60 protein-coding genes and 1 riboswitch (1 of these 61 running past the window's edge) are annotated in these 55,970 nt (G+C 68.1%); of the genes, 25 read left to right on the forward strand and 35 right to left on the reverse strand.

The features are described from left to right. Positions 1-53: 53 nt before the first annotated feature. Positions 54-1,043, reverse strand: a complete 990-nt coding sequence (locus QM841_RS36910; RefSeq protein ID WP_280783699.1) for an alpha/beta hydrolase — start codon at positions 1,041-1,043, stop codon at positions 54-56. Between the two features lie 178 nt (positions 1,044-1,221). Here QM841_RS36910 and QM841_RS36915 point away from each other — a divergent pair, with 178 nt between their 5' ends. Beyond that, positions 1,222-2,583 carry a WS/DGAT/MGAT family O-acyltransferase gene (locus QM841_RS36915; protein ID WP_283335816.1) on the forward strand — a complete coding sequence of 454 codons (1,362 nt, stop codon included), beginning with the start codon at positions 1,222-1,224 and terminating at the stop codon, positions 2,581-2,583. Between the two features lie 13 nt (positions 2,584-2,596). Here QM841_RS36915 and QM841_RS36920 read toward each other — a convergent pair whose 3' ends face one another. The 5 genes from QM841_RS36920 to QM841_RS36940 form a co-directional block, all read right to left on the reverse strand. After that, positions 2,597-3,409, reverse strand: a complete 813-nt coding sequence (locus tag QM841_RS36920; RefSeq protein ID WP_283335817.1) for an ABC transporter ATP-binding protein — start codon at positions 3,407-3,409, stop codon at positions 2,597-2,599. After that, positions 3,402-4,223, reverse strand: a complete 822-nt coding sequence (locus QM841_RS36925) for an ABC transporter permease (protein WP_283335818.1) — start codon at positions 4,221-4,223, stop codon at positions 3,402-3,404. The genes QM841_RS36920 and QM841_RS36925 overlap by 8 nt, the downstream gene beginning before the upstream one ends. After that, the gene (locus QM841_RS36930) at positions 4,201-5,241 is read right to left on the reverse strand and encodes an ABC transporter substrate-binding protein (RefSeq protein ID WP_283335819.1); all 1,041 of its coding nucleotides are present in this window, start codon (positions 5,239-5,241) and stop codon (positions 4,201-4,203) included. The genes QM841_RS36925 and QM841_RS36930 overlap by 23 nt, the downstream gene beginning before the upstream one ends. Next, positions 5,226-5,948 carry a TenA family protein gene (locus QM841_RS36935; RefSeq protein WP_283335821.1) on the reverse strand — a complete coding sequence of 241 codons (723 nt, stop codon included), beginning with the start codon at positions 5,946-5,948 and terminating at the stop codon, positions 5,226-5,228. The genes QM841_RS36930 and QM841_RS36935 overlap by 16 nt, the downstream gene beginning before the upstream one ends. After that, a riboswitch (TPP riboswitch) is annotated at positions 5,942-6,037 on the reverse strand. It overlaps the preceding gene by 7 nt. Before the next feature lie 57 nt (positions 6,038-6,094). After that, positions 6,095-6,772, reverse strand: a complete 678-nt coding sequence (locus tag QM841_RS36940) for an NUDIX hydrolase (RefSeq protein WP_283335822.1) — start codon at positions 6,770-6,772, stop codon at positions 6,095-6,097. 109 nt (positions 6,773-6,881) lie between these two features. Here QM841_RS36940 and QM841_RS36945 point away from each other — a divergent pair, with 109 nt between their 5' ends. Beyond that, positions 6,882-8,435, forward strand: a complete 1,554-nt coding sequence (locus QM841_RS36945; RefSeq protein ID WP_283335823.1) for a carboxylesterase/lipase family protein — start codon at positions 6,882-6,884, stop codon at positions 8,433-8,435. On the opposite strand, the gene QM841_RS36950 is transcribed toward QM841_RS36945, so the two are convergent. From QM841_RS36950 to QM841_RS36975, 6 genes are all read right to left on the reverse strand, one after another. After that, positions 8,428-9,669, reverse strand: coding sequence for an MFS transporter (locus QM841_RS36950; protein ID WP_011594550.1), 1,242 nt, complete (start codon positions 9,667-9,669; stop codon positions 8,428-8,430). The two genes, QM841_RS36945 and QM841_RS36950, sit on opposite strands and share 8 nt — an antisense overlap. A gap of 83 nt (positions 9,670-9,752) precedes the next feature. Further along, positions 9,753-10,280 carry a DUF3558 domain-containing protein gene (locus QM841_RS36955; RefSeq protein ID WP_283335825.1) on the reverse strand — a complete coding sequence of 176 codons (528 nt, stop codon included), beginning with the start codon at positions 10,278-10,280 and terminating at the stop codon, positions 9,753-9,755. Continuing rightward, a complete protein-coding gene (locus QM841_RS36960) occupies positions 10,277-10,819 on the reverse strand; it encodes a DUF3558 domain-containing protein (RefSeq protein ID WP_280783691.1) in 543 nt (180 codons plus the stop codon). The genes QM841_RS36955 and QM841_RS36960 overlap by 4 nt, the downstream gene beginning before the upstream one ends. Beyond that, positions 10,803-11,078 (reverse strand): GNAT family N-acetyltransferase, encoded by a 276-nt coding sequence (locus tag QM841_RS36965; RefSeq protein WP_005252788.1) that lies wholly within the window; start codon positions 11,076-11,078, stop codon positions 10,803-10,805. Before QM841_RS36965 ends, QM841_RS36960 begins: the two co-directional genes overlap by 17 nt. A gap of 65 nt (positions 11,079-11,143) precedes the next feature. Then, positions 11,144-12,262: a glycoside hydrolase family 183 protein gene (locus QM841_RS36970; RefSeq protein ID WP_280783690.1), complete on the reverse strand. Its 1,119-nt coding sequence runs from the start codon at positions 12,260-12,262 to the stop codon at positions 11,144-11,146. A 183-nt stretch (positions 12,263-12,445) separates the two neighbouring features. After that, positions 12,446-13,819, reverse strand: a complete 1,374-nt coding sequence (locus QM841_RS36975) for an FAD-binding oxidoreductase (RefSeq protein ID WP_283335827.1) — start codon at positions 13,817-13,819, stop codon at positions 12,446-12,448. Between the two features lie 513 nt (positions 13,820-14,332). Here QM841_RS36975 and QM841_RS36980 point away from each other — a divergent pair. Continuing rightward, entirely contained in the window at positions 14,333-14,662 is a 330-nt protein-coding gene (locus tag QM841_RS36980) for a hypothetical protein (protein WP_011594545.1), read from the forward strand. A gap of 29 nt (positions 14,663-14,691) precedes the next feature. Here QM841_RS36980 and QM841_RS36985 read toward each other — a convergent pair whose 3' ends face one another. Continuing rightward, positions 14,692-15,375 (reverse strand): Type 1 glutamine amidotransferase-like domain-containing protein, encoded by a 684-nt coding sequence (locus QM841_RS36985; RefSeq protein ID WP_283335830.1) that lies wholly within the window; start codon positions 15,373-15,375, stop codon positions 14,692-14,694. 5 nt (positions 15,376-15,380) lie between these two features. After that, complete coding sequence (locus QM841_RS36990) at positions 15,381-16,199, reverse strand: maleylpyruvate isomerase family mycothiol-dependent enzyme (protein WP_283335831.1); 819 nt, start codon at positions 16,197-16,199, stop codon at positions 15,381-15,383. Between the two features lie 167 nt (positions 16,200-16,366). Between QM841_RS36990 and QM841_RS36995 the strand changes: the two genes are divergently transcribed. Further along, entirely contained in the window at positions 16,367-17,908 is a 1,542-nt protein-coding gene (locus QM841_RS36995; protein ID WP_105423739.1) for an AMP-binding protein, read from the forward strand. A 171-nt stretch (positions 17,909-18,079) separates the two neighbouring features. Here QM841_RS36995 and QM841_RS37000 read toward each other — a convergent pair whose 3' ends face one another. Next, a complete protein-coding gene (locus tag QM841_RS37000; protein ID WP_280783684.1) occupies positions 18,080-18,481 on the reverse strand; it encodes a DUF488 domain-containing protein in 402 nt (133 codons plus the stop codon). A 269-nt stretch (positions 18,482-18,750) separates the two neighbouring features. Here QM841_RS37000 and QM841_RS37005 point away from each other — a divergent pair, with 269 nt between their 5' ends. From QM841_RS37005 to QM841_RS37015, 3 genes are read left to right on the forward strand one after another with little or no spacing between them, the layout of a single operon-like run. Further along, positions 18,751-19,863, forward strand: coding sequence for a Re/Si-specific NAD(P)(+) transhydrogenase subunit alpha (locus QM841_RS37005; protein WP_283335835.1), 1,113 nt, complete (start codon positions 18,751-18,753; stop codon positions 19,861-19,863). After that, positions 19,864-20,193 (forward strand): NAD(P) transhydrogenase subunit alpha part 2, encoded by a 330-nt coding sequence (locus tag QM841_RS37010; RefSeq protein ID WP_271213171.1) that lies wholly within the window; start codon positions 19,864-19,866, stop codon positions 20,191-20,193. Further along, positions 20,193-21,617: an NAD(P)(+) transhydrogenase (Re/Si-specific) subunit beta gene (locus QM841_RS37015; RefSeq protein ID WP_280783682.1), complete on the forward strand. Its 1,425-nt coding sequence runs from the start codon at positions 20,193-20,195 to the stop codon at positions 21,615-21,617. Before QM841_RS37010 ends, QM841_RS37015 begins: the two co-directional genes overlap by 1 nt. A gap of 67 nt (positions 21,618-21,684) precedes the next feature. On the opposite strand, the gene QM841_RS37020 is transcribed toward QM841_RS37015, so the two are convergent. From QM841_RS37020 to QM841_RS37045, 6 genes are all read right to left on the reverse strand, one after another. Beyond that, positions 21,685-22,317, reverse strand: a complete 633-nt coding sequence (locus tag QM841_RS37020) for a hypothetical protein (RefSeq protein WP_283335836.1) — start codon at positions 22,315-22,317, stop codon at positions 21,685-21,687. A gap of 86 nt (positions 22,318-22,403) precedes the next feature. Then, positions 22,404-23,552, reverse strand: coding sequence for an MFS transporter (locus QM841_RS37025; protein WP_283335912.1), 1,149 nt, complete (start codon positions 23,550-23,552; stop codon positions 22,404-22,406). Positions 23,553-23,613: 61 nt separating this feature from the next. Next, complete coding sequence (locus QM841_RS37030) at positions 23,614-24,858, reverse strand: dihydrolipoamide acetyltransferase family protein (protein WP_283335838.1); 1,245 nt, start codon at positions 24,856-24,858, stop codon at positions 23,614-23,616. Between the two features lie 29 nt (positions 24,859-24,887). Next, entirely contained in the window at positions 24,888-25,871 is a 984-nt protein-coding gene (locus QM841_RS37035; protein WP_283335839.1) for an alpha-ketoacid dehydrogenase subunit beta, read from the reverse strand. Further along, positions 25,868-26,965 (reverse strand): pyruvate dehydrogenase (acetyl-transferring) E1 component subunit alpha, encoded by a 1,098-nt coding sequence (pdhA, locus tag QM841_RS37040; RefSeq protein WP_283335841.1) that lies wholly within the window; start codon positions 26,963-26,965, stop codon positions 25,868-25,870. Before pdhA ends, QM841_RS37035 begins: the two co-directional genes overlap by 4 nt. Before the next feature lie 242 nt (positions 26,966-27,207). Further along, entirely contained in the window at positions 27,208-27,576 is a 369-nt protein-coding gene (locus QM841_RS37045) for a DoxX family protein (protein ID WP_283335842.1), read from the reverse strand. A gap of 115 nt (positions 27,577-27,691) precedes the next feature. Between QM841_RS37045 and QM841_RS37050 the strand changes: the two genes are divergently transcribed. After that, a complete protein-coding gene (locus QM841_RS37050; RefSeq protein ID WP_283335843.1) occupies positions 27,692-28,720 on the forward strand; it encodes a phosphotransferase family protein in 1,029 nt (342 codons plus the stop codon). A gap of 22 nt (positions 28,721-28,742) precedes the next feature. Here QM841_RS37050 and QM841_RS37055 read toward each other — a convergent pair whose 3' ends face one another. After that, complete coding sequence (locus tag QM841_RS37055) at positions 28,743-29,240, reverse strand: acyl-CoA thioesterase (RefSeq protein ID WP_283335844.1); 498 nt, start codon at positions 29,238-29,240, stop codon at positions 28,743-28,745. A 22-nt stretch (positions 29,241-29,262) separates the two neighbouring features. On the opposite strand from QM841_RS37055, the gene QM841_RS37060 reads away from it, so the two are divergent. The 3 genes from QM841_RS37060 (at position 29,263) to QM841_RS37070 (ending at position 32,320) form a co-directional block, all read left to right on the forward strand. Next, complete coding sequence (locus QM841_RS37060) at positions 29,263-30,453, forward strand: benzoate/H(+) symporter BenE family transporter (protein ID WP_283335845.1); 1,191 nt, start codon at positions 29,263-29,265, stop codon at positions 30,451-30,453. A 7-nt stretch (positions 30,454-30,460) separates the two neighbouring features. Then, positions 30,461-30,970 (forward strand): O-acetyl-ADP-ribose deacetylase, encoded by a 510-nt coding sequence (locus QM841_RS37065; RefSeq protein ID WP_283335846.1) that lies wholly within the window; start codon positions 30,461-30,463, stop codon positions 30,968-30,970. 96 nt (positions 30,971-31,066) lie between these two features. Further along, a complete protein-coding gene (locus QM841_RS37070) occupies positions 31,067-32,320 on the forward strand; it encodes a cation:proton antiporter (RefSeq protein WP_283335848.1) in 1,254 nt (417 codons plus the stop codon). 46 nt (positions 32,321-32,366) lie between these two features. On the opposite strand, the gene QM841_RS37075 is transcribed toward QM841_RS37070, so the two are convergent. The 6 genes from QM841_RS37075 to QM841_RS37095 form a co-directional block, all read right to left on the reverse strand. Next, positions 32,367-33,800: a nucleobase:cation symporter-2 family protein gene (locus tag QM841_RS37075; protein ID WP_283335850.1), complete on the reverse strand. Its 1,434-nt coding sequence runs from the start codon at positions 33,798-33,800 to the stop codon at positions 32,367-32,369. Between the two features lie 10 nt (positions 33,801-33,810). Further along, a complete protein-coding gene (gene pucL, locus QM841_RS37080; protein ID WP_283335851.1) occupies positions 33,811-34,704 on the reverse strand; it encodes a factor-independent urate hydroxylase in 894 nt (297 codons plus the stop codon). A 2-nt stretch (positions 34,705-34,706) separates the two neighbouring features. Then, positions 34,707-35,051 (reverse strand): hydroxyisourate hydrolase, encoded by a 345-nt coding sequence (gene uraH / locus QM841_RS37085; RefSeq protein WP_105422880.1) that lies wholly within the window; start codon positions 35,049-35,051, stop codon positions 34,707-34,709. Then, positions 35,048-35,557 carry a 2-oxo-4-hydroxy-4-carboxy-5-ureidoimidazoline decarboxylase gene (gene uraD, locus QM841_RS37090; protein WP_283335854.1) on the reverse strand — a complete coding sequence of 170 codons (510 nt, stop codon included), beginning with the start codon at positions 35,555-35,557 and terminating at the stop codon, positions 35,048-35,050. The genes uraH and uraD overlap by 4 nt, the downstream gene beginning before the upstream one ends. A 131-nt stretch (positions 35,558-35,688) precedes the next feature. Further along, complete coding sequence (locus QM841_RS43270) at positions 35,689-35,982, reverse strand: DUF6328 family protein (RefSeq protein WP_349307451.1); 294 nt, start codon at positions 35,980-35,982, stop codon at positions 35,689-35,691. Further along, positions 35,927-36,742: a shikimate 5-dehydrogenase gene (locus QM841_RS37095; RefSeq protein ID WP_280783668.1), complete on the reverse strand. Its 816-nt coding sequence runs from the start codon at positions 36,740-36,742 to the stop codon at positions 35,927-35,929. Before QM841_RS37095 ends, QM841_RS43270 begins: the two co-directional genes overlap by 56 nt. A gap of 85 nt (positions 36,743-36,827) precedes the next feature. Here QM841_RS37095 and QM841_RS37100 point away from each other — a divergent pair, with 85 nt between their 5' ends. Beyond that, positions 36,828-38,402, forward strand: coding sequence for a molybdopterin-dependent oxidoreductase (locus QM841_RS37100; RefSeq protein WP_283335855.1), 1,575 nt, complete (start codon positions 36,828-36,830; stop codon positions 38,400-38,402). Positions 38,403-38,422: 20 nt separating this feature from the next. Here the strand turns inward: QM841_RS37100 and QM841_RS37105 are convergent, their stop codons facing one another. From QM841_RS37105 to QM841_RS37115, 3 genes are all read right to left on the reverse strand, one after another. Further along, positions 38,423-39,127, reverse strand: a complete 705-nt coding sequence (locus QM841_RS37105; RefSeq protein ID WP_283335857.1) for an HNH endonuclease family protein — start codon at positions 39,125-39,127, stop codon at positions 38,423-38,425. A gap of 65 nt (positions 39,128-39,192) precedes the next feature. Then, positions 39,193-39,510: a hypothetical protein gene (locus tag QM841_RS37110; RefSeq protein WP_005252838.1), complete on the reverse strand. Its 318-nt coding sequence runs from the start codon at positions 39,508-39,510 to the stop codon at positions 39,193-39,195. Positions 39,511-39,581: 71 nt separating this feature from the next. Beyond that, positions 39,582-40,484 carry an NADP-dependent oxidoreductase gene (locus tag QM841_RS37115; protein ID WP_283335914.1) on the reverse strand — a complete coding sequence of 301 codons (903 nt, stop codon included), beginning with the start codon at positions 40,482-40,484 and terminating at the stop codon, positions 39,582-39,584. A gap of 371 nt (positions 40,485-40,855) precedes the next feature. Between QM841_RS37115 and QM841_RS37120 the strand changes: the two genes are divergently transcribed. The 6 genes from QM841_RS37120 to QM841_RS37145 all read left to right on the forward strand — a co-directional run bounded on the left by QM841_RS37120 (position 40,856) and on the right by QM841_RS37145 (position 46,649). Beyond that, positions 40,856-43,687: a DEAD/DEAH box helicase gene (locus QM841_RS37120; protein WP_283335859.1), complete on the forward strand. Its 2,832-nt coding sequence runs from the start codon at positions 40,856-40,858 to the stop codon at positions 43,685-43,687. Further along, complete coding sequence (locus tag QM841_RS37125; protein WP_105422892.1) at positions 43,684-44,457, forward strand: SWIM zinc finger family protein; 774 nt, start codon at positions 43,684-43,686, stop codon at positions 44,455-44,457. The genes QM841_RS37120 and QM841_RS37125 overlap by 4 nt, the downstream gene beginning before the upstream one ends. Positions 44,458-44,516: 59 nt before the next feature. Beyond that, positions 44,517-44,801 (forward strand): AfsR/SARP family transcriptional regulator, encoded by a 285-nt coding sequence (locus QM841_RS37130; protein WP_283335861.1) that lies wholly within the window; start codon positions 44,517-44,519, stop codon positions 44,799-44,801. A 10-nt stretch (positions 44,802-44,811) separates the two neighbouring features. Further along, a complete protein-coding gene (locus QM841_RS37135) occupies positions 44,812-45,243 on the forward strand; it encodes a YkvA family protein (RefSeq protein WP_283335862.1) in 432 nt (143 codons plus the stop codon). 69 nt (positions 45,244-45,312) lie between these two features. After that, entirely contained in the window at positions 45,313-45,792 is a 480-nt protein-coding gene (locus QM841_RS37140) for a DUF1990 domain-containing protein (RefSeq protein ID WP_283335864.1), read from the forward strand. A gap of 113 nt (positions 45,793-45,905) precedes the next feature. Continuing rightward, on the forward strand, positions 45,906-46,649 hold the full coding sequence (locus QM841_RS37145) for a GntR family transcriptional regulator (RefSeq protein WP_005265200.1): 744 nt from the start codon (positions 45,906-45,908) through the stop codon (positions 46,647-46,649). Between the two features lie 37 nt (positions 46,650-46,686). Here the strand turns inward: QM841_RS37145 and QM841_RS37150 are convergent, their stop codons facing one another. From QM841_RS37150 to QM841_RS37165, 4 genes are all read right to left on the reverse strand, one after another. Further along, positions 46,687-47,211: a YceI family protein gene (locus QM841_RS37150; protein WP_283335865.1), complete on the reverse strand. Its 525-nt coding sequence runs from the start codon at positions 47,209-47,211 to the stop codon at positions 46,687-46,689. 31 nt (positions 47,212-47,242) lie between these two features. After that, complete coding sequence (locus QM841_RS37155; RefSeq protein WP_167344014.1) at positions 47,243-47,392, reverse strand: hypothetical protein; 150 nt, start codon at positions 47,390-47,392, stop codon at positions 47,243-47,245. A gap of 166 nt (positions 47,393-47,558) precedes the next feature. Next, positions 47,559-48,023, reverse strand: a complete 465-nt coding sequence (locus tag QM841_RS37160) for a PTS sugar transporter subunit IIA (protein ID WP_283335866.1) — start codon at positions 48,021-48,023, stop codon at positions 47,559-47,561. After that, entirely contained in the window at positions 48,020-48,250 is a 231-nt protein-coding gene (locus QM841_RS37165) for a PTS sugar transporter subunit IIB (protein WP_005563039.1), read from the reverse strand. Before QM841_RS37165 ends, QM841_RS37160 begins: the two co-directional genes overlap by 4 nt. 250 nt (positions 48,251-48,500) lie before the next feature. Here QM841_RS37165 and QM841_RS37170 point away from each other — a divergent pair, with 250 nt between their 5' ends. The 7 genes from QM841_RS37170 to QM841_RS37200 form a co-directional block, all read left to right on the forward strand. Next, positions 48,501-49,754, forward strand: coding sequence for a PTS transporter subunit EIIC (locus QM841_RS37170; RefSeq protein ID WP_283335867.1), 1,254 nt, complete (start codon positions 48,501-48,503; stop codon positions 49,752-49,754). Beyond that, positions 49,751-50,026, forward strand: a complete 276-nt coding sequence (locus QM841_RS37175) for an HPr family phosphocarrier protein (protein ID WP_283335868.1) — start codon at positions 49,751-49,753, stop codon at positions 50,024-50,026. Before QM841_RS37170 ends, QM841_RS37175 begins: the two co-directional genes overlap by 4 nt. After that, positions 50,026-51,705, forward strand: coding sequence for a phosphoenolpyruvate--protein phosphotransferase (gene ptsP / locus QM841_RS37180; RefSeq protein WP_283335869.1), 1,680 nt, complete (start codon positions 50,026-50,028; stop codon positions 51,703-51,705). Before QM841_RS37175 ends, ptsP begins: the two co-directional genes overlap by 1 nt. Beyond that, entirely contained in the window at positions 51,702-52,886 is a 1,185-nt protein-coding gene (locus QM841_RS37185; RefSeq protein WP_283335870.1) for an N-acetylglucosamine-6-phosphate deacetylase, read from the forward strand. Before ptsP ends, QM841_RS37185 begins: the two co-directional genes overlap by 4 nt. Continuing rightward, positions 52,874-53,653, forward strand: coding sequence for a glucosamine-6-phosphate deaminase (nagB, locus tag QM841_RS37190; RefSeq protein ID WP_283335871.1), 780 nt, complete (start codon positions 52,874-52,876; stop codon positions 53,651-53,653). The genes QM841_RS37185 and nagB overlap by 13 nt, the downstream gene beginning before the upstream one ends. Next, positions 53,654-54,367 carry a copper homeostasis protein CutC gene (locus tag QM841_RS37195; protein ID WP_283335872.1) on the forward strand — a complete coding sequence of 238 codons (714 nt, stop codon included), beginning with the start codon at positions 53,654-53,656 and terminating at the stop codon, positions 54,365-54,367. Between the two features lie 364 nt (positions 54,368-54,731). Next, on the forward strand, positions 54,732-55,970 hold the 5' portion of the coding sequence (locus tag QM841_RS37200) for an HNH endonuclease (protein ID WP_283335873.1). 84 nt of this gene lie beyond the right edge of the window; only the first 1,239 of its 1,323 coding nucleotides appear in the window; its start codon is at positions 54,732-54,734; its stop codon lies off the right edge, out of view.

Genomic DNA, 55,970 nt, shown 5'->3' on the forward strand with positions numbered 1-55,970 from the left:
CGCCGCGGCACGCGGAGACCCCGACCCGGAAATTTGAAACAGCCCCCCGGCGGTTAAGAAGTACTCACGGGTGTGGCCTTGCGGATGAACCGACCGATCTCGCGGATGGCGCGGGTGCCCTCGGGGAGCAGTCCGGCGGCGGCCTGGAAGACGTGCACCTGCCGCTCCCATACCTGCAGTTCGCACGGCACACCCGCCTGGGACAGCCGCTCGGACATCAGTTCCGCGTCGACGTAGACCATTTCCTGCGAGCCGGTCTGGATCAGCGCCGGCGGCATGGCGGCGAGGGAGCCGTCCACGGGTGACGTGGACGGCTCGTGCCCGCCCCTGGTGTCCAGCCTTTCGATCAGCCTGGACAGGGCACCGACCGCGCGTTTGGGGAAGACGGCGCAGAGGTCGGCGTTGGGATGGGCCAGCTTGTTCACCGGGTCGAGGTCGGTCAGCGGCGACAGCGCGACGTCGGCGGCGGGACGCGGCAACCCCTGGCGCAGGGCTTCGAGCGTCACCATGAACGTCAGGAATCCGCCTGCCGAGTCGCCGGCGATGACGATGCGGTCGGCGGTGTACCCGTGCGAGAGCAGCCACCGGTACCCGTCGACGCCGTCCTCGACGGCCGCCCGGATGGGGTTCCTCGGGATCATCCGGTACGCGACGTTCAGCGTCGACGCCTGCGACTCCGCCGCGATCCGGGACACCATCTGGCGGTGAGAATTGATCCCGCAGCATAGGAACGCCCCGCCGTGGAGGTAGAGGATCGCCCGGTCGCCGAGCTCACCCGGAGGCCGGATCCATTCGGCGCGGCAGTGCGGCAGCCGGATGGGCCTGCGCACGGTTCCGCGGATGGGGCCGAGCGAGTACCCGAACAGGTCGACGACTCCCGTGGGCCACGGCAGTTCAGGGTAGCGCGCCCACCCGTCCAGGAACGGCCGGACCGTGCGGCGGAGTGTGTGGGCGAGGGCCGTCGACTGCAGGCTGGTTCCGGCGAACTCCCGCCGCGTCACCGGGAGGGGTGACGGGCAGAATTCGTAAGTCGCAGTGCTCATTGCCTGCCTCCGATCCGGCCTCGGTGCCCATCGACTTGCTGCCTTTAGGTTTTCCACCTCTTTGCGCCGTACGGTCTACATCGAAGTTGGTCGCACGGACGCTACGCCCGACGTAGCATCCAGGCGGAAGTCGTAATGGGATAGTGACCGAGTGGGGGTGAACGTCCAGGTGGGGATCATGCCGGTTACCGATTCGATATTCCTTCTCGGCGAATCGCGAGAGCATCCGATGCACGTGGGATCGCTCGAATTGTTCACACCGCCGGAGGATGCCGGCCCCGACTACGTGAAGTCGATGCACGAAACTCTGCTGAAGCACACGGACGTCGACCCCACCTTTCGGAAGAAGCCTGCGGGCCCCGTCGGCAGTCTCGGGAACCTGTGGTGGGCCGACGAGTCGGACGTCGATCTCGAATACCACGTGCGTCATTCGGCGCTGCCGGCCCCGTACCGGGTCCGGGAACTGCTGACGCTGACGTCCCGGTTGCACGGCACGCTGCTGGACCGTCATCGCCCGCTGTGGGAGATGTATCTGATCGAGGGTCTCAGCGACGGCCGGTTCGCGATCTACACCAAGATGCACCACTCGCTGATGGACGGGGTCTCCGGTTTGCGGCTGCTGATGCGGACGCTGTCGACCGACCCGGACGTGCGCGACGCACCGCCGCCGTGGAACCTGCCGCGCAGGGCGTCGGCCAACGGTTCCGCCCCCGCCCCCGACCTCTGGTCGGTGGTGAACGGGGTCCGTCGCACGGTCGGTGAGGTGGCCGGTCTCGCGCCTGCGTCGCTGCGCATCGCCCGCACCGCGATGGGGCAGCACGACATGAGGTTTCCGTACGAGGCGCCCCGCACCATGCTGAACGTCCCGATCGGTGGCGCGCGCCGGTTCGCCGCGCAGTCCTGGCCGCTCGAACGCGTCCACGCCGTCCGGAAGGCGGCGGGGGTCAGTGTCAACGACGTCGTGATGGCCATGTGCGCCGGGGCGCTGCGGGGGTACCTCGAGGAACAGAACGCGCTGCCCGACGAGCCGCTTATCGCGATGGTTCCGGTGTCGTTGCGCGACGAGCAGCAGGCCGACGCCGGCGGTAACGCGGTGGGGGTCACGCTGTGCAACCTGGCGACGGACGTCGACGACCCGGCCGAACGTCTGACGGCGATCTCCGCCTCCATGTCCCAGGGGAAGGAACTGTTCGGCAGCCTCACCTCGATGCAGGCGCTGGCGTGGTCCGCTTTCAACATGTCGCCGATCGCTCTGACACCGGTGCCGGGGTTCGTCCGCTTCACGCCGCCGCCGTTCAACGTGATCATCTCCAACGTCCCGGGGCCGCGGAAGACCATGTACTGGAACGGGTCCCGGCTGGACGGCATCTATCCGACGTCGGTGGTGCTGGACGGGCAGGCGCTCAACATCACACTCACCACCAACGGCGGCAACCTCGATTTCGGTGTCATCGGGTGCCGCCGTTCGGTGCCGAGCCTGCAGCGCATCCTCTTCTATCTCGAGACGGCTCTGGGCGAGCTCGAGGCGGCAGTGCTCTGAGACGCGGCCTGTTTCAGCGCCGGGCCGACTCCTGCTCGACGAGTGCCCGCCGCGACTCCTCGTGGAGCACCCCGAGCAATTCGTGTTCGACGTCCGCGAACTCGGGCGACGTCATCATCGACAATTCGCGGGGACGCGGCAGGCCCACCGTCACCTCGCGCCGCACGGTGGCGGGCCGCGCGGACAGCACGACCACCCGGTCCGACAGGTAGACGGCCTCCCGGATGTCGTGGGTGATCATCAGCACCGTCCACCGGTAGCGCTGCCAGACGTCCTGCAACCAGGTCTGCATCTCGGTGCGGGTCAACGAATCCAGAGCGCCGAACGGCTCGTCGAGCAGCAGCACCGGACGGTCCTGGACGACGGTCCGCAGCATCGCGGCCCGCTGCCGCATCCCGCCGGACAGCTGGCTGGGGCGGGCGTCCTCGAATCCGCCGAGACCGAACACTGAGAACAATTCCCGGGCCTTGTCCCGCGCCTGCTTCCGGGGCACGCCCTGCACCTCTAGTCCGAGAGTGGTGTTGTCGAGGACGGTGCGCCACGGGAACAGCAGGTCCTTTTGCGGCATGTACGCGCATTTCGCGGGACCACTTCCCGCGGGACGCACCGGTTCGCCGCCGATCGTGACGGTGCCGGAGTCGGGTTGATCGAGACCGGCGAGCATGGAGAACGCGGTGCTCTTCCCACACCCGCTGGGGCCGATCACCGACACGAACTCACCCGGTTCGACGGTGAACGAGACGTCGTCGAGGACGGGCCGGATGCCGCCGCGGACCGGGAATCCCTTGCTCAGACCGGACAGTGCGACGCGCGCGGTGTCACTCATGCCGAGCCCTTTCGTTCTTGATCCACGGGGCGACGACGCGCTCGACCGCGAAGGTGAGCAGGTAGAGGCTGACGCTGATCACGGCGGTCACGAACACCGCCGCCAGCACGAGGTCGGTGCGGAAGGAGTTCTTCTGCGTCGCCATGTAGATGCCGAGACCGGACGTGGCCCCGACGTATTCGGCGAACACGGCACCCACCACGGCGTACGTGATGCCGATGCGCAGGGCGGTGAAGAACCGGGGGATCGCCGCCGGAAGCCGCACGTAGCGGAATTCCTGCCACCGTGAGGCGCCCATGCTGCGCAACAACGCGCCCGCCTCCCGGTCGGCCGCGGCGAAACCCTCGATCAGACCGATCGTCATCGGGAAGAACGTGGCGAGGGCGATCACGAGAATCTTCGGCAGCAGACCGAATCCGAACCAGATGATCATCAGCGGCGCGATCGCGATGATCGGCAGTGTCTGCGACACGACGAACAGCGGAACGAACGCGCGGCGCAGCCACGGCGAGAAGTCCACGAGTACGGCGAGGGCCCACGCGAAGAGCAGGGAGACGGCGAACCCGATCAGTGTCACCTGCAGTGTCGCGGAGGCGTGACCGGAGATGGCGTCCCGCGCCCGCCAGCCCTGCTGGACCACCCGCAGCGGCGACGGCAGCACCTGCGGCCGGATTCCGCTGACCGTCACGTACACCTGCCACGCGATGACCAGCAGTGCCACGACCACGACCGCGGGCAGCACCCGCCGCAGCAGCGGGGACGTGCCCGGGGCCGTGGTGCGCAGACTCGGGTCAGGGCTGAGTGAGGTACTCATTGGTGAAGTACGTCGACCAGTCGGGTTCCGTGGTCAGCGGTGCCCCGTCGGGGCCGGTGAGCAGGCCGTGCTGGAACAGGAAACCGGAGTACCCCGCCCACTGCTCGGCCGTCTGTGTCCCGACCTTGCCGGAACTGTCCTTCATGTACTCGGAGGACAGCATCTGCTGGCTCTCCCGCACGAGGGACTCGTCGGTGAAGGCGCCGGGGTTGGCGTCGATCAGTATCTGCGCGGCCTCGTCCGGCCGGTCGGCGGCGAACTGGTATCCGCGCTGCAGGGCCTGGACGAACTTGCGGGCCTGCTCGGGATGGTCGGCCATCCACTCCTCGTTGCCCTCGATGACGAGAGCGTACGCATCCGGGAAGCCGTAGTCGGTGTAGTGGAAGTAACGCATCGGCGTGCCCTGGTGCTCGGCCTCGATGCCCTCCCAGCCGAAGAACGAGACGGTGAAGTCGGCGGTGCCGGAGTACACGGCCTCGTAGGCCGAGGTGCCGAGCGTGACGGTGGTGAATTCGCCCTTGCCGCCGTCGTTGCGGATGATCTGCTTCAGCGTCTCCTCGCCGTCCGGGTCCGCGAACCCGGCGTAGATCTTGCCGTCCAGATCCCGGGGGCGGGTGATGTCGGCGCGATCCGCCTTCACCGCGATGCCCGTCGCCCAGTGCTGCAGCGGAGCCATCACCGACGTGGTCTGTGCGCCCGCGGCCTTCGAGAACGTCGCCGAACTCTGGAAGCTCACCCCGAACTCCGCGTTGCCGGCGTCGACCAGGGTGTCGGGCGAGGTGTCGTTGTAGGGCAGCACCTGCACGTCGAGGCCGGCGTCCGCGAACCAGCCTTCCTGCTGGGCGACGAACAGGCCGGTGTGGTTGGTGTTCGGTGTCCAGTCGAGTGCGAACCGGATGGTGTCGCCGGACTGGGAGTCACCGGCGCAACCGGTGAGCAGCGACAGGGCGGAGACCAGGACGACGGCTGCGGTGGCGGCGCGCTTGGTACGAGAGAAGAGTGTCACGACGCCGGCCATTCCTGCTTGTTGAGAGCGGTGTCCCAGAACATGAGTTCGTAGCGGCTGGCGATCACGAACGCCTCCGCCATCGCCTCGCGCTGAGCATCGGTCGCGGCCTCGGCCGCCGCGTCCACGAGTTCGCGGGCCCTCGCGACGGCGGCGTGGAACTCCTCCGCGTCGTAGGTGGTCACCCACTGTGCGTACGGGTGCGACGGGTCGGTGGAGAGCACCTCACGGGCGCTCGCCGCGAGCCGGTGCCCGACGTCGGCGTAGATCCAGAAGCAGGGCAGCACTGCCGCGGCGGCCACCGCGTACGGCTCGGTGGCGGCGACGGCCGTCAGGTAGGAGATGTACCCGAGGCAGGCAGGCGAATGCAGCGGCTCCGCGTCCGACTCGGGGAGTCGTCCGCTGGTCAGCAGATTCTGGTGCAACGCGGCCTCGACCGTGGCGGCCTCCGCGGCCGAGCCCGCCCAGAAGCCGGCCTCGACCGGGCCCGGCGCGTGCGCGGCCACCAGTGAAAGGGCTTTCGCGTACCCGGTCAGGTACAGGAAATCCTGCTCGATGTACGTGCGGAACACGTCCAGCGGCAGCGTTCCGTCGCCGAGGCGGCGCAGGAACTCGAGTTCGTCGATCGCCTCGCGCAGCACCTTGGTCCGGTCCCACAAGTGGTCCGTGAATCGGGCGTGCTGGCCGGCGCCGGCAGCATCTTGGACAGAGCTATTCACAACGTTGACATCCCTTCGTCAGCATTACCTGAGCAGGTTCCCGGGTGTGTTCTCAGCCCCGCCCGTGCGGAGCACCCCGTGTCAGAACAAGCCGACCCTAGCACCGGCCGTGCCGCGGGCGGAAAGGCCAGGGTCGGTGGAGGGGCTCAGCCGGCGAGGAACGCGGCCGCGCTCGGCGGGAGGGGTGCGGGGCCGCGCCGGTAGATCTCCGCGGGCCGGCCGGTTCCGACGACGGCCATGTCGCCGGTGTTCTCGAGGGCCGGCATCAGGTGCCGCCGGAACGAGTCCTTCGGCAGTGGACGCCCGAACACCACCTCGTACACCCGGCGGAGTTCGAGCACCGTGAACGTGTCGCCGGCCAGGCCGGACGGGTCGACGGCCCGCGCGTACCGCTCTCTCAGGTCGGCGACGGCAAGGGCGACGACGTCCGCGTGGTCGAACGCCAGGTCCTGCGTCACCCGGTCGTCGTCGACGGTGATCAACATTGTGTCGCGGGGGAGCGCCGTGCGGGGCAGCGCGGCGCCGTGCGTCATCGACAGCACCCACCCGCGATCGTCGCGGCCGGGATCGTCCAGCATCGCCAGCTGATGGAATACGGTGCCCGTCAGGCCGGCCTTGATGCGGAGGCACCGCTCGGCGGCGTCCCGCAGTCGTTCACCCTCGTGGAGGAACGTGCCGGGAAGGGCGAGCCGGCCCGAACGGTGCGGAACCACAAGAACTTTCAGTTCCGGGCCGTCGCCGGTGAGGACGGCGACGTCGACGGCTACGGACGGGCGCGGGTAGTCGAGGAGGCTCCTGCCCTCGGAATCGGTCCATGCGGCCACGCGGGAATGTTAGCGCACTGTTGATCTATGTCGCGTTCGATCGGTCCTGCCTGCTCATCGTTGGTAGTTTGGCGAGAGATTCCCGGAACGTGCTGCGTGAGGAGATTCCGTGGAGGTCGACAAGTCCGGCGACACGCTCGTCGTCCGCGCCCGGGACGGTGAGGTGCGTGGCTACCCCGAGGGCGACGTCTACGCGTGGAAGGGCATTCCGTTCGCCGCGGCCCCCGTCGGCGATCTGCGGTTCCGCGCCCCGGCCCCGCCCGCACCGTGGGAGGGTGTGCGCGACTGCGTCGACTTCGGCCCGATGGCGCCGCAGGGGCACGGCACCGCCGTCCCCATCGACGCGGGACTCGAGATGGACGAGGACTGCCTGTCCGTCAACGTCTGGGCCCCGAGACCCGACGGCACCCCGCGGCCGGTGATGGTGTGGATCCACGGCGGTGCCTACTGCCTGGGAACCGCAGCTCAGGGCATCTACAACGGGCGCATCCTGTCCACAATCGGCGACGTCGTGCTGGTCTCGTTCAACTACCGGGTGGGAGCGCTCGGCTTCCTCGACCTGTCGTCGTTCTCGACGGCCGAGCGAGTGTTCGAGACCAACTGTGGGCTGCGCGACCAGGTCGCAGCCCTCGAATGGGTCCGCGACAACATCGCGTCGTTCGGCGGTGACCCGGACGAGGTGACGGTGTTCGGGGAGTCGTCCGGAGCCGGGTCGATCACCACGCTGATGACGTGTCCGAGCGCGGAGGGGCTGTTCCACCGCGCGATCGCCCAGAGCCCGCCCGCCACGTCGGTCTACGGGAGCGAGCGGGCGGCCACCGTCGCGAAACAGTTCCTCGACATCCTCGAGGTGGAACCCGCGCAGATCGACACCCTGCTGCACCTTCCGTACCGCACGGTGATCGAGGCCAGCGACACGCTCGTCAACGAGGTGCCGACGAGGATTCCGGGCACGCTCGCGATGGCGCCCGTGGTGGACCGCGACTTCCTGCCCCGTTACCCGGTGGCCGCGTTCCAGAAGGGGCACTCCCACCGCATCCCTCTCATCATCGGTTCCAATAAGGACGAGTCGTCGATCTTCAAGTTCATGAAATCGCCTCTGCTGCCGGTCACGTCGGATTCGGTGCAGGAGATGCTGAGGGCGATCGCGGCCGATCACCCGGAACTGCCCGCCGCCCGCCTCGCCGACATCCTGTCGGCGTATCCGGACCGCGGAAAGCCGAAGGGCGCGCTCGCGATGTCGAGGGACGCCGCGTTCCGGATGCCCGCCCTGTGGGTGGCCGACGCCCACAGCCGGCACTCGCCGACATGGATGTACCGGTTCGATCAGGCCACGCCGATGCTCAAGGCCGCACGGATCGGAGCCGGCCACGCCACCGAACTCCCGTACGTCTTCGGCAATTTCGATACCCTCAACATCGACCCGACGTTCTGGCTCGGGGGCCGGAAGACGGCGCTCGAGGTGTCGGGCCGGATCCAGCGCCGGTGGCTCGCGTTCGCGCGGCACGGTGTCCCCGCCGCGCTGGACGGGTCCAAGCACTGGGCGCCCTACGACGAGGAGAACCGCTCGACGTTGCTGATCGACGGCGCGGACACCCTCGTGAAGGACCCGGACCACGAGATGCGGATCGCGTGGGGCAACGACGTCATGGGCTTCAACTGACGGGGACCTTGTCGTCCAGTTCCTTCAGGACGGGCAGCGCGAAGCAGGCCAGCCCGATGATCAGGACCGGGATCGCGAGCACGAAGAAGGTCGGCTGGATTCCCCACTTGTCGAGGAGGGGACCGGCCAGCAGGTAACCCAGCGGACCCGCGGCGTACGCGGTGGACGTCATGACCCCGGTGACGCGCCCGCGCATGTGCTCCGGACTACGAGTCTGCATGGCGTAGTTGGCGATCGGGCCGACCGGACCGAACACGAGACCCTGGAGGAGGGCCAGCGCCAGAATCGCCCACAGCGGCGGCAGGAACGCCATCGCGACCATGGCCGCGCCCAGCACCGTCACCGCCACCACCATCAGCATCCTGCGCGACACATACGGCGCGAGCGGTCCGTACGCGAGGGCACCCACCACGCCGCCGATGCTGAGCGCCATCAGCACCGAACCCAGTTGCGCGGGCTTGTCGAGTTCGGTGAAGTACACCGGGAACACCACCGATTCGACGGGCATGTACAGCGCGACCACCGCCATGTCGACCAGAGCGATCGTGCGCAGGAGCCGGTTGTGCCACACGAACTTCAGGCCCTCGAGCGTGCCGTGCCAGATGGACGTCGGGCGCGTGGACGTGTCGGGTCTGCCTGCGTTCTCCAGTCGCAGGAATGCGATGGTCACCACGGACAGCACGAATCCGACGGCGGTGACCCACAACGTGTTCACCGCACCCACGGTGGCGATGAGGACGCCGCCGATGCCGGGTCCGACGAGATACGCCACGTTGTAGTTGGCCTCGTAGAGGCTGTTCATCCGGTCGAGTGACCAGCCCGCGGACTTCGTGGCGGCCGGCAGCATCGACTCCCGCGCCGCGATTCCGGCCGGATCGAACGCGGCGCCGATCGCGGCGAGGACGGCGATCACCGTGACGGTGAGGCCCGTCGTGTTCGCGATCACTGGGATGGCCGCCACGGACAGGGCGGACAGGCAGTCGGAGATCATCGACGTGCGGCGACGTCCGAACAGGTCGACGAACGTGCCCGCGAACAGGCTCGACACCAGCAGCGGGAGGGTGGCCGCGCCCGCGACGATCGCGGCGTCGGACGCGCGACCGGTCCTCTCGAGCACGAGCCAGGGCAGCACGACGATCGCGATGCCGTTGCCGGTGGACGAGAACAGCGTCGCGAGGTTCAGGAGGATAAGGGGCCCGAACCGGCGAGTCACAGCCGTCTCGGTGGCGGTCACGGCAAGGGTCCTCTGGTCGGCTCGATCGGTGGTCCTTCGACGCTAACAGCGAGGTCGTGGCCACCGCGAGCGAATTTCGGCCGCTACTGGTTGCGTTGCAGGGTCAGTTCGGCGAGGGTGCGCGCACCGTCGCACGGGTCGCCGGTGCCCGACCGCTGCTGCACCCACCAGGTGATGACGCCGGAGTAGGCGGCGGTGATCCCGCACGCCGCCGAATCGCCCGGACGCCGGGCGCTGAACGCCGACGTGCCCGCGATCGACGTGGTTTCCACCTCGTAGCCCAGCCCATCGGCCACACTCCGCTCGCGTTGCAGCGAGTTGTTCTCGAACCAGCCGAACGTGACGTCGATCGAACCGGCGGCGGACGACACCGTCCACATGCACACCGCGCCGAAGAAGTACTGGTCGATGCCGGCGCCGTGGAGGGTCTCCGCGATCTTGTCGTTGGGGACGGCGTCGCACTCGCGGAGGAGCTTGTCGAACTGCGGGGAGCCGCCGTCGTCGGACGATGCGGCGCCCTCGGGCAGGGGACTGCCGGTGACGGAGGTGCCGCAGCCGGCCAGGATCATCGCCGACGCCAGCGCCGCAGCGACCCGGCGGGCGGCGCTCACTTGACCTTCTCCAACGTCAACCGGCCGAGCGCGGTGGGAGCCGCGCACGGATCGGAGGGTGCGGTGCCCGTGCCGTAGCGGACCAGCCAGTGCACGAAGTCGGAACCCGTGCCGAGCGCGACCTCGCAGAATCCGACGTTCTGCGAGGAGAACCCGCGGTGCCCGGCGATCTCGAGGTCGTGGACCTCGTGACCGATGCCCTTGGCCACCGACCGCTCCCGGTCGATGGGGCTGCCGCGGTACCAGGTGAACATCACGTACCGTTCGCCGCCGTCCGCCTCCCACCGGCATTTGATGCCGTTGCGCGACACCGGGGTGAGCGCGGTGATCCCGGCCCGCTCGTACACCTCGGCGTCGGTCAGCGAGCCGCATTCACCCACGAACGCGCCGGGCTGTGCGGACACCGACGTGGTCGGCGCGGACGCCGCCGGATCGGTCTCGGAACCGTCGCCGGAACCGCAGCCGGCCAGCACGACCGCCGCGGCGACCAGACACGACGCGCGGACGGTCAGGCGGACCGGATCAGACGAGCTCCGCATAGCTCGGATTCTCGGCGATGTACTTCTCGACGTACGAGCACGACGGAATCACGGTGAGCCCGCTGGCCTTCGTGTCGTCGAGGGCGGCCTTCACCACTTCCGCGGCCAGACCCTGACCGCGGAACTGGGGGTACGTCACGGTGTGGTGGAAGTCGCGGGCCCCGTTCCGCTCGAAATAGTCGGCGTATCCGGCCAGCTGGCCGTCGAGGTAGATCTCGAACCGGGATTCCGACACGTCGTGCTCCACCGTGGCCGCCACAGACCGCTCCTCTGCTCGTGTGGCGTGCGCGCTGTCCCGCGCACGCTGTCACTCGCAGATTACCGTCAGTCCGCGAGGTTGGTGCGCAGCAGCATGACGTTGTAGTCCGACCAGGTGGTGGCCAGGAAATACAGATCGGATCCCTGCGACCACGGGTGCATGTACGCGCCGTACAGCTCGGGCACGTCCCGGCTGCTCACCAGCACCTCGGGTTCGCTCCAGCCGGATTCGAGGTGGTCGGACCGGCGCATGACCACCGAATTGCCGGCATCGGTGTACATCGCCACGAACTGACCGAGGTACTGGTTGAACTGCACCGACAACTCGCTGACGGGTCCGGGGATGACCGGTGCGGCGACGGTGGCGTTGGCCTTCACCCACGCCTTGCCGTCCCAGTACTCGTACAGCGTGAGGTTCCGGATGTCCGCTTCCTTCACCCGCGACAGCCGGGCGTCGCCGGATCGACCCGACGGCGTGCCGAACGCGTAGACGAATCCGTCGTGCTTGACGTACGAGCCCATCTGGAAGTTCTCGGCGCCCGTACCCGGGACGTTGGGCCGCAGCGTCAGAGGGTCGGTGACCCAGTTCTCGCCGTTGTCCACGGAGTACGCGATGCCGGACGCGTTGGTGTCCCACTCGCCGGGGGCGCCCCAGCTCCGCACGGACATGTAGTTGATGTACTGCGTCGCCCCGGGACCCTCACCGACCGAGATGCCGGTGGTGGGGATGACGGTCTGCTCCACACCCGGGATCTTCTTGCTCTGGATGATCTCCTTGGAATGGTTCGGGGTATCGACCGGGGAATTGTCGATGCGCATCCCGTCGGTGAGGTCCTTGTCGGAGCTGCGCAACAGGATGTTGCTGCGCCAGTCGCCGACAAGACCGCACAGCGGGTTGTCGCTCAGCCCGACGGTGTCACCGAACGCGGTGAGGATCTCACCGCCGCCGTTGTCCCACATGATGCCGAGGTCGGTGCCGAGCACCCGGAACCTGCCGATCGTGTCGTTGGAGCTGCGTGGCCCGGTGATGTGCGCGATAGCCTGAGTTTTGCCACGCAGCTCGGGAAGGCGACCGTCACTTCCGTTGAGCCAGGGAATGGGGTTGATGCCCTGGTTGGAGCCGCTCGATCCGAGGCTGCCGGTTCCGCCGAGGCACGGCGCCGCCGTCGCTACAGGGGGCGTCATCGTGAAAAACGTGCAGGTAGAAGCAAGTAAGGCGGGCATCGCCAGGGAGGCGACACGGCGGAGTCTGGTCACGAGCGCACCTCTCTGCGAGGAATCGAGTCGGGTCCGGTCACGCTAGCAATACCTCACCTGCCACACCAGCCCCTTGGGTAACCATTGGGTATCGCATCCCGGACTGTGTAGCTACAGAATCGCTCCGGGGTTGAGGATCCCCAGTGGGTCCAGTGCGTTCTTGATCCGATGCGTCAATTCCATGACGTCCTCGCCCAACTGGTCGGGCAGCCAGGCCTTCTTCAGCCGGCCCACGCCGTGCTCGCCGGTGATCGTGCCGTCGAGAGAGAGTGCGAGGTCCATGATCTCGCCGAAGGCGAGGTGGGCACGCTCGGCCATCGCGGCGTCCTCGGGGTCGAACACGATGAGCGGGTGCGTGTTTCCGTCGCCCGCGTGCGCGATCACCGCCACCATCACGTCACGCTCGCGGGAGATGGCAGCGATTCCCTCCACCAGCGCAGGCAGTTTCGGGAGCGGGACCCCGACGTCCTCGAGGAGCAGGCTGCCGAGTCTCTCGACCGCGGGGATCGCGAATCGTCTTGCCGCGGCGAAGGCTTCGCCCTCCTCGGGGTCGTCGGTGGTGAATACCTCGGACGCGCCGTTCACTGTGCACGCGTCCGCCATCACGGAAATCTCTTCGGCCGCAATCGCACCGGGCGCGTCCGAGCGGGCGATGAGCATCGCCTCCGCCGTCCGGTCCAGGCCCATCTTCAGCGCGTCCTCGACGGCGCCGATCGAGGCGCGGTCCATGAATTCGAGCATCGACGGCCGCAGCGTGCGGGTGATGGCCAGGACGGTGTCGGCGGCGGCCTGGACGGAGGCGAACGACGCGACGAGGGTGCTCGACGGCGGCTGGGCCGGGATCAGCCTCAGCGTCGCCTCCGTGACGATGCCGAGGGTTCCCTCGCTCCCGACGAACAGCTTGGTCAGCGACAGGCCGGCCACGTCCTTCAGTCGCGGTCCGCCCAGGCGCACGTCCGTCCCGTCCGCCAGGACCACGCGCAGCGCGAGGACGTAGTCGGTGGTGACGCCGTACTTGACGCAACACAGGCCGCCGGCGTTGGTCGCGACGTTGCCGCCGATCGAGCACATCTCGAACGACGAGGGATCCGGTGGGTACCAGAGTCCGTGCTCGGCGACCGCGGCCTTGACCTCCGCGTTGAGCAGTCCCGGTTCGACGACGGCGATCCGTGTGACCGGGTCCACCTCGATCCGGCGCATGCGCTCGGTGCTGACCACCACGCACCCCGCCACGGCGGTGGCGCCGCCGCTGAGCCCGGATCCCGCCCCGCGTGGGATCACGGGGACCCGGTGCTCGGTCGCCCAGCGCATCACCACCTGGACTTCCTCGGTGGTCGCGGGGCGGGCGACGGCGAGGGGGAGGACGGCATCGGGGTCGCGCGCCCAGTCCTGGCGATAGGAGACCAGGATGTCCGGATCGGTGACGAGACACCCCTGGGGGAGCGCGGCGGCGAGCGTCGCGAGTGCGTCGTCGGTGACCGTCATCGTGACTCCTGAAATGCGGGTGTCGGGCGCCCCGACGGTAACCCAGCGGGCCGCGGGTGTCCTCGAATTGGTCAGACGTCCAACTGAACCGATTCCGACCGGCTTGTACGGATATCGCTCCAACCTGGACGTTCGGCCTGGAAGCGAGACCTCAATAGTCCATCTGTTAGTTACTTACGCGTAGGAGTCTCACGATGTGGGATCAGGGGGGTGAATTTTTTCCGGGGTTCCGGCGATGGGGTATGCAACCGGGTCCGGGGGAGAAAATGCAGGTAGGGGCGTCCCGCGAACCGCGAGGAACCGGACGAATCGGGTGTAACACAGGTCACATTCGTCACTCCGTTACCGGATCGTATCGACCAGGCAATGCAAAAACTCACTTCTACGGGTTAGCGTCTTGCATCGTCAAACACCGGCGAGGCGTTACACCCAAACGGAGATTCTCACGAAATGTGAGCTAGAACACGGTTGGGGCCGGGTTTTGCCGCACCGACCCTGGAAGGACCCGCACCGATGAATGCACTCCACCGAGATCCCAGCAGCTACATCTCCGCGATGTTCTCGTACGAGTTCCTCGACGGTGGTATCGACTACGATTCCATCGAACAGATCCACCGTGGCGAGTTCGACGAATGGATCTTCGCACTGGCCGGTTCGGGGTTGTTCACCAACGAGGAAGTTCGGTCCATGGTGCAGGAATGGCGCCTGAACCCGAAGACCCTCCTGAACACGCTCCTCGCCGACGCGGACGAAGTCACCGCCAAGCGCTGCGAGGTCACCTGGGCCGCACTCGACCGCGTCGCCCCGTTCACTCCGTCCGTGCCGGTCGCCGTCTTCGGCTGAAGGCCTTCCCGTCGCAGGGCTCGCCGTCGTCACGCGAGTTCGGTTCGATCTCCGTTCACGACGATCGCCTGATCGTCCGTCAAAGTGCGGTATTCGATGCCGGCGAGCCTCAAAGCGGTGACAGTGCGCCGAACGGCTGCCGCGTCCTCCAAGGGGACGGCGTCTTCGGCCCCTGGAAGCTCCGCAGGCGGGTGATGCGGCACGATCGCGAAGCCCACCACGCCCAGACCGTCCCAGAGCGGCTCCATGCCGCAGGTTGCGACCACCTCCGCCGGGTCATCGGAGGAGTCGAGACCGTGCAGCGTCGGAGTCATCACACACGCCCCCGCGCTGTAGCCGGCGTACACCAGCGAATCGCGCAGCAGTAGGTCCGGGATCACCCGGTCCGCCCCGCTCCGGGCCATCTGCGCGCGCAACACGAACGTGTTTCCACCGCGCACCCACAGCATGCCGAACCCCGCCAGCCGCTCCCTCAGCGCGGCCGAACGCGCGTGCCCGTCGCTGCCGATGTAGTCGCGCAGATCCACCTCTTCCGGGGTGAAGCCCAGCCGCGTCAGCGGCATCACATCACTCACCACCGCGGACGTCCGCGCCGTCCGCGGCCACGCGTCCGCGGCCGCGGCGATCACCCCCACGCGCCCCGGGCGGCCGACGAGCGACAGCAGCGGCGCGGGATCCGCACCGAACCGATACGAGGACAGGAACAGGCGCACCGCGGTCAGATCGTGAACGCGAGGTTGTCGACGATCCTCTTGCCCACGGCGGTGTCGCCGCTCAACGCGATCTCGTCGCGGTGATCGGCCGCCGTCGTCCGGCCGCCCGCCAACCGGGTAAACAGCCGGGAGTCGAGAGTCACGGTCGCGGTGGCCTCGGACGGCAGTTCGTCGACCACCGCGGCTCTGCCGTCGACGGCGACGTGAATGTTCCGCGCGAGCGGTCCCGTCAGCTCCAGGGTGATCCTCGACCCGTCCGGGGCCTTACCGCGCTTGCCGACGAGGAACGCGACAGCGCCCGCGATCTCCTCGAACGCCGTCTCCCCGCGCAGGCCGCCCTCGTCGCCGGGCAGCGCGAGGGCGTCGCGCAGGTCGAGCTCGTGCATCCAGCAGTCGAACACGCGGATGCGCATGAACCGGAGGTAGGGAGCCGGACCGACCGGTGTGGTGGTCTCGGCCTCGAACGCATCGTCGGTCATCTCGCTCAGCTCCGACCGCCTGCGGGCCACGATCACCCGGAAACGCTCGAGCATCTCGGGGCCGGAGCACCCCCGCAGCCCCTCGACCCACTCTTCGTTGAACGCACCGATCTCGTTGCGCACGTGCGCGAGGCCGCGGACGTCGATGCTGGTGTGCGGTGCGGAGATTCCGGCAAGGAGCGACTCCGTGCCGATGAGATGCGCGGTCACGTCGTGGACGGTCCAGCCCGGCAGCGCGGTGGGCGTGAACCACGCGTCGCCGGACAACGTGGACAGCACGTCGTCGAGTACGTCCCATTCCTCGAATAACGCGTCGAGGATCGGTTCCTTCTGCAGGCCATTCACGGGTGGTAACCCTCCTTTTGCCTCAACTCTAGGACCTCCCGCCGACGCGTCCGAGGGTTTTCGCCGCGGGCAGACGAATGCGCCGGTGACGGCGTCGAAGGCCTCCCCGTCCCGGGTTCGGTGTGGTAGACCGATGGTGAGAATCTCCATTAACAAAAGGAGTGCGGATGTTCCCTGGAAACTTCGTGGCGACCACCCCGGACAAGCCCGCTGTCATTCGTCCCTCGACGGGGGAGCAGCTGACCTACCGGGAGCTGGACGAGCGGTCCACCCGCCTCGCACGGCACCTGCGTTCGCTCGGCCTGAAGGTCGGCGACCACCTGGCGCTCGTGTCGAGCAACGACCTCCGGGTTCTCGAGGTGTACTGGGCGGCGCTGCGATCCGGGCTGTACATCACCGTGGTGAACTGGCATCTCACCCCGGAGGAAGCCGGTTACGTCGTGGACGACTGCGGAGCCGAGGTGCTCATCGTGTCCGCCGATGCGGGCGGCGCCGTGCCGCGCGAGGAGAATCAGCTGCCCCGCATCCGTCACCGTCTCGTGTACGGCGGCGAACTCGACGGATTCGACAGCTACGACGACGCCGTGGCGGCGCAGTCGGCCGAACCGCTCGATTCGCAGCCCCGCGGGCAGGACATGCTGTACTCCTCGGGCACCACCGGCAGGCCCAAGGGGATCAAACCCGCTCTGCCCGAGGGCGAGGTGGACACCACCACGGATCCGTACACCGCCGTGTTCGCCCCGATGTACGGATTCGATTCCGACACCGTCTATCTGTGCCCCGCACCCCTGTATCACGCAGCGCCGCTGCGCTTCTGCGGCACCATCACGTCCGTCGGCGGCACGATCGTCCTGATGGACCGCTTCGACGCCGAGGAGGCGCTGCGGCTCATCGAGGAGTACCGGGTGACCCACAGCCAGTGGGTCCCGACGATGTTCGTCCGGATGCTCAAGCTGCCCAAGGACGTTCGCGACAAGTTCGACGTGTCGAGTCTGAAGGTGGCGATCCACGCGGCGGCGCCGTGCCCGCCCGACGTGAAGCGTTCGATGATCGAGTGGTGGGGCCCGGTGATCCACGAGTACTACGCGTCCACCGAAGGCGCCGGTGCCACGTTCATCGACAGCGCCCAGGCCCTCGCGAAGCCGGGATCGGTCGGCCACGACGGGGTCATGGGCATCGTCCACATCTGCGACGACAACGGTGCGGACGTACCCGTCGGTGACATCGGGACCGTCTACTGGGAGAGGGAGGAACGGCCGTTCGAATATCACAACGACCCGGCCAAGACCGAATCCGCGACGCACCCCGACCATCCGACGTGGACCACGAGCGGCGACATCGGGTACATCGACTCCGACCGCTTCCTCTATCTCACCGACCGCGCCGCGTTCATGATCATCTCCGGTGGGGTGAACATCTACCCGCAGGAGTCGGAGAACGTTCTCACGATGCATCCCAAGGTGTTCGACGTCGCGGTGATCGGCGTGCCCGACGAGGAGATGGGCGAACAGGTCAAAGCCGTCGTGCAACTCGTCGAGGGGGTGGAGCCGTCCGATGCCGTCGCCCGCGAATTACTCGACTACGTGCGCGACCGGGTGAGTCACTTCAAGGCACCGCGCAGCATCGACTTCTCCGACGACCTGCCGCGCACACCCACCGGCAAACTCGTCAAGCACAAACTCCGTGCCCGGTACCTGAACGCCGGCTGAATTCCGGCACGTCACCTGTCCCGCGCCCCCCGCAGCGCGGGCAGGTGCCCGCGGTGTGGTCGGTGAGGAACAACCCGCAGTCGGGGCACACGCGGTCGAGCCAGCAGACGGGGTCGCCGCCGAGGTCGTCGTCCGGTTCGGTGATGGGCGCGGCGTCGTCGCGGTGGGCGGTCACAACCGATCCAGCATGTATTCGGCGAGCACCTCGGCGTGACTGTGGCTGACGTCCTTCGTCGCGGTCAGGAGAACGATCGGCCGCCCCTGCGCGAGTTCCTGCACCCGCGCGACGGCCTTCCGTCCGCTCGGCGAGTCGAGCTCGTGGACGTACCGCTCGCGGAACTCGCTGAATGCGGCGACGTCGTGCGAGTACCAGTGACGCAGCTCCGTCGACGGTGCGAGGTCCTTGGCCCAGTCGTCGAAATGGAACGCGTCCTTGCGGAGCCCCCGCGGCCAGAGCCGGTCCACGAACAGTCGGAGTCCGTCGCCCTCGGTCGGATGGTCGTAGACCCGCTCGACGACGACCGGTGGATTCGCGGTGACGTCCTCCGCGCTCCGTTCCTTCGGTGTGCTCATGGCCGAACCTCCGCTTCCGTGCGGCTGTCTACCGTCAGACTACGACGAAACACCCTGTGACCGGGTTCACAAACGAGCAGAAAGATCTGTGAGAACGACTGTTCGGACTCGATTCAGACGCCTACCCACGGACTTCTCTGTTCCCTACGTCACGCTTTCTCTGGCTACTATCAGCTAACTCAGTCGAGTCGGGGGAAATATTTCCGCTCATCATCGGTTGATCGCCGCTCGTCGCGGCACACACACCATCTACCGCAGGAAGTCGATACATGGATACATCGCAGAGCGCGTCCACTGCGCGCCCGACGGTCGGCGTCGTTCGGGAGTCGAACGACGGTGAGCGTCGGGTCGCGTTGGTGCCGAAGATCGTGGCGTCGTTGATCGCCAAGGGCGTCGACGTGGTGGTCGAGTCGGGTGCCGGTTTGGGCGCGCTGATCCCGGACGAGTTGTACAAATTGGCAGGAGCCGCCATTGCCGACCCGTGGTCGGCGGACGTGATCGTCAAGGTCGCGCCGCCATCGGACGAGGAAGTGGGCCGGTTGCGTGCCGGGCAGACCCTGATCGGGTTCCTCGCCCCCCGCAACCAGGACAATCAGGTCGCCGCGCTGAAGGCGGCCGGGGTGCAGGCGTTCGCGGTCGAGGCGATCCCGCGTATTTCCCGCGCCCAGGTGATGGACGCGTTGTCGTCGCAGGCGAACGTGTCCGGCTACAAGTCGGTGCTGCTCGCGGCGTCGGAGTCGACCCGGTTCTTCCCGATGCTCACCACCGCCGCCGGCACCGTCAAGCCGGCGACGGTGCTGGTCCTCGGTGTCGGTGTCGCCGGCCTGCAGGCGTTGGCGACGGCGAAGCGTCTCGGGGGCCGGGCCACCGGCTACGACGTGCGCCCGGAGGTCGCCGACCAGGTCCGCTCGGTCGGTGCCCAGTGGCTCGATCTCGGGATCGACGCCGCCGGTGAGGGCGGCTACGCCCGCGAGCTGACCGAGGCGGAGCGGGCGCAGCAGCAGCAGGCGCTCGAGGACGCGATCAAGGGCTTCGACGTGGTCATTACCACCGCCCTGGTGCCGGGCCGTCCGGCGCCGCGGTTGGTGACCGCGGCCGCGGTGGAGGGCATGAAGCCCGGCTCCGTGGTGGTCGACCTGGCCGGGGAGACCGGCGGTAACTGCGAGCTCACCGAGCCCGGTCAGACCGTTGTCAAGCACGGGGTGACGATCTGCTCGCCGCTGAACCTGCCCGCCAGCATGCCCGAGCACGCCTCGGAGCTGTACTCGAAGAACATCTCCGCGCTGCTCGAGTTGATGCTCGTCGACGGGGCGCTGGCCCCCGATTTCTCGGACGAGGTCCTCGCCGCGTCCTGCGTCACCCGTGAGGAGGGTGTGTCCTAGATGTATACCGAATTGTTGGCGAACATCGCGATCCTGGTGTTGTCCGGGTTCGTGGGGTTCGCGGTGATCTCGAAGGTCCCGAACACGTTGCATACCCCGCTGATGTCGGGCACGAACGCCATCCACGGCATCGTCGTGTTGGGTGCGCTGGTGGTGCTCGGCAAGGTCGAGGACCCGCCGTGGGGGCTGCAGGTGATCCTGTTCGTGGCCCTGGTCTTCGGAACGATCAACGTGGTCGGTGGTTTCGTGGTCACCGACCGGATGCTGGCGATGTTCAAGTCCAAGCCCACCGCCCCCGTTGTTGTTGTTGAGAAGGGTGGGGACCGGTAATGGAGTACCTCGTCAACGTTCTGTACATCGTGGCGTTCGCGATGTTCATCTACGGTCTGATGGGCCTGACCGGCCCGAAGACCGCGGTCCGCGGTAACCAGATCGCCGCGGTCGGGATGGGTGTCGCGGTGGTCGCGACGTTGATCGCGATCCGGGACACCTCCAACTGGGTGCTGATCGTCGCCGGTCTGGTGATCGGTGTGATCCTGGGGGTGCCGCCGGCGTTGCGGACGAAGATGACCGCGATGCCGCAGCTGGTGGCCCTCTTCAACGGTGTCGGTGGTGGCACGGTCGCGTTGATCGCGTACGCCGAGTTCCTGGACTCGGACGGGTTCACCGCGTTTCAGCACGGTGAGTCGCCGACGGTGCACATCGTCATCGCGTCGCTGTTCGCGGCGATCATCGGGTCGATCTCGTTCTGGGGTTCGGTGATCGCGTTCCTCAAGCTGCAGGAAACCCTGCCGGGCCGGCCGATCGGCATCGGCAAGCTGCAGCAACCGCTCAATGCGGTGCTGCTGATCGGGGCCGTCGCCTTGGCGGTGGCCATCGGGGTCAAGGCGATCGATCCGACCGGACCCACGTCGCAGTGGTGGATCGTGGGTGTGCTTGTGCTGGCGGCGGTGCTCGGGTTGATGGTGGTGCTGCCGATCGGCGGCGCCGACATGCCCGTGGTGATTTCGCTGCTGAACGCGTTGACGGGTCTGTCCGCGGCGGCCGCCGGTCTGGCGCTCAATAATCAGGCGATGATCGTGGCCGGCATGATCGTCGGTGCGTCGGGTTCGATCCTGACCAACCTGATGGCGAAGGCGATGAACCGGTCCATCCCGGCGATCGTGGCCGGCGGGTTCGGTGGCGGCGGTGTCGCGGCGGCGGTCGGGGACGGGACCGTGAAGACGGCGAAGTCCACCTCGGCGGCGGACGCGGCGATCCAGATGGCGTACGCCAACCAGGTCATCGTGGTCCCCGGCTACGGGTTGGCCGTCGCGCAGGCCCAGCACGCGGTCAAGGACATGGCCAAGATGCTCGAGTCGAAGGGGGTGGAGGTCAAGTACGCCATTCACCCGGTTGCGGGCCGGATGCCCGGGCACATGAACGTGCTGCTCGCCGAGGCCGACGTCGAGTACGACGCGATGAAGGAAATGGACGACATCAACGACGAGTTCGCCCGCACCGACGTCACCCTGGTGATCGGTGCGAACGATGTCACCAACCCCGCCGCCCGCAACGACCCGTCGTCGCCGATCCACGGGATGCCCATCCTGAATGTGGATCAGTCGAAGTCGGTGATCGTGCTCAAGCGGTCGATGAACTCCGGCTTCGCCGGCATCGACAACCCGCTGTTCTTCGCCGACACCACCTCCATGCTCTTCGGGGACGCGAAGAAGTCGGTCTCCGAGGTCACCGAGGAACTCAAGGCCCTGTAGGCCCTCCGGGCCCGTGCGCCTTTTTGGTAGCACCAGCTACCAGAAAGGCGCACGGGCGCGAAGCGCCTCAGAGGCGCAGACTGCCGCGGTGCCGGGAGAAGGCGATGGCCGCGGTGTCGGGCCGTCGCTCTTCACGCTCGGCGGCGACGGGGGAGTACAGCATCAGGGTGGACGCCAGCGCCCACCAGATCGCCAAGATCATCAGGCCGGCGGCGAGGCCGAAGATGCCGATCGGTTCGATCAGCGCGGCGGCCCCCGCGACACCGAGGACGACGGCGAAACCCAGGCCCGCGATGACGGGCCGGAACCGCGGCGCCGACACCAGCAGCGCCGAACCGTACAGCGCGGTGACGGCGACGACGTGCCCGCTCGGCAGGAGCACCGACGGTGCATCCGATTCCCATGCCCGGACTGCGGCGCTGGTGAGATTCGCGCCGATACACAGCAGCAGTACCGCACCCATGCCGTACGAAAGTTTTCGCATCGCCGCGACGATGGCGAGGACGACGGTCGCTGCGAGCACAGTGGTGACGTCGATCGCCTGGATCACAGGATCGGCGACGGGTCGGAGTGCCTCAGGGAGGACGAGACCCGACGATTCGGGGCGGATGAGGTACAGCGCGCACAGTGCCGCCACACCCGCCGCAGCGAAGGCGAGGCGACGAAGACTGCGACGCAGCCTGCTAGTCGATTCGGTCACGACACACAGTGTGCCAACCGACGCTGAACGATCGATGAGAGGCCGCTGTGAGGTCGGTGAACGGTCCTGTTCGTGCGGCGAGCGTGTCAGGTGCGCCGGACCGTCCCCGCGAACGTGGCGGCCACGAGCACGCAGACCAGGGGCACCACCATCGCGACGGTGAGCGGAACCACCTGGGTGATCCAGCCGATGGTGGCCGGGCCGGCGAGGAATCCGACGTACCCCAGCCCGACCACCCGGGACATGTTGGTGCCCGCGGAACCCGCGCCGAGGTTCCCCGCGGCGGTGAAGATCTGCGGGACGCAACCCGACAACCCGAGGCCGAACAGCGCCCAGCCCAGGACGGTGAGCGGGAGCAGCCCCGAGACGACGACGAGCAGCATTCCGAGGGCGGCGATCAGGGTGCCGTAGCGGACGACGGCGACGGGACCGAGCGCGCCGCTCACACGGTCCGCGGCGAACCGGCCCACCGTCATCATCACGGAGAAGGCTCCGAACGCGAGGGCGGCGACGGAATCGGACGTTCCGAGGTGTTCCTTGACCTGTAAGGTGCTCCAGTCGTTCGCGACACCCTCCGACAGCATGAGGACGAAGGCGATGCCACCGAGCGCGAGGACCCGGGTGGACAGCCGGCCCTGTGCCTTCTCGGCGGGAGCGGTGTCGTGCCGAGAGCGGGGACGGTCCGCCATCAGCCACCGCGAGCCCGCGGCGACGGTGACGACCCCGACAGCCCCGGCGACCAGCAACGCCGTCACGGGTGCCCACCCGGCGGCGAGCGTCGCCGCTCCGAGCAGCGATCCTGCCACCCCGCCCACGGAGAACAGGGCGTGGAACGCCGACATGATCGGCCGTCCGTACCGCTGCTCGACTTCGACGGCCTGCGAGTTCATCGACACGTCCAGTGCGCCGTTGGCGAAGCCGAACACGAGCAGGGCGAGACCGAGTTGCCAGGCCGCGGACGCCAGCCCCGGGCCCACGGTGGCGGCCGACAGGAAGAGTCCGGCGATGATCACCATGCGCCTGCTGCCGAACCGGTCGGCCAGTGGGCCGCTGACCTGCATGCCGCCGATCGCGCCGACCGCGAGCAGGAGCAGCAGCGAACCCAGCGTGGAGTGGCTGATGCCGGTCCGGTCCTCGATCGCCGGAATGTGCACGACCCACATGCCGAGCAGGAACCCGTTGATCCCGAAGATCCCGAACGTTCCCGCACGAGCCCGGCGGAGCGGCTCGGTCACTGGTGGACGCGTGTCGACCGCGGACGCTCGGGAAGTGCTCACCGACCAAACGTACCGAGGATCAGAGGTGCGCGAGCAGTGAGGCGGGATCGTGCAGCATCGCCGCCACGGACGACAGGAACCTCGACCCCTGCTCGCCGTCGACCACCCGGTGATCGAACGACACGCTCAGGGTGGTGACCCACCGCACCGCGAGTTCGTCCTCGTGCACCCACGGTCGCCTGGTGACGCTGCCCAGGCAGAGGATGGCCGATTCGCCGGGGTTGAGGATCGGTGTGCCCGCGTCGACACCGAACACTCCGACGTTGGTGATCGACACCGTGCCACCGGTCAGCTGCGCGGGTTCGGCTCTGCCGCTGCGCGCGGTCGCGGTCAGTTCGGTGATCGCGCGGCACAGTTCGAGCAGGCTCAGCGACTGCGCCTCCTTGATGTTGGGGACGACCAGACCGCGGGGCGTGGCCGCGGCGATGCCGAGATTGACGTAGTGCTTGGTGACGATCTCCTGGTTCTCCTCGTCCCACGAGGCGTTGAGGCTCGGGTTCTCGCGCAGCGCGACGATCATCGCCTTCGCGACCAGGCTCAGTGGTGTCACCGACAGTCCCTCGAATGCGGGGAGGTCACGCAGGCGGTCGAGCAGTTCCACCGACCGGGTCACGTCGACGGTCACGAATTCGGTGACGTGCGGGGCGGTGAACGCGCTGCGGACCATTGCCGCCGCGGTCTGCTTCCGGACGCTGCGGATCGGGGTGCGGGTCTCGCGCTCCGACGGCTCCGGCGAGCCCGGTGTCGACGGCACGGACTGCCCGGCCGAACCCGCGTGGGATTCGACGTCGTTCCGGGTGACGGCGCCGGACGGCCCCGTGCCCGCGACAGCGGCGAGGTCGACCCCGAGTTCACGGGCGGCCGCCCGGGCTGCCGGCGAGGCGTCGGGGCGCCGACGGTCCGGGCCGGACGTGCCGGTCTCCGGAGCGGTTGCCAGCTTCCGCCGGGCCCGTTTGCTCTCGGCGGCGGCCTCGGGCCCGTACCCCACCAGAACGGGCGTGCGCGCGGGAGGTTCCTCGGTGGCCGCATCCGTCGCGATCCGGATGATCGGCGTCCCGACCGGCACTGTCGCGCCAGCCGGAACCAGCAGTTCCTCCACGACACCCGCGTACGGCGAAGGCAACTCGACGAGCGCCTTCGCTGTCTCGACCTCTCCGATCACCTGATTGAGTTCGATCGTCTGGCCCACCTCGACGGCCCAGGAGACCAGCTCGGCCTCCGTCAGCCCCTCACCGAGATCGGGTAGGCGGAATTCCTGCGCCAACGGACGGCTCCTTCCTCCGATGGGTGCGATCAGGCCGCGAGGCTGCGATCGACCGCGTCGAGCAGGCGGTCGGCGTCCGGCAGATGGTGCAGTTCCAGTTTCGCCGGGGGATACGGAACGTCGAATCCGCCGACCCTCAGGACCGGCGCGTCCAGCTGGTAGAAGCACCGCTCGGAAATGCGGGCGGCGATCTCCGCGCCCAGGCCGAGGAACGTCGACGCCTCGTGCGCGACGACGAGTCTTCCGGTCTTGCGAACCGACTCCTCGATGGTGTCGAAGTCGATCGGCGCGAGGGAGCGCAGGTCGATCACCTCGAGGGAGTGCCCCTCGTCGGCGGCGATGGACGCGGCCGACAGGGCCGTCGGCACGACGGAACCGTACGCGACGACGGTGGCGTCCGTGCCCTCCCTGGTCACCCGGGCCCGGTGCAGTGGCAGGTCCGGTTCGGCGTCCACGTCGAACTCGGCCTTGTCCCAGTACCGCCGCTTCGGTTCGAAGAACACCACCGGGTCGTCCGCCGCGACGGACTGCTGGATCATGTGGAACGCGTCCGCCGGGTTGCTGGGAGTCACGACGCGCAGTCCGGCGGTGTGAGCGAAGTAGGCCTCCGGCGACTCCGAATGGTGCTCGACCGCGCCGATGCCGCCGCCGTACGGGATCCGGATCGTGAGGGGCGCGGTGACCCGGCCCTGCGTGCGGTAGTGAATCTTGGCCACCTGGGACACGATCTGGTCGAACGCGGGGTAGACGAAGCCGTCGAACTGGATCTCGCAGACGGGCCGGTAGCCGCGCAGGGCCATGCCGAACGCGGCGCCGATGATGCCGGACTCGGCGAGGGGGGTGTCGATGACCCGGTTGTCGCCGAAATCCTTCTGCAGGGTGTCGGTGACGCGGAAGACCCCGCCGAGGCGTCCGACGTCCTCACCCATGATCACGACCTTGCGGTCGTGTTCGAGGGCGCGCCGGAGGCCTGCGTTGAGTGCGGCGCCGAGCGACAGTGTGGTGGTGGTCATGACAGTGCCTCCTCGATGCCTGCGAAGCCCGCGAGGTACGCGGCGTACTGCTCGCGCTCCTCGTCGATGAGTGGGTGGTCGGTGGAATACACGTGCTCGAACAGGTCGAGCGGCTCCGGATCGGGAGCGCCGATGGTCCCGGACCGCAGTCGCGCCGCGACGTCGTCGGCGGTGGCCTGCACCCCGGCGAGGAACGTGTCGTCGAGCAGGCCCTCCCGGTCGAGGAGGCGCCTCATCCGGTCGATCGGGTCGCGGGCCTTCCAGACCTCGGTCTCGGCTGCCGCCCGATACCGGGTGGGATCGTCCGACGTGGTGTGGGGGCCCATCCGGTACGTGACGGCCTCGATGAAGGTCGGCCCACTGCCTTCGCGCGCCCGCTGAGTGGCCTGGCGGGTGACCGCGAGGACCGCGAGAACGTCGTTGCCGTCCACTCGGAGGGCGGGCATGCCGTAACCGGCGGCGCGCTGCGCGATGGGGACGGGACTCTGCAGGTGGACCGGTTCGCTGATCGCGAACTGGTTGTTCTGGCAGAAGAATACGACCGGCGCGTTGAAGCTCATCGAGAAGCCGAGGGCCTCGGCGAGGTCGCCCTGACTGGTGGCGCCGTCGCCGAAATAGGCGATCGTCGCGATCTCCGCGCCGTCCAGGTGGGCGCCCATGGCGTAGCCGGTGGCGTGCAGCCCCTGGGAGCCGACGACGATCGCGGGATTCGTCACGTTCACGGCACTCGGATCCCATGCGGAATGGGCGCATCCCCGCCACATGCGGGTCATCACCCCCGGGTCCACGCCCCGGCAGTAGGCGACGGCGTGTTCGCGGTAGCTGATGAACGCGTAGTCGTCGGGGCGGAGGGCGCGGGCGGAGCCGACCTGTGCGGCTTCCTGCCCGAGCATGGGGGCCCAGAGTCCCAGTTCGCCCTGGCGTTGCAGGGCGACCGCTTCGACATCCATCCGACGCGCGACCACGAGGTCCTCGTAGAGGCCGCGCAGTTGGTCGGGTCCGATGTCGCGGACCAGGCTCGTGTAGTCGGGTCTGAAGACCCGTCGGCCGTCCGGCTGGATGAGCTGGACCGGATAGGCAATCTTGTCGACCATCGGGGTCACCTCGCGTTGTCGAGTCCGTGAACCTTGTGGGTTCGTAGGAGACGGGTACTGCGGTAGGACAAGTGTGTGTCCTACTTCACAGCATCCACGGGAACGCGAAGTGCGCAAGTGGCACCGCCGGCTTCGGGCAGAATGCCCAGTTTCGGGGGGTCCAGAGGTGTCATGCTGCGTCTAATGATCAATTCGGACACAGCCGACGCCAGGTTGTTGCTGCAAGGGTCCGAGGACCCGGATCACCCCGCGAACACGAACCCGATCGAGGCGAGGACGGCCAGCACCGCGAGGTACACCGCGGGCATCGCGACGGCCCGGGTGTCGGGGTTGCCGTAGTCGCCGTGCCGGACGTGAAAGCCGATTGCGCACAAGAGGAGAATCAGCAGCGCCACCGCCGCGATCACTCCCAGTGGGGTCCAGTAGAGGCCGACGAGAACGCCGACACCCCCGGCGAGTTCCGCCACGCCGATCAGCCGGACCTGTTGCCCGCTCAGGCCCCGGGATTGCAACCCCGTCCACGCGGTTCCCTTCAGTCTCAGCTTGGGAATGCTCACGGCGACGGCACTCACGGCGAGGAGCACGCCGCACACGATGAGGAAAACTTCCACGTCGGTCCCTCCAGTTCCGGCCGAATCGGCCTCACTGTTGCCACCCTAGGGCCGCGACCTGCGGTGCGGACCGGTTCCCTCCGCATCGGGCTTCCGAGCGGTTAGCATCGAGCGCGTGAATGCTGTGGGGCTGAACGAAGATGCCGTTTCTGCGTGGATTGCCGGACTCGGCGTGGGAGCGATCGCGCCGCTGAGCTTCGAGAGGATCGGGAACGGTCAGTCGAATCTCACGTACGCGGTCAGCGACGCGGGTGGTGGTCGGTGGGTGCTGCGGCGGCCACCGCTCGGACATCTGCTCGCGTCGGCGCACGACGTGGTCCGCGAACATCGGATTCTGTCCTCTCTGCAGGGATCCGACGTTCCGGTGCCGAAGATCCTCGGGCTCACCGACGATCCGGAGGTCACGGACGCGCCGCTCGTGCTGATGAGTTACGTCGCGGGGGTGGTGATCGACAGTATCGGCGTGGCGAAGAAGCTGACACCCGAACAGCGGAATGCCGTCGGACTGGCGATGCCGAAGGCTCTCGCGAAGATCCATGCGGTCGATCTCGGGGACGCCGGGCTGGAGGATCTGGCCAGTCACAAGCCGTACGCGGCAAGGCAGTTGAAGCGCTGGACGGATCAGTGGGAGAAGTCCCGCACCCGCGACGTGCCCGCGATCGAGGACCTGGCGGGCATCCTCGAGCGCAACATGCCGGAGCAGACCGAACTGTCGTTGGTGCACGGTGATTTTCACCTGAGCAACGTCATCACCTCGCCCGAGGAAGGTGAGGTGGTCGCAGTGGTCGACTGGGAACTGTGCACGCTGGGCGACCCCCTCGCCGACGTCGGCGCATTGCTGGCCTACTGGCCCGAGGCGGGTGACGAGGACGCCGGACCGTTCCCTGCCTCCACTCTGGAGGGATTCCCCACCCGGGCCGACCTCGTGGAGGCCTACGTCCACCACACGAAACGCGATGTCACGCATGTCGGGTACTGGCACGTGCTGGCGTTGTGGAAGTTGGCGATCATCGCCGAAGGCGTCCTGCGCCGGGTGATCGACGACCCCCGGAACAAGGCCGAGACCGGTGCGCCCACGGTCGCGCTGATCGACGGCATCATCGCCCGGGCGGTGGCCACGGCGGAGGCCGAGGGACTGCGCTGAACCGCCTGGTCGTGCCGGACGTTCAGACGGCGTCCGGCGCCACCAGAAGGGTTGCAGCGCTCCGGATTTCGGCAGGAATCGGCACCGGTCGCCGGGACTTCGCGTCCACGTACACGTGCACGAAACGGCCGAGAGCCGCGAGTTCGAGCGCGTCGTCGTTCTCGCGGAAGATCGCGAGCGCATACACGATGCTCCGGGTGCCCAGCTTCTCGACGGACAACCCCACCTGCAGACGGTCCGGGAACGTCAGCTCGCTGACGTACTTGCAGGACGTCTCGGCGACCACGCCGATGGCGGACAGATCGCGGATGTCGGTGCCCGTCGTCGCGATCAGCCAGCCGTTGACGGCCGTGTCGAAGTACGAGTAGTACGTGACGTTGTTGACGTGCCCGTAGTGGTCGTTGTCGGCCCAACGGGTCGGCACCGGCCACAGGGCGGGGAAGTCGGCGGCCGTCGGCAGTGCGGGGGCGTCGTCGTGTTTCACCGTGCCGACCCTAATGCCACGGATCCCCCGGACCATGCGTCGGGCAGAATCGCGTCCTATGTCTGTGCCCGACAGCGATGTGCGCTCACCCGATTCCGCCGCCCAGCCGATCAGCGCCGGAATCGTCACCGCCCTGGTGGGCTTCACCAGTTCGTTCGCGGTCGTACTCACCGGACTGACGGCGGTGGGAGCGAACTCCGCCCAGGCCGCGTCGGGACTGCTGGCGTTGTGTGTGACGCAGGCGCTGGGCATGCTGTGGATGTCGCGGCACTACCGCATGCCGATCACGCTGGCGTGGTCGACGCCGGGCGCCGCTCTCCTCGCCGGTGCGGGGACGGTGAGCGGCGGCTGGCCGGCCGCGGTCGGGGCGTTCGTCGTCGTGGGGGCGGCGGTGATCCTCACGGGACTGTGGCCGCGGCTGGGACGGCTCATCGCGGCCATCCCGTCGGCGTTGGCGCAGGCGATGCTCGCGGGGGTGCTGCTGCCGCTGTGCCTGGCGCCGGTGCTGGCGCTGCGTGACGCTCCGCTGGCCGTCGCACCCGTGATTCTCGTGTGGCTGGTTCTGCAGCGGTACTCGCCGCGGTGGGCGGTGCCGGCCGCGTTCGCGGCTGCCGCAGTGGTGATCGCGATCGGTCTCGCCTCCGGCAGCGACGGGCTGGACACCAGCGCGCTCCTGCCGAGACTCGACGTCACTGCACCGGCCTGGACGTGGCAGGCGATGATCGGGATCGCGATCCCGCTGTACATCGTGACGATGGCGTCCCAGAACATCCCCGGGACCGCCGTCATGAATTCGTTCGGCTACCGGGTGCCGTGGCGGCCGGCCATGCTGGCGACCGGAGTCGGGACCCTGGTGGGCGCGCCCGCCGGTGGACACGCCATCAACCTCGCCGCCATCAGCGCCGCCCTCGCCGCCGCACCGTCCGCACACCCCGATCCCAGAAAGCGCTGGGTCGCGGCCTTCACGGCAGGCTGGGCCTACCTGGTGCTCGCCGCCTGTTCCGCCGCGGTGGCCACGCTCATCGCCGCGGCACCTGAGGGCGTCGTGGAGGCGGTCGCCGGTCTCGCGCTCCTCGGCACCCTCGGCGGGGCACTGGCCTCCGCCCTCGACGACGTCCGCGAACGGGAAGGCGCCGTCGTCACCTTCCTGATCGCCGCGTCGGGGGTGAGCATCCTCGGCATCGGGTCCGCGTTCTGGGCGCTGGTCGCCGGACTGATCGTGCGGGTCGCGGTGAGCTCGCGGCGATAATGGGGTGATGACCACCATCGAGGTAGTGCAGGGTGACATCACGACGGTCGAGGTCGACGCCATCGTCAACGCCGCCAACTCCGGTCTGCTCGGCGGTGGTGGCGTGGACGGCGCCATCCACCGGGCCGGTGGCCCCGAGATCCTCGCCGAATGCAGGCAGTTGCGGGCCACCACACTGCAGGACGGGCTCCCGGCGGGGCAGGCGGTCGCGACGACGGCGGGCCGGTTGCCGGCCCGATGGGTGATCCACACGGTCGGCCCCGTGTACTCCGCGTCGGACGATCGGTCGGCCACCCTGCGCAGCGCCTACACCAGCAGCCTGGCGGTGGCCTCCGATCTCGGCGCGCAGTCCGTCGCGTTCCCGCTGATCTCGTCCGGGGTGTACGGCTGGCCCGCGGACGACGCCGTCCGGCAGGCGGTCGGTGCCGTCCGTGAGTCGGACGCCGAAATCCCCCGGGTGCTGTTCGTGGCGTTCGACGCACGAATGGCGTCCCTGCTGCGGGGTGAGGTGGGGTGACGGCGCTGGTTCGGATTCGCGCACGGGGGTAACCGGAGGCGACCGGACTGGATCTTCCCCACGCGGAGGCGGTGGACCGCGCTGAACACCGATTTCGTGTATCTCACGGCAGGACTGGCTCTTCTGCTGGCGGCCACCGTTCCGCGCCTGTTCCAGGACCGTGCCGTCTCGGCGCCGCTGATCGTCCTGGCGGTCGGAGCCGGCGGCGGCCTGCTGCTCGGCGAGTCGGGCACGGACACCCTGTCGCCGGCACTGCATCCGGCTGTGACGGAGCACCTGAGTGAAACCTGCGTCATCGTCGCCCTGATGGGTGTGGGACTGGCGATCGACAGGCCTCTGGGCTGGCGGACGTGGAATTCGACGTGGCGCCTGCTGCTCATCGCGATGCCTCTCGGAATCGCCGCTGTCGCGCTGCTCGGCTGGTGGGTGGCGGCACTGACCCCCGCCGTCGCGATCCTGCTCGGGGCCGTCCTCGCGCCCACCGACCCGGTTCTGGCGTCCGACGTGCAGGTGGAGGGTCCCACCTCGGGCGGCGAGTCCCATCGGGAGGACGACGAGGTCCGGTTCGCGCTCACCTCGGAGGCCGGGCTCAACGACGCTCTCGCTTTCCCGTTCGTGTATCTGGCGCTGTTCATGATCGGCAAGGGACCGATCGAGCAGTGGATCGTGCAGTGGGTGGCCTGGGAGCTGATCGGCAAGGTCGTCATCGGCGCGGCCCTGGGGTGGATTGCCGGTGATCTGTTCGGCCGCGCGGTCTTCCGCTTCCCGATCACACACATGCGCCTCGCCGAACGCAGCGAACCCATCTTCGCGCTCGCCGCCACGTTCGCCGTGTACGGACTCACCGAACTGGCCGGGGGATACGGCTTTCTCGCCGTCTTCGCCTGCGCGGTCGCGATCCGTCGGACGGAGCGGGCCCACGACTACCACGCCGAGATGCACAGCCTGATCGAGCAACTCGAACACGTGCTCACCCTCGCCGTTCTGCTCCTGCTGGGGGTGGCACTCACCTCCGGTCTGCTGACCGGACTGACGTGGGGCGGGGTTCTCGTCGCGACAGCCCTCGTGTTCGTCATCCGGCCGGTGGTGGGATGGCTTTCGCTGCTGGGCTGCGAGGAGATGTCCGGTCCCGAGCGCCGGGTCACCGCGTTCTTCGGGGTTCGCGGAATCGGATCGATCTACTATCTCGCCTACGCCGCTGCGGAAGCCGGCGTGGACGACGAGAAATGGTTGTGGTCGACGGTGGCCTTCACCGTCGTCCTCTCCGTCCTCGTTCACGGGGTGAGTGCGACACGGGTGATGCGCCTGCTCGATCTTCGCAGGGAGGGCGGTGCAGTCGCGGACCGGTAGCGTCGCGACCGCACCGCCCGACCAGGGGGTGGCCTGTTCCGGCTGCTTATTCGTTCCGCACGGCGGAGGTGCGCGCCGTGTCTGCCGGGTGCTCCGAGTCCTCGGCTGGGTGGACGAGGACGGGTGGCGCCGCCGAGACCACCGAGGGAGTGGGCCGGTTGCCGGCCTTGATCTCGTTGAACAGGATGTTGAGCAGCACCGCGACGATGCTGGCCGCGCTGATTCCCGAGTCGAAGACGATGTGGACCCATTCCGGGAAGGCCGCGTAGAATTCGGGCACCGCGATCGGAATGACCCCGAATCCGAGGGCCACCGCGACGATCACCAGGTTGAGGTTGCCGTCGTACGACACCTTGGACAGGGTCCGGATTCCGCTCGCGGCCACCGAACCGAAGAGGACGATCCCCGCACCGCCGAGGACCGGCAGCGGCACGGACGCCACCAGTCGCCCCAGGACGGGGAACAGTCCGAGAGCGAACAGAACCGAACCTCCGGCCGCGACAACGTATCTGCTCTTGATTCCGGTGATCGCGACCAGCCCGACGTTCTGAGCGAACGCGCTGGCCGGGAACGTGCCGAACACCGGTGCCACGGTGGTGGCGAGCATGTCGGCGCGAAGACCGTCGCCGACCCGGCGGGCGTCGACTTTCGTTTCCACGATCTCGCCGACGGCCAGGATGTCCGCCGTCGTCTCGGTCATGATCACGAGGATCACCACCGTCATCGAGATGATCGCGCCGATCTGGAACAGGGGAGTGCCGAACGAGAACACCTGCGGCAGTTCGAAGATCGCGCCCTTTCCGACGGCACCGAAGTCGGCCTTGCCGATCAGCGCGGCGAACAGGGTTCCCACGACGATGCCGATCAGGATCGACAACCGCGACAGGGTTCCCTGCACCAGCCGACTCACCAGCAACACGATGAACAGGCTGAACCCGGCGAGTCCGATATTGGACATCGACCCCCAGTCCGGAGCCTTGGCGTTGCCGCCCATCGCCCAGCGCACCGCGACCGGAAGGAGGGAGATGCCGATGACCGTGATGATCGATCCGGTGACGACGGGCGGGAAGTAGCGCACGATCCTGCAGAAGAACGGGCTGATCAACAGCCCGATCGCACCGGCGACCATGATGGCTCCGAACACCGAGCGCAGTCCGCCCGGACCGCTGGCCACCGCCACCATCGTGGACACCGAGGCAAAGGAAATGCCCTGAACGAGGGGAAGTTTTGCCCCGAAATACGGAACGCCGAGGGTCTGCAGCAGTGTGGCCGCACCGCTGACGAACAATGCCGCCGACACGAGCAGTCCGATCTCGACGCCGGTCAGTCCGGCGGCGCCGCCGACGATCAGGGGAGGCGCGATCACGCCGCCGTACATCGTCAGGATGTGCTGCACACCGTAGACATACGACTTTCCGAGCGGCAAACGCTCGTCCTCGGGTCCGGGAGTTCCGGCAACCCGGTGTCCGATCCGCTTCATCGCCGCGCTCCTAGCAGAATCCGGGAACGGAATCCCAGGCGCGGCCGGCGTCGGGAGCGTCCTCGCGCTCGACGGTCGCCTCGATCAACCCGTAGGGGCGGTCGGCCGCGAAGAACACCTCGCCAGGGTTGTCGAGTCCGAACGGTTCCAGGTCGACGAGGAAGTGGTGTTTGTTCGGCATCGAGAACTTCACCTCGGCGATCTCGGGGTGCGCCTCGAGTACCGCCGAACCCATCTGGAACAGGGACTGCTGCAGCGCGAGCGAATGCGTCGTGGCGAAGGCCTCCAGCATGATTGCCCGCACGTTCTCGAAGGTCTTGTCGAAGTCGACGTCGCTGGTGAGGTACCGCCACCGGGCGCTCACCGACGTCGCGAGGATCCGGTCGGACGTCTCCTGCAGCGTGGTGTACTTGTCCTTCGGGTAGCCCCGGAACTCCGAGCCCGTCGACTTCAACACCACCATGTTGCTGAGACCGGACACGATCCACGTCCGATCGCCGTCGATGGTGACCACGGTGTTTCGCCGTTCGTCGCTCGATCGGACGAAGGAATGGTCGTGGCCCTCGCCGTCGACCGGGATCCGCGCCCACGAGTACTGCTCGATCTCCCACCGGCCGCCGGTGATCCACTCGAATTCCCCCGTGAAGTGCTGTCCGAGTCGCATGGCGAACGTCTCGATCGAGCCGACGCCGTCGCGGGCGAACGCGTACACCGTGTTCTTCTGGGTGTCCGTGGCCACGACGTGCGCGTTGTCGCCGTCGGTGTGCACCGCGTCGAGGTCGCCGCGCAGTTGCGACGTCACGGTGACGTCTTCGATCTCGTGTCGCTTCGTGTCCCGGGTGATCTTGACCAACCGGACTTCTGCCTTGCCGTACTGGTTCTGGCCGAGCACGATCTTGCTCATGATTAGCTCCCTCGGTAGGTCGAGTATGCGAACGGGCTGAGAAGGACTGGTACGTGGTAATGCTGTTCGCTGTCGGTCAACGCGAACGTGATGGTGATGTCGGGGTAGAACGCCGGACGTCCCTTCGCGGCGAAATAGCGTCCGGTGTCGAAGACGATCCGGTAGGTGCCCGGCTCGAGTCGGGCGGGACCCAGGGTCGTGACGCGTCCGTCGTCGTCGGTGACGGCCTCGGCCACGGTGATCCAGTCGGACTGCCGCTGGACCGTCAGCGTGACCGGCACCTCCCGCGCGGGCATGCCTTCGGCCGCATCCAGCACGTGGGTGGTGACCTGGCTGATCTCGCTCATGCGTCCAGCATCCCGGCGAGCCGACGTGCGGCGATGTCGCGCAGTTCCTCTGCGACAACGGCTAATTCGCTGTCCTCGTCGTTGAGGAGCCGGCGGTCGAGTGCGGTGAGGATGTCGGACGTGCTGCGGCCGGCGGCGCGGACGAGGAAGACCCGGCCGAACTTGTCCTCGTAGGCGCGGTTGCCGTCGGTGAGCCGCTTCTGCGCCGCCGCATCGGACGAATCGACGTTCGACTGCTCCGAGCGTGCCAGGTGCGCCTGGGCGTCGTCGCCTCCCGGGGGTTCACCGATTCGGGGATGGTGCGCGAGGGCTTGCTCGATCTCGTCCGCGGAGAGCGGTCCCGCGCCCGACCTGGCGGCGGTGAGAAGCGAGGCGCGATCGGTGTACGGCCGGGCGGACACGAGTTCGTCTGCCCACCGGGGAATATCCAGGCAGATTCGCGCCAGTTCCGTTGCCTCGGAGTGTGAAGCCTCGTTGAATCGTTGGAGTCCTGCATCGAGATCCATGCGACCCTTCTTCCACAATGCGAAATAATGATTCCGTATAGAGAAGCGTGACAGGGGTCACAATTCATGTCAAGACCCAAAATTGAATTAATCCAGATTCGGATGCGAGTGCGGTCCGCGGCGTGCTGGAATCACGACCCGCGAAAGCTGTTGTAGGACAACAGTGCGCGGGCGCGGTCGCGCCGAAATGCGGGGTTCGGGTCCTCACAGCCGGCGCGAACAGGTCGGCCTTGCGCAGGATGTCGTCCCGGTGAAGGCGACCGCGAGGAGGCGGACGGGATCTGCACGCCTGCCTGCGCGACACGGAGTTCCTGCAGCAGCTCGCTCGAGTTGCGTGTGAGCCGTTGCAAGAACTCCTCGGTGTTCACCTCACGACCGTGAGTACTCGGAGGCCCTGCGGATCTCTTCGGGGGACGGGCGGACACCGGTGTAGAGCACGAACTGCTCCGCCGCTTGCAGTGCAATCACCTCGGCGCCGGTGATGACGGTCTTGTGGCGTTCGGCCGCGGCCCGGATCAGCGGCGTCGCGGCGGGCATGGCAACCACATCGAACACGGCCTCCGCCGCATCGATCGCATCGAGTTCGAACGCCAGATCGTCCGCTTCGGGACCGCCCGCCATGCCGACGGGGGTGGCATTGATCAGGAGCCCCGGCCGTGCCGCGCCGAGTTCGGGTTGCCAGTCGAATCCGTACTGCTTCGCGACGGCGCCGCCCGTCGTCTCGTTGCGGGCGACCACCGTGACGTCGGTGAAGCCGTAGTCGCGCACGGCGGCGACCACCGCTTTGGCCATTCCGCCGCTCCCGGCCACCGCGACGGACAGCGAGTGGGGCAACGCGTTGTCGCGCAACAGGTTCGCGATGGCCTGGTAGTCGGTGTTGTAGGCGTGCAACACTCCGTCCTCGTTGACCACCGTGTTGACGGACTCGATGACCGACGCCGATTCGTGCATCACGTCGACGTACTCGATGATCTGCTCCTTGAACGGCATGGAGACGCCGGCGCCGCGAATGCCCAGCGCGCGGATGCCGCCGACCGCAGCCTGGAGGTCGTTGGTGGTGAACGCTTTGTAGACGAAATTGAGGCCCAGCTCGCCGTACAGATAATTGTGAAACCGGGTGCCGATGTTGCTCGGTCGGCCGGAGAGCGAGATGCAGAGAAGAGTGTCTTTGTCGAGCTGGTTCATCCGGTAAATACTAGTAGTGGGCTCCCATCCGTGCGCGTTCTCAGCTCCGAATACACGGTGACGACGGCAAAGGAGCAGGGCTGCGATGACTACGACGATCGGTGACCGGCACGAGGCGGCGCGGACGCCCCGGAGACGGCGGCACCTGTTCTCCCGCGCGCTCGCCGGAGTGATCGCCGCCGGAGTCGTGCTCGGGGTGGGCGAACTGCTATCGGTGCTGATCGACCCGAACTCGTCGCCGTTCTACGCGGTCGGATCGACGACGGTGGACCGCAGTCCTGCCTGGGCTCGCGAGTTCGCGATCGACACGTTCGGCACCAACGACAAACCCGCACTGTTCGTCGGGATGACGATCCTCATCGTGCTCCTCGCCGCGACAGCGGGCATCGTCGAGCGTCCCCGCGCCCCGTTCGGCAGCGCGATCCTGGCGGTTCTCGGGCTGGTGGGAATCTTTGCCTCGACCCAGCGTCCCAGCGCCACGTGGATGTTTACGCTTCCGACCGTGGTGGGAGTCGTCGCCGGCATCGCGGTTCTGCGGGTGCTGACGACCGCCGCGCGGGTGCCCGAGGACTCCGATGCCGAGGATTCGTGGTTGCCGCGCCGGACTTTTCTACTGTTGGCCGCGGCCGCCGCCGCGACGGCCGCGGCCGCGGGAGCCGCCGGCCGGTACCTCGGGCAGCAGGCCGCGGGAGCTCTGGACAACCGCCGCGCCTTCGCCCTTCCCGACGTGTCGGACCGGGCGGCCCCGATCGTTTCCGGCACCGACGTCGACGTGCCGGGAGCTACCCCGTTCGTCACGTCGAACGAGGAGTTCTACCGGATCGACACCGCACTGCGGGTCCCGCGGTTGACGACGGACGACTGGCAACTGCGCATCCACGGCATGGTCGACCGCGAGCTCACGCTGACGTGGGACGACCTGGTCGCGAGGACGCCCGTCGAACGGGTGATCACGCTGACGTGCGTGTCCAACGAGGTCGGCGGAAACCTTGCCGGCAACGCGACGTGGATCGGCTACCCGATCAAGGACATCCTCGACGAGGCCGGCGTGCACCCGGGCGCCGACATGCTGCTGTCCACGAGTAGCGACGACTTCACGGCGGGCACCCCGGTCGAGGCCCTGCGGGACGGCCGCGACGCGATTCTCGCGGTGGCGATGAACGGTCAGCCGTTGCCGTTCGAGCACGGCTATCCGGTGCGGCAGGTCGTCCCCGGTCTCTACGGCTACGTGTCGGCCACCAAATGGGTGGTGGATTGGGAACTCACGCGATTCGACGAGGCGGAGGCCTACTGGACCCAGCGCGGATGGTCCGCGAAGGGTCCGATCAAGACCGCGTCGCGGATCGACGTGCCCGCCTCGTTCGCGCCCACCGCATCCGGACCCGTCCTCGTCGCCGGAACCGCATGGGCGCAGCACCGCGGCATCGCGAAGGTGGAGGTACGGGTCGACAACGGCGAATGGCAGACCGCGACCCTCGCCCCGCAGTACACCATCGACACCTGGCGGCAGTGGACCTGGGAGTGGCAGGCCACGTCCGGCCTGCACACCCTCCAGGTGCGCGCCACGGATCTGGACGGCAACGTTCAGGTGGAGGAGCGGACGCCGCCGATTCCGGGTGGCGCCACCGGCTGGCACACGCGGTCCTTCACCGTGGCCTGAGGCACCGTCGCCTGAGGCGCTCACGGACACTTCTCCGCCACCTCGGCGAGCGCGTCGCGGTCCGCCACCGTCACCGGAAGCCCGTACTCCACCGCCACGGAGAGATACTTGCCGGCGTAGAAGCAGTGGTACGCCGGATTCGGCGGAAGCCAGTCCTGCGGGGTCCGGTCGCCCTTGTCCTGATTGTCCGGACCGTTGACGGCCAGCAGGTTGAACGTGACGTCGTTGGCGAACCGGAGCCGACGCTCGGGCGACCACGTCGACGCGCCCATGTCCCACGCCGCCGCCAAAGGGTAGACGTGGTCGATCTGAACGGATTTGGCGTCGGCTCGGTCGAATTGGAGCACCTCGCCGGAATACGGATCGGCGAGGACCCCGCTCAGCACTACGCAGTCGCGGGTGCCGTCGCGGAACGCCACCGAGCGGAGATCGAGCGCGAGAACGTTGTTGCGGGTGTCGCACCCGTCGTGGCCGGCCGCGGCGTCCTGGTCGTCGGTCCAGGCCGGGCCGAAGACACACAACTCCTTGCCGGAACACCCGCGCTGGTATCCGCCGGGGTGCGGGCGGGACTCGACCGTCGCGACCCGGCCGAGCAACTCCTCGATGTGTGCGCGGGGCGGACTGCCCGGAGCGGGGCCGGGGCCGCTGAGGTCGAGAAGCGACACCCCGCAACCGCAGACCGTCAGGATCGCCGCCAGCCACGCGGCCACGTACAGAAGTCTCATGCGTCCCCCGGCGCTCGACCCATCTCCCCCTACCACGGGGGAGTATGCACCGGGCCCCCGACAGGTCAAGTGAAGGGGAGGCGCACCGCGGCGATCGACGACAGGTGCGTGCCGTCGTGGCCGATCACCCAGGAACCTCCGCTCTGCCTGCACTCGGCGAGCAGGTCGAGGGTGCGGAGGAGGAAGAAGATCGCCTCGCTGGGGGTGGGGGTGACCGCAAGCCTGTGTGCCTCACCGTGTTTCATCCCGTCGAGCCACACGCCCGACTGTCCGTCCAGTCGAATCGTCACGATGTGCGTGGCATCGACGAAGGCGTACTTCCGTTGCTCCCACGGAGTGGTGAGCGCGTACCCCTGTTCGAGAACCTGGATCAGGATGCTCATGACCGACTCCCGAGTGTCCGGCAGTTACGTCTCTCCAGCATCTACCTCGGAACGGGTGAAAGCCAGACCTGCTAACCGAACTCGATCACGACCTTGCCGCTCGTGTGACCGGACTCGACCATGGCGAGAGCGTCACCGGCGTGTGCGAACGGGAATCGGTGGGCGACCCGCGGGTCCAGGGTCCCGTCCGCCACCAGTGCGGCCACCTCCGCGAACACCGCGGACGTTCGACGCCGTTCCACTCCCGAGCCGCCGAGATCGCGCGCGGCGAGCGAGTCGCCGACGCTGATGATCGCCGCCGGATCCGCGACCACCCGCGCGGCCTCGGCGAGCGCGTCACCGCCGACGAGGTCGAAGACGGCGTCGACCGGGCCGGGTATGCGTGCGGCCAGTCCGTCTCCGGACGCCACCCAGGTGGCACCGAGCGATTCGACGACCTCCCGCTTGCTCTCGCTCGCGACGCCGATCACCGTGACGTCCCGCGCCGCGGCCAACTGCAGCGCCGCCACCCCCACGCCGCCGCCCGCACCGACGACGAGCAACCGACTGCCGGGCGCCAGGTCCAGGGTGGTCAGCGCGTCGTACGCGGTTCCCGCGGCGACGGGGAGCGTGGCCGCGTCCGCGAACGAGACCGGGTCGGGCTTGTGCGCCGCCGAGGCCGTGTTGAGCAGGGTGTACTCGGTGTATCCGCCGAATCCGGTGGCGGTCGCGCCGAACACGGCGTCGCCGACCGCGAAGCCGGTCACCCGGGGGCCGACATCCGCGACCACACCGGCGACCTCCCGGCCCAGAACGGCGGGAAGGGTGACGGGGACGGTGTCCTTGCGCGTGCCCGCCCGCACCTTCCAATCGGCGGGATTCACGCCGGCCGCGTGGACGGCGACCAGCAACTGTCCGGGGCCGGGGGAGGGAACGGGGACGTCGAAGAACTGCTGCGTCTCGGGGCCGCCGTACTCGCTGAAGCCGTATGCCATGCTCACGCCCACAGTCCTATCACGAACCGGGGGCAGGATTCGGGCACGACGAAGGCCCGCCGAGGTGGAGTCGACGGGCCCTTCTCGTGAGAACTCAGCCGCCCAGGGAACCCAGGGAGCCTGTGCCTCCGCCGCCTCCGCCGCCACCCATCAACGGTCCGAGGACCTGGATGAGTTGAACGAGAACTTCCAAGATCTGTTCCATGTCCATTTCGACTTCCTCCGATCACTGCGATCACGTACGGCAGCGATCCCGGTGAGTTACCGGCGTGGACAGCCGCCAACTCGTTCATCGGTGGAATATGGTCGAGGGTTACATGTCACGAGCAGGGATTTCACGCGCTGTCGGTCGCACCTGCTTGGATGGGTGCATGCTGCACGGCCTCTGGACACCGGGTTCGGGTCTCATGCTGTGGGTGGAGGGCCGGAATCCGGCCACCGAGGAGCCGACGGATGCGGTCGGTCGGGTGCTGGCACGGAAGTTCCGGCATCACGTGAAGGTGCCGATGCCGACGCCGTCGGGGCCGGAGATGCTCGAGTGGGCCGCGGTCGCGCTCGCACCGCCGGACGCGACGGAGTTCCTGCTGTCGGTGTCGGCCCGCGACCCCCGGGTCGCCGGGGATCTGCGCTACCTCGCCCACGTCGCCCGCGGTGTCGAGCGGTGGGCACGCGCCGGCCGGGTGGTGCCCGAGGTGCACCGCGCGGAGGGCGGCTGGTGGCCGCGCTGGCGGCTGCTCGGCGGTGAACGGCAGCGTGCGTGGCTCACGGAGCTGGCCGTCGCGATGCCGCCGGTCCAGCGTCACGGCACGACGCCCAAGGCCGTGCTCGACGACATGGTCACCGAGCTGACCGACCCCGTCGCCCGCCGTGTCCTCGAACGCAGGCACCCGGACGATTCCGGCAGCGACGTGGATCATCCGCTGATCGACGCGCTCATGCGGGGTGACCAGTTCGCCGAGGGCACCGCCCAGCTGTCGGGCTCGCTGGACGGGTGGCGTGACAGCCTCAAGGTGGACGAGCCCGAACTGGTGCTGCGGCTCCTCGAGCCGGAAGACGTGGACGTGGAGGGGGATTGGGACCCGGACACGGTGCTGTGGCGACTGGAGGTCTGTCTTCGTCCGGAAGGCGAAGCGCCGGTGCCGATTCCGCTGCACCGCACGGAGGCGAGTCGCCTGCAGATCGGGGTGCGCAAGCTGACGGAGGCCGTGGCCGCCTACCCGCGACTGCAGGATGTTCCCAGTGATCCCGACAGCCTGGACCTGATGTTGCCCACCGCCGTGGTCATCGACCTCGTGGGGCACGGTGCGGTGGCGTTGAAGGAGAAGGGCATCAGCCTGCTGCTGCCGCGGGCGTGGAGTGTGGCGTCGCCGTCGATGCGTCTGCGGGTGAGCTCGCCGAGCACTCCGGCGAGCGCGGAGAACCGGGCCGTCGGCAAAGACCAGCTGGTGCAGTACAACTGGGAGCTGGCACTCGGCGACACGGTGCTCACCGCCGCGGAGATGAATCGGCTGGTCAACTCCAAGAGCGATCTCGTGCGGCTGCGCGGTGAGTGGGTCCGGGCGGATCAGGAGGTGCTCTCCCGCGCCGCGCGCTACGTGGCGGAGCGGCACGCCAGCGGCGACCGGGCCATCGTGGACCTGCTGAAGGACCTGATCGCGGACGATCTGTCCGATCTCCCCGTGGAGCAGGTCACGGCCACCGGCTGGGCGGCCGCGTTGCTGGACGGCGACACGAAGCCGCAGGACGTGCCGACCCCGGACGGCTTGGACGCGACGCTGCGCCCGTATCAGAAGCGGGGGCTCGACTGGCTGGTCTTCATGAGCCGCCTCGGCCTCGGGGCCGTTCTCGCCGACGACATGGGTCTCGGCAAGACACTGCAGTTGCTGGCACTGCTGGCACACGAGAATGCCGCGACACCCACCTTGCTGGTGTGCCCGATGTCGGTGGTCGGCAACTGGCAGCGCGAGGCGGCACGCTTCGTGCCCTCGCTGCGGGTGCTCGTCCACCACGGCCCGCAGCGGCTGAGCGGTGCGGAGTTCAGCGCCGCCGTGACGCAGAGCGATCTGGTGATCACCACGTATGCGCTGCTGGCCCGCGACGTCGCGCACCTGAAGGAGCAGGACTGGCGGCGTGTCGTGCTGGACGAGGCGCAGCACATCAAGAACGCGAAGACGTCGCAGGCGCGGGCGGCGCGGACCATTCCGGCGGCGCACCGCGTCGCTTTGACGGGCACTCCGGTCGAGAACCGCCTCGACGAACTGCGCTCGATCCTCGACTTCGCGAACTCGGGCATCGTGGGCTCGGAGGCGATGTTCCGCAAGCGTTTCGTGGTGCCGATCGAGCGGGAGCAGGACCAGACGGCCGTCGCCCGGCTCCGTGCGGTCACGTCCCCGTTCGTGCTGCGCCGGGTCAAGACCGATCCCGCGGTCATCGCCGACCTCCCCGACAAGTTCGAGATGACGGTCCGCGCCAACCTCACCGCGGAGCAGGCCGCGCTGTACCGGGCGGTGGTCGACGACATGATGGCGCAGATCAAGGACAAGAAGGGGATGAAGCGCAAGGGCGCCGTCCTCGCCGCCCTGACGAAACTGAAGCAGGTATGCAACCACCCGGCGCACTTCCTGCGCGACGGGTCGGCGGTGATGCGGCGCGGACAGCACCGCTCCGGCAAGCTGGGGCTCGTCGAGGACATCCTGGATTCCGTGGTCGCGGACGGCGAGAAGGCGTTGCTGTTCACCCAGTTCCGGGAATTCGGCGACCTCGTGACCCCGTACCTCGCGGAGCGGTTCGGTACTCCCGTGCCGTTTCTGCACGGGGGCGTCTCCAAGCAGAAACGCGACGACATGGTGGCCTCGTTCCAGGGCGACGACGGGCCGCCGATCATGTTGCTCTCGCTGAAGGCGGGCGGGACGGGTTTGAACCTCACCGCGGCCAATCACGTCGTCCACCTCGACCGGTGGTGGAATCCGGCGGTCGAGAACCAGGCCACGGACCGGGCGTTCCGGATCGGTCAGCGGCGGGACGTGCAGGTGCGCAAGCTCGTGTGCGTCGGCACCCTGGAGGAGCGGATCGACGCGATGATCGCCACCAAACAGGAGCTGGCCGATCTCGCCGTCGGGACGGGCGAGAACTGGGTGACGGAGATGAGCACCGAACAACTCGGCGAACTGCTCCGGCTCGGCGACGAGGCGGTGGGCGAATGACGAATCGGCGACCGGGGCCCCACTTCGGTCAGTACGGCAAGCGTCGACCGGTGACGGGCGGGCTGGAGGCACGGTCCCAGCGCGGATCGTTCGGGCGCACGTGGTGGGGCCGCGAGTTCGTGGACATCATCGAGTTCGTCGCCGACAAGGGCCGGATGAGCCGTGGGCGGAGCTACGCGCGCAGCGGTCAGGTGATCTCGCTCGAGATCGCCGCTGGGATGGTGACGGGGGAGGTCCAGGGCAGTCAGCTCCAGCCGTTCGTCGCGACCGTCTCGATCGATCGCCTCGACGACGCGGAGGTCGCGGAACTCGTCGCGCTGGTGCGTCGGCAACCCGGCAGTCTCGCGATGCTGGCGGGCGGCGGAGTTCCGGAGGTTCTCGGACCCCTGCTGCTGCCCGCCGGGGCGTCCGCGCTGAATTACGACTGCACCTGCCCGGACGACGGCTGGCCCTGCAAGCATGCGGCGGCGGTCGCGTACCTCACCACCGAACGCATCGACGAGAACCCGCTCGAAATCCTGACGTTGCGGGGCGTCGACCTGGACATGCTGATCGACGGTGTCGGCGGCGACTCCTCCGACGCGGACGTCGACGACTGGTTCGGTGACGAGTCCCCGCTGCCCGCCCTGCCCGACGCCGACTTCCGGGCGGCGATCGACGACCTCGACCCGCTGCTGTTGCGGAAGGCGATCCGATCGGTCAGCGAGGACGAGCGTGCGGTGGACGCCGCGATTCGGGAGCTGAAAGCGCTGTACCAGCACTTCCGCTGACCGTGCGATGATGAGGACGCGGAAGCTCGCCTCGTTCCGCGACCGGGAGCTGGTCAGTCATGTTGACGGTCTACCTGCTCGGCGAACAGCGCGTATCGAACCCGGAAGATGTCAGGGTCGGCCCCATCTCGTCACGGGCGATCGCGTTGCTGGCCTACCTCGTGCTGCATGCCGGTCTCGCTCAGTCCAGGACCCGTCTCGCGGGGCTGTTCTGGCCCGAATCGAGCGAGCAGCAGGCCCGCACCAACCTCCGGCGGGAACTACACAACCTCCGTGGCCTCCTGGGATCGGACGGTGCGCTCGCGGACCAGAACATCCGTCCCGCGGTCCGGTCGGAGCAATAGGCGCGGCCGTATGGATGCGGGGCAGGTGTGGGCGGCGGCATGGCCCGTCCTGATCGGCGCGGCAGCGGGCCTGCTGGCCGTCTGGGTGGTGCTGGCGCTCGTGCTGTGGCGATCGAGACCCGACGGCACCGGGATCGGGGAGGCGATCCGGGTGCTGCCGGACCTGCTCCGTCTCCTGCGCCGGCTCGCCGCCGATCCGGACCTGCCCCGGGGTGTGCGCGTCCGGCTCGTCCTGCTGCTTGCCTATCTCGCGGTTCCGATCGACCTGATACCCGATTTCGTCCCCGTCATCGGATACGCCGACGACGTGATCGTCATCGGCCTCACGCTTCGTTCGGTGGTTCGCCGCGCAGGTCCGCAAGTCGTGGCGCGGCACTGGCCGGGGACCCCTGACGGGCTCGAGACCGTGCGCCGGGTAACGTGCCTTCCCACCTGCTCGTGACGTCCGGACCGAGAGGATCCCGCCATCAGTACCTCCCGAGACGACCTGCCCGCGTTCACGTACCCCGAGGTGGGTGCGAGCCGCGATGTTCCCTTCCCGGCGGGATATCACCACCTGACGGAGCAGAAGGTGATCGGTTACGGGGCAGACGCATTCGACGCAGCCGCCACCCACCTGTGTACCTGGGGGATGCACCGCGGCGCCGGGCTCGACGTACGGGCCGACGCTCCGACGGCCGCGCCCGGCACGTCGGTCGAACTGCGATGGGGCATCGGTCCGTTTCGGCTGACGTTCTCCTGCCGCGTCGTCTACGTGCTCGACGAACCGAACCGGAAGGGATTCGCCTATGGGACGCTGCCGGGCCACCCCGAGCGCGGCGAGGAGAGCTTCGTCGTCGAACAGCGGCCGGACGGCACCGTGCTCGCCACCATCTCGGCATTCTCCACACCGGATCGGTGGTTCACCCGGCTCGGTGGACCCGCCGGCCGGGTCGTGCAGCGGGTGATGACGCGCAAGTATCTGGAGGCGTTGGCCGAGGCCGCACGGTAGGCCGGAGCGCCTGCATCACGTATTCTCGTGGTTGGACCGGACCGGACGGGACCTTTGCAGTCCGACTGCCTGATCCGATGTGTCCCACCACTGACAGAGCTGGAGCCGCCGGAATGATGCCCGTACATCTACGCGACAGCGTGATTCCGAAGCACGAGCAACTCCGTGCCATCCTGCTGCACAAGTGCACCAAGGAACTTCAGCCCGGCGACCTGATGACGAGTGAACGAAAACTGATGCAGGACTACGGCGTCAGTCGGATCACGGTTCGTGAGGCGATCGGGCAGCTCGTCAACGAGGGTCACCTGGTGCGGGTGCGTGGCAAGGGCACGTTCGTGGCGCATCGTCCGGTGCAGTCGAAACTCCACCTGGCCTCGTTCACGGAGGAGATGCGGGCGCAGGGGCACAAGCCGACGACAGTGGTGCTCCAGAGCGAGGAGGACGCGGCGCCGGAGGCCACCGCGAAGGCGCTGCGCATCGCCCCGGACACCAGCGCCTATCACGTCAAACGGTTGCGGCTGGCGGACGGCGAACCGGTCAGCGTCGACGACGGCTGGTTCAACGCCGCACTGCTTCCGGGCCTGCTGGACCTCGACCTCACCGGCTCGATCTACCGGGCGACCGCCGACAAGTACGGCATGCCGATCGACCGGGCGGAGCAGACCGTGAGCGCCGACGGGGCGAGCCAGGAGATCGCGACGTTGCTCGGCATCAAGAAGGGCGCCCCGGTGATGTACTTCGACCGGGTGTCCTTCAGCGGTCCCACACCGGTCGAGCACACCCGCAGCTGGTACCGGTCCGATCGCTATCAACTCCAGATGGAAGTCCAGGGGGAGCGGGCTCAGCGCAGCGTCTGAGCCACCGAATACGGCCGGGGTCGTTCCGTCCGCGTCGTCAGGATTTGCTGAAGTGCGCCTTGATCACGACGCGGGTGGCGAGCAGGGAGCCCTTTTTCGTGTAGGTCAGGCCCCAGCTGCTGCGGTCGAGGTGCACTTCGGTGGTGATCGTCGCGGTGTCCTCCGTGGCGACGACATTGGCTGGGACGGTGAGTGGTCGAGTCTGGCCGTGAACGGTCAGATCGCCGTCGAGATGGAGGTGTCCCGGTTCGGCGGGGCGTGCGTCTGTCACGGTGAAGATGATGGTGGGGTACTTCTGGACGTCGAAAAAGTCGGCGGAGTGCAGATGCTTGTCGCGTGTGGCGTTCTCGGTGTTCACGGAGGCGGCGTCGACGACCAGAGTTCCGGTGATACGTCCGTCGTCGCCGACCGTTCCGGCGCCCTCGACGGCGTGGAAGGTCCCGGTGACCGGGAGTAGCCATAACGCTTTGGTGTGGAAAGTGATCGAGGTGCGAGCGGGGTCCAATGTCCAGGCCCCGACGAGCGTGGACAGCTGGGGGACGGACTCCATGGGCGATGTCATCGTGTACCTCCGTTGTCGAGCGTCTGGCCGGTCAGATGACGATGGGTGCACCCGTGACGAGGTCCCAGAGTCCCAGCCCCAGGAACAGCACAGCACCCACTGCCGACTGCACCGGGTTTCCGTTCAGAAAACCCTCGGCACCCCAGGCGACCAGATCGGTGAAAATTTCAGACGAACCCATAGTTCTCGCTCCTTGGTGTCGGCATATCGTCTCGGCACCTTGATCGTTCGGACCGACCGGTCTGTTACAGAGTCGAGCAGGTCGCCGGCACTGGAAAACGTTGGCGCCCGGACGACAAGGGTGCGGGCCGGCGCTTCCCTTGCCGACCCGCACTGCGTCGATGTTTCTACGGCGCCGTCCAGTCGAACAGGGCGTCGCCGGTGGCCACGTCGGACCCGATGGTGTCGGTGGACACCGAATCCGGCTTGGAATCCATGACGACGACCGGGCAGATGGCGGAATATCCGGTGCCGTCGATCTCGGTCGGATCGAACCGCACCACGGGGTCGCCCGCGTCGACGTCGTCGCCTTCCGCTGCCAGCAGGGTGAACCCTTCGCCCTTCAGCTTCACGGTGTCGATTCCCAGGTGCACCAGCACACCGCCGCCCGCCGAGCCCAGGATGACGAACGCGTGCGGGTGCAATTTGAGGATCTTGCCCGAGATCGGCGCGAGCACGTCGAGGGCGCCGCGGTCACGCGCCGGTTCGATCGCGACTCCGGAACCCACCATCTGTCCGGCGAACACGGGGTCGGGCACGTCGGCCAGGACGAGCACGCGGCCGGGCAGTGGAGCCTGCACGGACAGGCTCACAGGATGTCCTCGATGTCCTCGGCCAGGGTGTCCGCCTCGGGGCCGACGATGACCTGGACGACGCTGCCCGCCTTCAACACGCCGTGGGCGCCTGCGGCCTTGAGTGCGGCCTCGTCGACCTTGGCGCCGTCCTTGACCTCGGTGCGCAGCCGGGTGATGCAGGCCTCGATCTCGACGATGTTGTCGGCACCGCCGAGGCCGCTGATGATTGCGTCCGCTTTGGACATCGGTTCTCCCTCGTAGTTCGTGTTCGAGCCGCAGGTGAATGGTGTCGGATGGGTTAGCTGGATCACATTTGCCTGTTGACATCCTGTGCTCACCTGGTCAAACTAGCAACTGGTTATGACCGGACAGTACCCGTTGGGGGTGCTGGTCCACAATAGTTTTCCCGAAGCCGTACGACGCGCTCGCCGCCACCGGTTTCGGGACTCACCAGACGCCGATTCGGCGACCGAAGCGCACACAGAGAAGGCCGATATGACTGTCGTAGACAGCCCGAAAATGGAATCAGCGGTGTTTGCCGGGTTGCAGCGCCTCGGGCGCAGCCTGATGCTGCCGATCGCGGTACTTCCCGCGGCCGGCATCTTGCTGCGGCTCGGCCAGGACGACCTCCTCGGCCGATTCGACTCGATGCACACCGCCGCGTCCGTCATCTCCGCAGCCGGCCAGGCCGTGTTCACCTGGCTGCCCCTCATCTTCGCGGTGGGCATCGCCATCGGATGGGCCAAGAAGGCCGACGGTTCCACCGCCCTGGCCGCCGTGGTCGGATACATGGTCATCAACGGCGTGTTCGAGGCCATGTCGCCGGTCGTCCTCGAAGGCAAGACCGATCCGAACGGCGACCAGGCGCTGATCAACTACGGTGTGCTCGCCGGCATCGTGATGGGTCTGCTGTCCGCGATTCTGTGGCAGCGGTTCTACCGCACCAAACTGCCCGACTACCTCGGATTCTTCAACGGGCGCAGGCTCGTTCCCATCCTCACCGCCGTCACCGGTCTCGTCGTCGGCGTCCTGATGGCGTTTCTGTACCCGGCCTTCAACTCCGCACTGACGTGGGTGGGCGAGACCGTCGCCGAGAACTCCGTCGTCGGTGGCGGCGTCTACGGCATGGCGAACCGCCTGCTCATCCCGACCGGACTGCACCACATCCTGAACTCCACCGTGTGGTTCCTCGTCGGCGACTACCAGGACGCGAGCGGCGAGCTGGTCCGCGGCGACCTCAACCGGTTCTTCGCCGGCGACCCGAGCGCAGGCATCTTCATGACCGGCTTCTTCCCGATCATGATGTTCGCCCTTCCCGCTGCCGCACTGGCAATCTGGCGCAACGCCCGGCCGTCGCAGAAGAAGGTCGTGGGTGGGATCATGCTTTCCACCGCACTGACGGCGTTCCTCACCGGCATCACCGAGCCCCTCGAATTCGCGTTCATGTTCGTGGCCTGGCCGCTGTACCTGATCCACGCGTTCCTCACCGGCACGTCGATGGCGCTCGTCAACGCGCTCGGCATCCACGACGGATTCACGTTCTCCGCAGGCTTCTTCGACTACGTGCTCAACTTCGGCAAGGCCACCAACGCGTGGATGCTGATCCCCATCGGGCTCGGGTACGCGGTCATCTATTACGTCCTGTTCAGCTTCGTCATCAAGAAGTGGAACCTGCGCACTCCCGGCCGGGAGGACGACGCGGAAACGAACGCCGACACCAACGCCGACACGGAAAAGGCAGGTCAGTGAGCATGGCTACACGAACGGTCCTCATCGGTTCCAAGGTCGGACTGCACGCCCGCCCCGCTGCGAAGTTCACCCAGGCCGCCGCGGCGATACCGGTCGCAGTGCAGATCGCGGTCGGCGAGTCCGCGCCGGTGGACGCAGGCAGCATGCTCGCGGTGATGACCCTCGGCGCCGAATTCGGTACCGAGGTGACGATCACCGCGGAAGGGGAGGGCAGCGAGGAGGCCCTCGACCGCCTCGCAGACCTGCTCGCCTCCGACCTCGACGCCGCCTGATGTCGACGGCTACGGAAGTTCTCGTACACGGCCTCGGGGTGAGTCCGGGACTGGTCTGCGCACCCTGGCTCTCGTTCGGGACACCGGTCGCGACGTCGGCCGAAGACCCTGTCGGCGAATCGATCACGGCCGAGACCGCCCGTGTGCGGGACGCCCTCGCGACCGTGTCCGGCGACCTCGAAGCCCGCGCCGCCCAGGTGGACGGCGTCGCGTCCGAGATCCTGCTCGTGTCGGCGGCCATGGCCCGCGACCCGGGAATCGTGTCCGCCGCCGAGGAGAACCTTCGCGCCGGCATGCCGACGGCACACGCCGTGAGCGTCGCGTTCGACGGTTACTGCGCCAAACTCGAGGCCCTCGGTGGGTACCTGGCCGAACGCGTTGCGGACCTGCGTGACCTCGGGCATCGCGCGGTCGCGGTGCTGCTGGGAGTGCCGATGCCCGGCATCCCCGATCCCGGGTACCCGTTCGTTCTCGTCGCCAGGGACCTGTCGCCCGCGGACACCGCGATGCTCGGCGGCAGCGACGTGGTCGGTCTGCTCACCGCCGAGGGCGGGCCGACGAGCCACACTGCGATCCTGGCGAAATCCCTCGGTCTGCCGGCGATCGTGAACTGCGCCGACCTCGACCGGTTGGTCGAGGGAAGACCGGTGGTGCTCGACGGGACGACCGGCGAGATCGTCGTCGACCCCGGCGACCTTCGGCAGGCAGAGGTGGCCGAGCAGGTCGCGGAGGCGCGAGCGCGGGTCGCGGCCACGAGTGGACCCGGCCGCACCCGGGACGGGGCACCCGTCGGACTGCTCGTCAACATCGGCACCGTCGACGACGCCACCCGCGCCGCCACCGCGGATTCCGAGGGCGTCGGGCTGTTCCGCACCGAATTCCTGTACCTCGGCAGGCAGATCGCGCCCACCCTCGACGAACAGATCGCCACCTACACGTCGGTGCTGGAGCAGTTCGCGGGACGCAAGGTGGTGGTCCGGACCCTCGACAGCGGCTCCGACAAACCACTGCCGTTCCTCGACCTCGGCGCGGAGGAGAACCCGGCACTCGGCGTGCGGGGGCTGCGGGTCGGCACCGTCTACCCGGAAGTCCTGGCCACCCAGTTGGAGGCTCTCGGCGCCGCGGCGGCCACCACCGGCGCGGACCTGTGGGTGATGGCGCCGATGGTGGCGACGGCGGAGGAAGCGGAGGGCTTCGCCGCGCTAGCCCGCTCAGCCGGTATCGCCACGGTCGGGGCGATGATCGAAATCCCCTCGGCAGCGCTGCGTGCACGCGACCTGCTCGAGCACCTCGATTTCGTCAGTATCGGGACCAACGACCTGAGCCAGTACACGTGTGCCGCGGACCGGATGGCGGGCAGTCTCGCGCCACTGCTCGACCCGTGGCAGCCCGCCGTCCTGGACCTGATCGGCCTGGTCGGCGCGGCAGGAGCGGAGGCAGGCGCACCCGTCGGCGTCTGCGGGGAGGCCGCGTCCGATCCCGCGCTGGCCCCGGTGCTGGTCGGGTTGGGCGTCACCAGCCTGTCGATGGTGGCCCCGTCGCTGGGTGCCGTGCGTGCCAGTCTGGCCGCCGCCGACCTCGGCCTGTGCCGGGACATGGCCGCCGCCGCACGCGGCGCACGGTCCTCGCAGTCCGCACGATCGGCGGTCGCCGCGCTCGCGTCCGGAGCGTCTCGATGATCCTGCGGGGCGAGGTCGTCGTGGAGGACGGCGTCATCGCCGACGGTGTGGTGACCACCGACGGCGACCGAATCTCCTGGGTCGGGTCCGCGGCGCAGTACCGCGGACAGGTGCCGCTGCCGGAACCGAGTTCGTCGATACTGCTGCCGGGTCTGATCGACCTGCATTGCCACGGCGGCGCAGGCGCGGGATTTCCCAACACCGACGCCGACGGGGCAAGGCAGGCCGCGGACCATCACCGCGAGCACGGCACCACCGGACTGCTCGGCAGCCTCGTCTCGGCAGGGGAGCAGGACCTGCTCCGGCAGGCCGGGATTCTCGCCGATCTGGTGGAACGCGGTGAGCTCCTCGGGATCCACCTGGAGGGCCCGTTCATCTCCGGTGCCCGGTGCGGCGCGCAGGATCCCGCGTCCGTGATCCCCGGCGATCCCGATCTGTTCGAAAGGATCTGCGACGCCGCGCGTGGCACCGTCCGGTCGATGACGCTCGCGCCGGAGACCGCGCACTTCGGCGAACTTCTCGCCGCGATGCGACGGCGTGACGTGCTACCCAGCCTCGGCCACACCGACACCGACGCGGCGACCACGTCCGCGAGGATCGCCGACGCCGCCGGCGGCCCCCTGACCGCCACCCACCTGTTCAACGCGATGCCGCCGCTGCACCACCGCGCGCCGGGACCGGTGGCCGCGTTCCTGGCCGCGGCCGGTCGCGGCGACATCGTCGTCGAATTGATCGCGGACGGAGTGCATCTCGCGCCCGAGACCGTGTCGATGGTGTTCGATACCGTCGGGCCCGACCAGATCGTCCTCGTCAGTGACGCCATGGCCGCCGCCGGTGTCGCGGACGGCGACTACCAGCTCGGGCCGCTGAACGTGCGCGTCGCACACGGTGTGGCCCGGCTCGCGACCGCCGACGGGTCCGAGGGGGCCATCGCGGGCGGCACCGCACGGCTGCTGGACGTGGTGCGCACCGCCGTCGTGGACAGCGGCATCGGACTCGTCGACGCCGTCGCTTCCGCCACCAGGACTCCGGCCCGGCTGCTCGGCCTGGAGTCCGACCGCGGCACCCTGGCCCCGGGCCGCCGCGCCGATATCGTCGTGACCGATCACCAACTGCGCCCCCGCGGCGTGTTCGTCGGCGGAATGCCCGCCGAAACGGAAGGACTCGCATGGAAATCGTAATCCGGCAGACGCCGTCGGAGATCAGCTCGACCGTCGCCGACATCGTCGAGGGGTACGTGCGACGCGGTCCGACGACGCTGGGCCTCGCGACCGGCTCGTCCCCCCTCGGGAGCTACCGGGAACTCGCACGCAGGCACCGTGAGGCCGGACTGGACTTCTCGCGAGCACGAGCCTTCCTGCTGGACGAGTACGTCGGTCTTCCGAAAAGCCATGACCAGTCGTACTTCTCGGTGATCCGCTCGGAGTTCGTCGACCACGTCAACCTCGACACCGCCCGTGTGCTCAGCCCGAACGGCGAATCGCCCGACATCGCCGAGGAAGGTGCGCGGTACGACGCAGCCATCGCCGAGGCAGGCGGCGTCGACGTGCAGCTTCTCGGCATCGGGACCGACGGCCACATCGGCTTCAACGAGCCGGGCTCCGCGCTGACCTCACGCACCCGCGTCAAGACACTCACCGAGCAGACCCGCCTCGACAACGCGCGGTTCTTCGACAGCGTCGACGACGTCCCGCACCACGTCCTCACCCAGGGTCTGGGCACCATCAGCGAGGCCCGGCACCTGGTGATGATCGCGTTCGGCAAGGGCAAGGCCGAGGCGATCGCCGCAGCCGCGGAAGGTCCGCTCTCCGCGTTCTGCCCGGCATCGGTGATGCAGCTGCACCGGCACGTGACCGTCGTGATCGACGAAGCCGCAGCGAGCAAGCTGCAACTCGCCGACTACTACCGGTATGCGCTGGAACACAAGCCTTCCTGGCAGTCGTTCTAGATGACACCCGTACTCGAATTAGCGGTCCAGGATGTCGCGGGCGCCCGGATCGCACGACGTGCCGGCGCGGTGCGCGTCGAGTTGTGCACCGCACTCGGCGCGACCGGCGGGTTGACACCGAGCATCGGCATGATCGAAGCGGTCGCGGCCCAGGGGATCGCGGTGCACCCGCTGATCCGGTGCCGGCCCGGCGGATTCGTCTACGACGCCGACGAGATCGCCGTCATGGCTCGCGACGTCCTGGCCGCGGTGAACGTCGGCGCCTCCGGGGTCGTGCTCGGCGCACTCACTCCCGACATGTCCGTCGACCGCGACGCTCTGCGCCGACTGCTCGACGGCATCGACCCGTACACGGTCGAGGTGACGTTCCATCGTGCGATGGACGTCGTCGCCGAGAGGGCGACCGCCGTCGACACGCTCGCGCGGTCGGGCATCATCCGGGTCCTCACCTCGGGCGGAGCACCGCGGTGCATCGACGGTCTCGAAGCTCTGTCCGGCATGGTCGCTCACGCGCACGGGCGAATTCAAGTAATGGCAGGTGGCGGAATCCGCGTCGAGGACATCGCCGCGGTCGCAGGCACCGGGGTCGACGCCGTGCACCTCTCCGCCCGCCGCACCGTCGCCGACAGCGGCGGACCGGGCGGTGGCTCCGGCAGTTACGACGCCGTCGACGAAACCCTCGCGCGGGCAGCGGCCGCGGCGCTGGGGCTCTGACTTCGGTGGCTCCCTGTTGCCTCAGGTCACGATGCCCGCGAAGTCTGATTCGTTGACTCATCCAGAAATGCCCCCGTGGCAGCGGCTTCTCTCGTTGGTGTTCGTGGCGGTGGCGATGGTCGGGAGTATCTGTCGGCGAGGATTGCTTGTCCTCTCCGGTGACGGCCTCGTGCTGGTCTGCAGCACCCAAATCTGATTGACTAGCAACAACTCTGCAGAGGTGACCGCTACGCCGGCATTTTCAGGTGAGGCGACGGATGGACTACGCGGGCATTTCTGATGAGTCAACGCGGACTATTGCCACGGGGCAAGGGCTGTTGCTAGAATCGAACATACATTCTAACGGCCTTGGGGGAGGTTGGCTGTGGGGGAATTGATTGCGCCGGATCTGGCCGAGTTGCGTGTGTTCACGGCGCGGCTGCGAGTGGTTTCTGCTGGCGGTGATGCGGGGTTGGGGATCGAGTGGCTCGATGCGATCGAGGCGTTGAAGTCGGTCGGGTGTGCGGTGCAGGCGGTGATCACCGACGGCGTCGCCACGTGTATCCGTGCGGACCGCAAGGCTGCCGGGTTACCGCGGGCGGAGTGGGACCGCGGCATCGCCTCGCAGATTGCGTTGGCGCGCAGGGAATCCCCGAACCGCGGTGGTCGGCATCTGGGTTTCGCTCAGGCGTTGGTGCACGAGATGCCGCACACCCTGGCCCTGTTGCGGTCGGGCCGGTTGAACGAATGGCGCGCCACGTTGTTGGTGCGGGAAACAGCGTGCCTGTCGGCCGCGGATCGGGCGATCGTGGACCGTCGGTTGTGCTCGGACCCGGCCACTCTCGACGGCGTCGGCGACCGCGGGCTGATCGCACGGGCGAAGGCGTTGGCGGTCGAACTCGACGCCGCGGCGGTCGTGGCCCGGCATCGTAAGGCGGTGTCCGAGCGTCGGGTCACGACACGGCCGGCGCCGGATTCGATGGCCTATTTGAGTGTGTTGATGCCGGTCGAGCAGGCGGTGTGTGTGCAGGCCACGCTGGGGCGGGATGCGGACAGTCTGATTGCCACCGGGAACAGTGGCGGCCGGACTCGCAATCAGCTGATGGTGGACTTGTTGTTCGACCGCGGCACCGGGGCGTCGGTGGCAGCGGGTGTTCCGGTGGCGGTGAATCTGGTGCTCTCGGACGAGACTCTGCTGGCCGGTGGGCACGAGGCGGCGCAGTTGCGGGGGTTCGGGCCGGTGCCGGCGGGGATCGCGCGGCAGCTGGTGGCGGACGCCGTCGACAATGACACCGAGACGTCGCTACGGCGGGTGTATTCGTGCCCGCAGTTGGGGGCGCTGACGGCGATGGAATCGCAAGCCCGCACGTTCCCGAAGAGCCTGAGACAGCTGATCGACCTGCGGGATCGGACGTGCAGGACTGCGTGGTGTGATGCGCCGATCCGGCATCACGATCACATCCGCTCACGCAGGAAATTGGGTAAGACCACCGCGCGAAACGGGTCCGGACTCTGTGAGGCGTGCAATTACGCGAAGGAAGCACCGGGGTGGACCGCCCGCCCGATACAGCGGCCCGGCCACACTCACCTCATCGACCTCGGCACCCCGACCGGGCACCACTAC

Source organism: Rhodococcus sp. IEGM 1307 (assembly GCF_030056915.1).
GTDB classification, from domain to species: Bacteria; Actinomycetota; Actinomycetes; order Mycobacteriales; family Mycobacteriaceae; genus Rhodococcus_F; species Rhodococcus_F opacus_D.

Bases quoted from the DNA above. Each gene is read 5' to 3' on its own strand.
- QM841_RS37055 (WP_283335844.1), bottom strand. From the start codon at position 29,240: ATGGTCCGGGGGATCCGTGGCATTAGGGTCGGCACGGTGAAACACGAC.
- QM841_RS36960 (WP_280783691.1), bottom strand. From the start codon at position 10,819: ATGCGGAGCTCGTCTGATCCGGTCCGCCTGACCGTCCGCGCGTCGTGT.
- ptsP (WP_283335869.1), top strand. From the start codon at position 50,026: ATGTCGACGGCTACGGAAGTTCTCGTACACGGCCTCGGGGTGAGTCCG.
- QM841_RS37115 (WP_283335914.1), bottom strand. From the start codon at position 40,484: ATGGCATACGGCTTCAGCGAGTACGGCGGCCCCGAGACGCAGCAGTTC.
- pdhA (WP_283335841.1), bottom strand. From the start codon at position 26,965: ATGGTCGACAAGATTGCCTATCCGGTCCAGCTCATCCAGCCGGACGGC.
- QM841_RS36975 (WP_283335827.1), bottom strand. From the start codon at position 13,819: ATGACGGTCACCGACGACGCACTCGCGACGCTCGCCGCCGCGCTCCCC.
- QM841_RS37155 (WP_167344014.1), bottom strand. From the start codon at position 47,392: ATGGGTTCGTCTGAAATTTTCACCGATCTGGTCGCCTGGGGTGCCGAG.
- QM841_RS37065 (WP_283335846.1), top strand. From the start codon at position 30,461: ATGACCACCATCGAGGTAGTGCAGGGTGACATCACGACGGTCGAGGTC.
- QM841_RS36930 (WP_283335819.1), bottom strand. From the start codon at position 5,241: ATGGCCGGCGTCGTGACACTCTTCTCTCGTACCAAGCGCGCCGCCACC.
- uraH (WP_105422880.1), bottom strand. From the start codon at position 35,051: ATGAGCGAGATCAGCCAGGTCACCACCCACGTGCTGGATGCGGCCGAA.
- QM841_RS37185 (WP_283335870.1), top strand. From the start codon at position 51,702: ATGATCCTGCGGGGCGAGGTCGTCGTGGAGGACGGCGTCATCGCCGAC.
- QM841_RS37125 (WP_105422892.1), top strand. From the start codon at position 43,684: ATGACGAATCGGCGACCGGGGCCCCACTTCGGTCAGTACGGCAAGCGT.
- QM841_RS37110 (WP_005252838.1), bottom strand. From the start codon at position 39,510: ATGAGCATCCTGATCCAGGTTCTCGAACAGGGGTACGCGCTCACCACT.
- QM841_RS37165 (WP_005563039.1), bottom strand. From the start codon at position 48,250: ATGTCCAAAGCGGACGCAATCATCAGCGGCCTCGGCGGTGCCGACAAC.
- QM841_RS37075 (WP_283335850.1), bottom strand. From the start codon at position 33,800: ATGAAGCGGATCGGACACCGGGTTGCCGGAACTCCCGGACCCGAGGAC.
- QM841_RS36920 (WP_283335817.1), bottom strand. From the start codon at position 3,409: ATGAGTGACACCGCGCGCGTCGCACTGTCCGGTCTGAGCAAGGGATTC.
- QM841_RS36970 (WP_280783690.1), bottom strand. From the start codon at position 12,262: ATGACGCCCCCTGTAGCGACGGCGGCGCCGTGCCTCGGCGGAACCGGC.
- QM841_RS37120 (WP_283335859.1), top strand. From the start codon at position 40,856: ATGCTGCACGGCCTCTGGACACCGGGTTCGGGTCTCATGCTGTGGGTG.
- QM841_RS36995 (WP_105423739.1), top strand. From the start codon at position 16,367: ATGTTCCCTGGAAACTTCGTGGCGACCACCCCGGACAAGCCCGCTGTC.
- QM841_RS36910 (WP_280783699.1), bottom strand. From the start codon at position 1,043: ATGAGCACTGCGACTTACGAATTCTGCCCGTCACCCCTCCCGGTGACG.
- uraD (WP_283335854.1), bottom strand. From the start codon at position 35,557: ATGGATCTCGATGCAGGACTCCAACGATTCAACGAGGCTTCACACTCC.
- QM841_RS37145 (WP_005265200.1), top strand. From the start codon at position 45,906: ATGATGCCCGTACATCTACGCGACAGCGTGATTCCGAAGCACGAGCAA.
- QM841_RS37100 (WP_283335855.1), top strand. From the start codon at position 36,828: ATGACTACGACGATCGGTGACCGGCACGAGGCGGCGCGGACGCCCCGG.
- QM841_RS37015 (WP_280783682.1), top strand. From the start codon at position 20,193: ATGGAGTACCTCGTCAACGTTCTGTACATCGTGGCGTTCGCGATGTTC.
- QM841_RS37130 (WP_283335861.1), top strand. From the start codon at position 44,517: ATGTTGACGGTCTACCTGCTCGGCGAACAGCGCGTATCGAACCCGGAA.
- QM841_RS37195 (WP_283335872.1), top strand. From the start codon at position 53,654: ATGACACCCGTACTCGAATTAGCGGTCCAGGATGTCGCGGGCGCCCGG.
- QM841_RS37010 (WP_271213171.1), top strand. From the start codon at position 19,864: ATGTATACCGAATTGTTGGCGAACATCGCGATCCTGGTGTTGTCCGGG.
- QM841_RS36925 (WP_283335818.1), bottom strand. From the start codon at position 4,223: ATGAGTACCTCACTCAGCCCTGACCCGAGTCTGCGCACCACGGCCCCG.
- QM841_RS37150 (WP_283335865.1), bottom strand. From the start codon at position 47,211: ATGACATCGCCCATGGAGTCCGTCCCCCAGCTGTCCACGCTCGTCGGG.
- QM841_RS37000 (WP_280783684.1), bottom strand. From the start codon at position 18,481: ATGAGCACACCGAAGGAACGGAGCGCGGAGGACGTCACCGCGAATCCA.
- nagB (WP_283335871.1), top strand. From the start codon at position 52,874: ATGGAAATCGTAATCCGGCAGACGCCGTCGGAGATCAGCTCGACCGTC.
- QM841_RS37005 (WP_283335835.1), top strand. From the start codon at position 18,751: ATGGATACATCGCAGAGCGCGTCCACTGCGCGCCCGACGGTCGGCGTC.
- QM841_RS36980 (WP_011594545.1), top strand. From the start codon at position 14,333: ATGAATGCACTCCACCGAGATCCCAGCAGCTACATCTCCGCGATGTTC.
- QM841_RS37105 (WP_283335857.1), bottom strand. From the start codon at position 39,127: ATGAGACTTCTGTACGTGGCCGCGTGGCTGGCGGCGATCCTGACGGTC.
- QM841_RS37095 (WP_280783668.1), bottom strand. From the start codon at position 36,742: ATGAACCAGCTCGACAAAGACACTCTTCTCTGCATCTCGCTCTCCGGC.
- QM841_RS37035 (WP_283335839.1), bottom strand. From the start codon at position 25,871: ATGACCACCACCACACTGTCGCTCGGCGCCGCACTCAACGCAGGCCTC.
- pucL (WP_283335851.1), bottom strand. From the start codon at position 34,704: ATGAGCAAGATCGTGCTCGGCCAGAACCAGTACGGCAAGGCAGAAGTC.
- QM841_RS37170 (WP_283335867.1), top strand. From the start codon at position 48,501: ATGACTGTCGTAGACAGCCCGAAAATGGAATCAGCGGTGTTTGCCGGG.
- QM841_RS37135 (WP_283335862.1), top strand. From the start codon at position 44,812: ATGGATGCGGGGCAGGTGTGGGCGGCGGCATGGCCCGTCCTGATCGGC.
- QM841_RS36915 (WP_283335816.1), top strand. From the start codon at position 1,222: ATGCCGGTTACCGATTCGATATTCCTTCTCGGCGAATCGCGAGAGCAT.
- QM841_RS37060 (WP_283335845.1), top strand. From the start codon at position 29,263: ATGTCTGTGCCCGACAGCGATGTGCGCTCACCCGATTCCGCCGCCCAG.